18 protein-coding genes and 2 pseudogenes are annotated in these 42,179 nt (G+C 38.7%); 5 read left to right on the forward strand and 15 right to left on the reverse strand.

Annotated features, from left to right (window positions below):
• From BWI92_RS21900 to BWI92_RS21915, 4 genes and pseudogenes are all read right to left on the reverse strand, one after another.
• Positions 1-750, reverse strand: a pseudogene (locus BWI92_RS21900) (hypothetical protein); the annotation flags it as partial.
• Between the two features lie 14 nt (positions 751-764).
• Positions 765-6,056: an Ig-like domain-containing protein gene (locus BWI92_RS21905; RefSeq protein ID WP_095166833.1), complete on the reverse strand. Its 5,292-nt coding sequence runs from the start codon at positions 6,054-6,056 to the stop codon at positions 765-767.
• A 165-nt stretch (positions 6,057-6,221) separates the two neighbouring features.
• Complete coding sequence (locus tag BWI92_RS21910; protein WP_095166835.1) at positions 6,222-6,956, reverse strand: C1q-like domain-containing protein; 735 nt, start codon at positions 6,954-6,956, stop codon at positions 6,222-6,224.
• 37 nt (positions 6,957-6,993) lie between these two features.
• Positions 6,994-14,784 (reverse strand): thrombospondin type 3 repeat-containing protein, encoded by a 7,791-nt coding sequence (locus BWI92_RS21915; RefSeq protein ID WP_095166838.1) that lies wholly within the window; start codon positions 14,782-14,784, stop codon positions 6,994-6,996.
• A gap of 1,175 nt (positions 14,785-15,959) precedes the next feature.
• Between BWI92_RS21915 and BWI92_RS21920 the strand changes: the two genes are divergently transcribed.
• A complete protein-coding gene (locus tag BWI92_RS21920; protein ID WP_095166840.1) occupies positions 15,960-17,705 on the forward strand; it encodes a gliding motility-associated C-terminal domain-containing protein in 1,746 nt (581 codons plus the stop codon).
• 87 nt (positions 17,706-17,792) lie between these two features.
• On the opposite strand, the gene BWI92_RS21925 is transcribed toward BWI92_RS21920, so the two are convergent.
• From BWI92_RS21925 to BWI92_RS21940, 4 genes are all read right to left on the reverse strand, one after another.
• Positions 17,793-19,013, reverse strand: a complete 1,221-nt coding sequence (locus tag BWI92_RS21925; RefSeq protein WP_095166842.1) for a sugar MFS transporter — start codon at positions 19,011-19,013, stop codon at positions 17,793-17,795.
• 357 nt (positions 19,014-19,370) lie between these two features.
• The gene (locus tag BWI92_RS21930; protein WP_310588947.1) at positions 19,371-21,566 is read right to left on the reverse strand and encodes a S9 family peptidase; all 2,196 of its coding nucleotides are present in this window, start codon (positions 21,564-21,566) and stop codon (positions 19,371-19,373) included.
• A 218-nt stretch (positions 21,567-21,784) separates the two neighbouring features.
• Positions 21,785-23,050, reverse strand: coding sequence for a hypothetical protein (locus BWI92_RS21935; protein ID WP_095166846.1), 1,266 nt, complete (start codon positions 23,048-23,050; stop codon positions 21,785-21,787).
• Between the two features lie 306 nt (positions 23,051-23,356).
• On the reverse strand, positions 23,357-23,899 hold the full coding sequence (locus tag BWI92_RS21940) for a hypothetical protein (RefSeq protein ID WP_095166848.1): 543 nt from the start codon (positions 23,897-23,899) through the stop codon (positions 23,357-23,359).
• A 270-nt stretch (positions 23,900-24,169) separates the two neighbouring features.
• Between BWI92_RS21940 and BWI92_RS21945 the strand changes: the two genes are divergently transcribed.
• Positions 24,170-25,192, forward strand: a complete 1,023-nt coding sequence (locus BWI92_RS21945; RefSeq protein WP_095166850.1) for an acyl transferase — start codon at positions 24,170-24,172, stop codon at positions 25,190-25,192.
• Between the two features lie 193 nt (positions 25,193-25,385).
• Here the strand turns inward: BWI92_RS21945 and BWI92_RS21950 are convergent, their stop codons facing one another.
• Together BWI92_RS21950 and BWI92_RS21955 are read right to left on the reverse strand one after the other, a co-directional pair.
• Positions 25,386-25,796 carry a molybdenum cofactor biosynthesis protein MoaE gene (locus BWI92_RS21950; protein ID WP_095166852.1) on the reverse strand — a complete coding sequence of 137 codons (411 nt, stop codon included), beginning with the start codon at positions 25,794-25,796 and terminating at the stop codon, positions 25,386-25,388.
• Positions 25,797-25,927: 131 nt separating this feature from the next.
• On the reverse strand, positions 25,928-26,341 hold the full coding sequence (locus tag BWI92_RS21955; RefSeq protein WP_310588948.1) for a dihydrofolate reductase: 414 nt from the start codon (positions 26,339-26,341) through the stop codon (positions 25,928-25,930).
• Between the two features lie 182 nt (positions 26,342-26,523).
• Between BWI92_RS21955 and BWI92_RS21960 the strand changes: the two genes are divergently transcribed.
• A complete protein-coding gene (locus tag BWI92_RS21960; protein WP_176464508.1) occupies positions 26,524-27,654 on the forward strand; it encodes a carbon-nitrogen hydrolase family protein in 1,131 nt (376 codons plus the stop codon).
• 304 nt (positions 27,655-27,958) lie between these two features.
• A complete protein-coding gene (locus BWI92_RS21965; protein WP_095166856.1) occupies positions 27,959-28,579 on the forward strand; it encodes a hypothetical protein in 621 nt (206 codons plus the stop codon).
• 196 nt (positions 28,580-28,775) lie between these two features.
• On the opposite strand, the gene carB is transcribed toward BWI92_RS21965, so the two are convergent.
• The 3 genes from carB to BWI92_RS21980 all read right to left on the reverse strand — a co-directional run bounded on the left by carB (position 28,776) and on the right by BWI92_RS21980 (position 34,946).
• Complete coding sequence (gene carB, locus BWI92_RS21970; RefSeq protein ID WP_095166857.1) at positions 28,776-31,601, reverse strand: carbamoyl-phosphate synthase large subunit; 2,826 nt, start codon at positions 31,599-31,601, stop codon at positions 28,776-28,778.
• Positions 31,602-31,932: 331 nt separating this feature from the next.
• Entirely contained in the window at positions 31,933-32,964 is a 1,032-nt protein-coding gene (locus BWI92_RS21975) for a M28 family peptidase (RefSeq protein WP_095166858.1), read from the reverse strand.
• 383 nt (positions 32,965-33,347) lie between these two features.
• A complete protein-coding gene (locus BWI92_RS21980) occupies positions 33,348-34,946 on the reverse strand; it encodes a M28 family peptidase (protein WP_095166859.1) in 1,599 nt (532 codons plus the stop codon).
• A 387-nt stretch (positions 34,947-35,333) separates the two neighbouring features.
• Between BWI92_RS21980 and gcvP the strand changes: the two genes are divergently transcribed.
• Positions 35,334-38,216 carry an aminomethyl-transferring glycine dehydrogenase gene (gcvP, locus tag BWI92_RS21985; protein WP_095166860.1) on the forward strand — a complete coding sequence of 961 codons (2,883 nt, stop codon included), beginning with the start codon at positions 35,334-35,336 and terminating at the stop codon, positions 38,214-38,216.
• 452 nt (positions 38,217-38,668) lie between these two features.
• On the opposite strand, the gene BWI92_RS21990 is transcribed toward gcvP, so the two are convergent.
• Together BWI92_RS21990 and BWI92_RS27415 are read right to left on the reverse strand one after the other, a co-directional pair.
• Entirely contained in the window at positions 38,669-40,453 is a 1,785-nt protein-coding gene (locus BWI92_RS21990; protein ID WP_095166861.1) for a gliding motility-associated C-terminal domain-containing protein, read from the reverse strand.
• A gap of 376 nt (positions 40,454-40,829) precedes the next feature.
• Positions 40,830-42,179: pseudogene (locus BWI92_RS27415) on the reverse strand (immunoglobulin domain-containing protein); the annotation flags it as partial.

Below are 42,179 nucleotides of genomic sequence, written 5' to 3' on the forward strand. Positions count from 1 at the left end.
TAAGGTTTTCCAGCTTGCACTTACATTGCCTATCACTTGGTCTACCTTGTTGTAACTACATCCATCATTGGGATTCGTGTTGTCACCCAATGTTAATGGATCGTCATCTGTCCCTGTTGCTTCTTTGTAGTTCGTTACACCATCTCCATCACAGTCAGCAGTACGCCAAGCTGTTGTTGTATTCGCTAATACTTGACCTGTTCCCCATGCACATGGATCTGTAGGCTGTGGATCTGTTATATCAGGATCTCCATCTCCATCTGTATCGCCAGTTATTACCGTAATAGAGGTTGTACTGTTGTCATTCCCAGTTAGGTTACCTGTCGTTTGAGGACCATTAAATCCTAATGTTCCTGTTACTGTGAGGGGACCACCAATATTTACGCCCGTATAGCCTATCACTATTTGACTACACTCTCCGGGAGCAATCGCAACCGTATTTTCAAAACGTAAGGTAGTCGGGTTATTGATATCTATCGGAAGTACTGTCCACCCTGTAGTCGTAATTGGTATGACAGAACCAACTAGACTACTAGGCAATGTAATCAAAGGACGTAATCTATTGGCAGCAGCACTACGGCTACCGCCATCATTATTACAAATATCCACTGTCACCCGACCCAAGGTAGATCCTTGAGTCACTGTGGATGGTTGATTAATAATATTGATACTTACATCTTGAGCCTGAATCTTTACACTAACTAGTGTCAAGCAGACTAGAAGAATTACTATTTTTTGCAAAATGTTCATAATGCTTGCTTTTTTTAGTTAGCTGTGATTTTCGTCTCTACTGTATTGTTGTTTACTCTTTCTTCTCCAGCTGAACCGTAGATAATGGTTACTGTAATATTTTGACTTGTGTTGCTTGGTACTCCTGTCTTACGTGCTACCGTAAAGCCGATTGTCTTTTGCCCATTTTGTGGAATTACGACTCCTGGCTTAGCTGTCACTGTAATAAAGTTGGCATTTTCTGTAAAAGTCCAATCGCTATTACTGTTCGCCGTTCCGCCAAATACATTTGATGTTCCTGAAGTATTTGAATACGTAATCGTAAAGCCTGAAATCTTCGCAACTCTGAATCCAATCGTGCTACCTGCTACATTTGGCTTGTCGTTGATTTCATACACATTTACCACAAAATCTCTAGAAGCACCTGCTGTTAAGAATTCCAAACTATTAATCTCCGTAGTTGGTGTTAAGTCTGGTAATAAAGCGTCTTTCCATACATTTGGTAAACCATCTACTGGTGTCAAAATACCATCTCCATCTGGATCACAGTTAGTCGTACAATCTACTATACCATCTCCATTCACATCCAAATTAGGATTCAAACCACTTTCTTCTAAGTCTGTAACTCCATTATTATTACTATCTAAATCATATGGATTAGGCTTATTATCATTATCTGTATCAGGTGGTGTTAATCCTAAGCCTGCTGTCGATGGAATCCCTGTTGGAGAAACCAGACCATCTGCCATACCATCGCCATCTGCATCTACACCATTCGCCTCATCTACATCATTGATACCATCGTTATCACTATCTAAATCTAAGCGGTTTGGTATACCATCTCCATCGGTATCTGCACTCAGTTGAGCATTTTCAACAGTATCCAAGATACCATCATTGTCATCATCCAAGTCATCAACATCTGGTACTCCATCTGCGTCTGTATCTACTGGAACAGTAATGGTTACCGTAGCACTAGCACATACATTTGGCGTAACACCTGTGTTACACACTTGATAAGTTACAGTTACTGTCGTACCGCGTTCTGCCAAGGTAGGCGTGTAAGTAAGTACTCCTGTTAACGTGTTAAAGCTTACTGTTCCGTTGGCCGTTCCTCCTGTTTTTGACAGTGAGGTACTCAAGCCTGGTAGGAAGTCATCATTGGCTAAGATGTTAAAGCCTGTGGCACTACCATACTTGGCCGTAAACGCATCTGCTACTGCTGTAGGTGTTTTAGGGTTTGGATCAGTACCATTTGGATTACCATCTTTATCACAATCCAATAATTTCCATGCTGCACTTGTATTACTTAATACCTGATCTACTGCATTATAGCTACAACCATCTAATGGGTTTGTATTATCAGCAGCCGTAGCTGGGTTATTGTCTGTACCTGTAACCTCTTTGTAGTTTGTTACACCATCGCCATCACAGTCACTATTTCTCCATGCCGTCGTTGTACTTGATAATACTTGATTCGGTCCCCATACACAACCATCTGTAGGGGCAGGGTCTGTATTGTCAGGGTCTCCGTCGCCATCCAAGTCTCCTGCAGCAGGTACACTAATCGTCACCGTTGCACTCGCACATACTTGTGGCGTCACCGCTGTATTACATACTTGGTAAGTGACAGTAACATTCGTCCCTGGCTCTGTAGCAGATGGCGTATATGTAAGTATACCTGTTGATGGTGTAAATACTACGATTCCATTCGCTGTCCCTCCCGTCTTCAAGAGACTAATGGTAGCTGATGCGCGGAAGTCATCGTTCGACAATACATTGACTGTTGAGGCTATACCAAAAGGTGCTGTTAACAAATCATTTACAGCAGTAGGGGTCTTCGGATTTGGATCGGTGCCATTTGGATTACCATCTTTATCACAATCTAATAACTTCCAATCTACACTCGTGTTTGCTAACACCTGATCCACTACATTATAGCTACATCCATCTAAGGGGTTTGTATTATCTAAAACTGTTGCTGGGTTATTATCTGTTCCTGCAACCTCTTTGTAGTTTGGTACACCATCACCATCGCAGTCTGCATTACGCCATGTGGTTGAGGTGTTCGCTAATACCTGATTAGCACTCCATACACATGCGTTTGTCGGCTGTGGATCTGTACTATCTGGATCGCCATCTCCATCACTATCACATGGAGCTATTGATACTGTAATGAGTGCTGTTGGGCTGTAACAAAGTGTTGTCGCATTATAGTATGAGGCATAATATTGTCCAGCGCCAATCGATGTTGGATCTGCTATTTTATTAATACTTGTCGCCACACTACCAGAATGCCATGTGATATTCAAACCTACGGGTAAGTTTGTTGCCGTTAAATCTGTTAAGTCCGCTGTTGGTGAAGGACAAACATTGTTTAATGTAGCAACGCCAAAGGATGGAACTGTTGTGATTGCTGGACTAAGTAATGTTTCACTAACCACGTTAGAAATACAAGTAGATTGTGTTACTGTAATATTTGTATATGAACTCGCAACTAACCCATTTATCTTGTAAGAGGTTGAAGGACTCGACACTATGGAAATAGGGGTTTGTGCAACTCCATTTTTCATATAATTTAAGACATAGGACAACCCTTGAGACAAGCCTGTAATAATTAGCCCACCATCATTCCCTGGCGTACAAGTCACAGGATTAAGACCTATTACATCTATAATTGCTCCTCCAGGATTTGAAATCTGAGTATTCAAACTACTAGATGTGCATCCTCCTTGTGTGACATTGATTCCTCTATATTGACCAGCGCCTAGACCTGACATTATATAAGAACTACCTGTTGCAGTAAAACTTATAGAGCCTTGTGCTATACCGTCTTTAGTATAATTTAAAATATAGGAAAGTCCTGTAGTTAAACCTGAAAGCGTAATTGAACCATCTGTAGCGCCGCAAGAAGATACTTGTGTAATCGTTCCTAATGATAATAATGCGGCTCCAGGATCACTAAGAACTTGGCTTAAGGAATTTGAGGTACAGCCTCCTTGAGTAACCGCTATATTAGTATAACTTCCAGCACCTAACCCAGTAATTGTATAAGATGTTGTACTGGCAAGTACCGTTGAAGACGATTGCCAGATACCGTTCTTCTTGTATCTAAGTACATAGGTATTACCCACTACTAAACCAGATAACGTAATCGTTCCATCTGACACGCCACAGGCACTTGGTTGAGTAGGTGTACCCAAACTTAATATCACAGCACCTGGATCATTCAAACTTGTACTAACACTATTTGATACACAACCTGAACTAGTCACACGAATATTGGTGTAATCTCCTCGAATAAGACCCGAAAGTGTATATGAAACACCCGTAGAAGTAAAGCTCACAGGAGTTTGAGCTATTCCATCTTTCATATAATTAAGTATATATGAGGTAGAAGGCGCCAACCCTGTCAATGTAAATGAACCATCATTTGCAGAACATGCCGTCGGGTTTGTTTTAGCAGATAATGAAATGGTAGCTGTAATTGGGTCAGATAAAACTTTACTTAATGCATTGGATGTACAACCCAAACTACTTACTGTTATACCTGTATAATTTCCAGATGTCAAGTTGCTAATTGTATAAGTACCACCTGATGCGGTAAATACAACTGGTGTTAAACCTGTACCATTAAGCATGTAGTTTAAGGTATATTGAGTACCAGAAACTAAACCACTCATCTGTATGAATCCATCATTTAGCCCACAAGCACTTGGATTTTGACTAGCCCCAATACTGATTGTAGCTGTAACTGGCTCGGAAAGAACAACTGAACCCCCTATCACATTAGAGCTACAAGTTGTTATCGTATTTCTAACTACAAAGTTATCATAAGTACCTGACGATAAATTCGATATTGTTACACAACCAGATGCGTCTGTATTTGCATTTACTGCTGTTTGAACTGCTCCATTTTTATTATAAACAATTGAATACATAGAACTTGCCTCCAAACCACAAATTTTAATGGTACCATTAATGCTTGCACAAGCTGTAGGATTTGTATGAGTAAAGTTGGTGCTCGTTAACGACGGTATTACCGGGTCTGTTAACGTTGCGCTCAATGTATTGCTTCCTGCTTGACAGTTTATGGTGCTTACTCTAATATTTGTATAACTACCCGCGGTTAAACCTGTAATGTTGATACATCCAGATGCGTCAGCTATCTGATTCGTTAACGCTGTTGCGGCTATACCATTTTTGTCATAATTAACAGTATAACCTGTACCATTAGCTATTAATCCACAAAGTTTAATACTACCTGTTGAACTATTACATGAACTTGGATTTATATTATTACTTAATGTATTAGTGACTGTTGGACAACAAGGAGTAATCGATACAGTAACCGTACTTAATGCTGGACTAAAACAGTTATTTAGGGTGTCTTTTATCGCACCATAATAGGTACCTGCCAAAACTGCCGTGGTATTGGTTACTATATTTGCATTTGTTGCTGGTAAACTTGTATGCCAAGTAATTATGGTATTAGATGGCAAGGTCCCCACCAAAGAAACAGCTGTTGATAAATTTACACTATTAGCTGGACAAGTATTAGTCAATGATATGAACGAAGGAGCGAGACCTTTTCCAATTGCCAAAGCAGTGATACCTGCTTTCATCGTACCTGAAAGCGTACTATTTTCGGTCAAGCCTGTAGCTCCCGAAGACCCTGAAAGATTAATCCAGTTTGTTCCATCCCATCCTACAAGACGAAGGTCAGCTGCAGATGATGCAAAACTACTAAGGTCAGGAATACTAACCGTTACGGTAAGCCCAGCAGCATCAGCGGATATATCTTGCCAGTCCCACATACCCACTGGACTAACGCCAGTAAGACCAATTCCTAATGCAGTGATAGGATGAGTTCCTGCATTTGGAGCTGTGGGATCAGGTGTGTTAGATGGGTTGCCTAAGATCCAAGCCACACCAACAACTGATGTAGCAGACCGTGTACCGCTCACACTAAGAACCCGATAGTCTGTACCTGTTCCTACAGGAAAGCTAAACGATTGATTTGCTGCATTAGCATAATGTTTTACATAGCCATTTATGTTGGCTAAATCGCTCCCACCTGTGTAAGATGCAGTACCAATAGCCGAAAAATAGCCAGGTATTAAACCACGGTCGGTTGTCCAAGCTTGTCCACCTGGTGTTGCTAAGTTAACCACACCATAGTTAGCAGCTTCTCTACCTGAAAACACATAATTTCCTGTCTGTGCATAGGTAAATGAACTTACCAGTGTAATTACCAGCACTACCTTACAGAACCAAGATATCCGATACTTGCGTATGGTACTTCCGAAGATATAGTTTATATTCATATTTCTTATTTTATAGTGTTGATTAGTCAATCATAAAAGGAGAATGATTTCTTTTGCGGTATTTTTCACCTCTGGTTTATGAATGACAACAACTTACTGCTACTATTTTGAATAGTATATTTTCAGATTGACTAATAACAGTAAAGCATTTGAATCCATACACATCTAGTTAGCAATCTTATAACCGTAAAAACTTAAGCTTACCAATTGATAGGTTGTTCCGCTGCTTATTTGTGCACCTGCTGTCAGACTTACATAATCACCTGCATTTAGAAATGCTATTGTAGAGAGAGAGCCACTTACTATAGTTCCGCCACCTGTAGCCACATACTGCCCAAGTCTGGAAGAACCCGTTGCACCAAAATTTTTAGTAAGGGTCATTGATACACCTGCGAAAGTAGGTTGTCCAGATACTAATGTGTTATCAAATTGCACTGCTCCTGAAAAAAGGTAATATCCCGCTGTAGGAGCAGTAAATCGTCCTGTGGTTGGGGTAAAAGCATTAGAAGCATCAAACGATTCACCATCAAATTTCACCTCCTGAGCTGTATTACCTGCAACACTTGCTGTAAAACTTTGGCGAGTAGTAGATAACACTGCTGAAAATGGAGCAATAGTAGTTGCTGGAGGTGCCACTGGAGCAACCCAACTGGCTGCCCCATTTGCATCAGAGGTAAAAACCTTACCTACTCCTTGCGTTCCATCTATCACTGTTACTTGTCCTGTGGCTTTATTAATAATCGTTTTATTGCCATTGCTAGCTTCAACCTCTAAGTTACTGGTAGTGCCAATTGAAGTAGGGTTACTTCCAACCTTTACCTGTGCAAATGTTTGTGTACTAATTGTAATAAACGCTACAAAGCCAATAAGGGCAATCAGAATACTATGTTTAGTTGTCATTTTCTTTTTTGTTTATTTGTAAAAAAAGATTACGTTATTAATTTTTTATGAATGTAGGAGCTATATCGCCAGCTTTACAAGGATTACAGCCGGCAGTCACTATTGCCGTGACGGCACTTGAAGGGACACTATAACACCCACTTGCCGACCTACCATATAAATAGTAGATTCCTGCTGTTACAGCACTTGGTGTTGATACCAAACTGCTTGCACTTGGATTGTTCGAAACTGTGTGCCACTCATAGGTCACTCCTGATACAGCAGGTGGTTGTAAACTTGTTAAATCAACTGTTGATGCTGGGCAAATATTACTCTTGGTCGTTGCTGCTGGCACTACTATGCTTGGCGTGGAATTTACCGTAATAATCGTAGTAGCGGCGGGTGAAGTACAACCTGCTATAGTCTGAGTTAAACTTACAGTATAAATTCCGGCAGCAGTGCTGTTGAAAGTATTATTTGCAGTTGTTCCAAATATGATTCCCTCTACAGAACTTAGTGTTGCCCCTGTTGGACTAACGGTCCAATTATAGGTTGTACCTGCTGTGCCAGTGGCACTTAATGCTACACTTGTACCAACACACACACTCGACTGCACTCCTGCTAAATTTATAGGGGCAGCTGGTGCAGCTGGGTCTGTCAAAGTCGCACTCAAAGCATTACTTCCTGCTGGGCAGTTTGTTGCACTTATCCTGATATTCGTATAGCTACCTGCTGTTAAACCTGTAATCGTGACACAGCCAAAGGCATCGGCAGTCTGATTAGTCAACGGTGTGGCTGCTATACCATTTTTATTATAATTAATAGTATATCCCGTACCATTAGCCATTAATCCACAAATCTTGATGCTACCTGTTGTAGTATTACAAAGGCTTGGATTTACATTACTTTCGGCCGAATTACTTATTGTTGGGCAGGTAATGCAAGCAGCATCCTGAGCTGCTGCATTCTGGCTCGTACCAATTGTTTGGCCAGTACCTGCTTGCGTTGGTACGCCCAACGTAGCCGTAGCCGAAGATACCGCTCCCGTTAATGCACCAACTGGAGTAGTATTAGCAGTTGTAAAGCTTGCACCTCCTTCTATAGCATCCGAACAACCATCGCCATCTGAATCGAGGTCAAATCTATTAGCTATACCATCTCCATCTGTGTCACAATCAGTTCCTACACTAAACTTGACATTTGTTACAAACTCGTCAACTCCAGCATAAATAACTGCTTTATAAAGCCAAGGGTAGTCACTGGCAGGTCCCATATCAATCTTGTTTGCCAAGGTTGCCGCCCCCAGAGTCCCGCTTGTATATCGCTGAATTGAATTGTCAGCATAGAGAGTAAGTACATTCGACGCATTGAGAGCTACATAATAAGTAGTTTTTTGGCGATACCAGCCAGTAGCACGAGCAAGATTCGTAAAACCATTTCCGGGAGCATTGTTATCTGGATCACGGCGTAATGCTGTTCCACCAAGACCAGATACAAATACGCCATCGTATGAACCTACTACTTCATCCTTCCAAAGAGGGTCCTGGTCGGGAGCACCAAGACCAGTACCAAACTCATTGCTCGGAGTTCCTGTTACTGATATACCAAGTGAAAAATCACCTTCAATGGTGTATCGTCTCCCATCAAGTAAATTAATATATTGCCCTGCCACAAAAACAGACATGGCAGCATCATCAACCAGGTCAGCTCCATTAGCATCAATGGCCATGATAGACGCTCCTGTATTACTTTGTGCAGCTGTTAACAAGCGGAAACGTCCTGTTGAGCGGGCAAGCAGGTCATTAGAACCGCCCCCCTCATTACTACTATTGTAACTATATAGTAATCCTCCAGTACCTGGAATATTCCTAATATCTCCTTTAGGAATGAGCGTACCAGCGGTAGCCAAATTAAAAAAGGCATTCGTTATAACAGTCTCTCCCACTACGGAACAGTTACTATTTTCTACGTAGTCTAAAATTCCATCGTTATCATTATCCAAGTCGTACACGTCAGGCACACCATCATTATCGGCATCCGTACAAGCATTCACTGCAGTTGTTTGACTAAACTCAACGGTTTGGCCAGTACCCGCAATCGTTGGTACGCCCATCGTAGTACTTGTAGTACCCACATTATTCCCTAAATTTTGCGTTACTGGATTTGTAGAAGTCCCCGTATATCCAGTACCAGTGTTTCCTCCTGCAATTGTAGAATTAACTAAATTAGCAGTGGTAAAATTTGCTCCTCCTTCTATCGCATCAGAACAACCGTCACCATCAGAATCTAAGTCTAATCCATCAGCAATGCCATCTCCATCTGTATCACACCCATTACTACTGGTTATTCTTAAATTAATCCCATCTGCTAAGTTGGCAGCTTTGACTAAGTCCATGACTACTTGGCTGTATGTGCCTATAAGTACTACTGTACCACATGCACTTAACGTTTGAGAATCATTAGTATCATATGTTGATGGATTAACATCCGAAACCACCAATCCATTAATCACCATTTGGGAGTTTCCGCTTACTTTTATAAGTGCATTAGACGCAATTCCGGGTGTAGATGCAAAGTTAAACTTCGTAAAATCAACATTTCGGAAATGAAAGCGGGGGTTAACTTGTGGTGTAGAAAAGTTTATGGTAACTCTTCCAGACACAGAACCAACTGCCCCTGCAGCACTGTAGAATCCTATTTTATCGGAGTTTGCACTTCGTGGCGAATAATTTGCATTATTAAAAGTTTGGTCTGTATTGTTTGAAATTGCATTAGTTGCATTTAGACTCACATTAGTCGTATTGCTTGTTGTTAAGGTATATGTTGATGAACCTATAATACCTGAAATTGTAGCAGGTGAACCTGCATATGGATTAAGTTCGAAAGAAGAACATTCAACTTCATCCAGAATTCCATCATTATCATCGTCAAGGTCTGCATCATCTGCTATACCATCGCTATCGTTGTCTGCTTGCGGACAAGCAGCATCTTGAATACCAGCATTCTGGCTTGTACCAATTGTTTGGCCAGAACCAGCTTGCGTTGGTACGCCCAACGTAGCTGTAGCCGAAGATACCGCCCCCGTTAATGCCCCAGCAATTGTAATATTGGCTGTAGTAAAGGCCGCACCACCCTCTATAGCATCTGGACATCCATCTCCGTCAGAATCTAAATCAAGGCTGTTAACAATACCATCATTATCAGAATCCGGTAGAATTTCTGTGAGAGTACAATCTAATCCTGACCCAGTCTGAATAAACATTTCTGTAATGTTAGCTGTAAGTGGTGGTCGATGTGCTATAGCAATAGTATGTGATGTATTTGTAGCAGTAAATGTGAGAATCACTCTCTTTGCCACTACACCAACTTTCACAGGAACTGTGCTTCTTTCTATCCCGTCAACTAACAAAACCCAAGTAGCATCTGTAACTAGAGAAAACGCTGGCCGCTGACCAACTGCCCCAACAAAGGAATAGGTATATGTTTTACCGACAGTTAATCCAGATACAACCCGCTGAATTCCTTCACCATAAATTCCAGACCAACCAGAGTTATTTCCGTAAGAAGACCCCGAAATATACATAGCATTGGAGGGTGCATCAGGGAATAAATTCCTTACATCTCCTGTTCTTAGGGCTCCAAGCCAATATGCACCACCAGTACTTATGTCTACACTTCCATTATTAGCAAGCAATGACCATCCAGTTGGAGCTGTTGATTGAGAAAATGCCGTTAAAGAAGTGCTTAATGTAGGATTAGATACCCCCATGGCATCACCACCGCATAAATACGTTATCTTATCTTCATCAGTATCCAAAATTCCATCATTGTCATCATCAAGGTCAATATCATCTGCTATACCATCGCCATCATTATCTGGTTTTGGGCAGGCGGCATCCTGAGCTGCTGCATTCTGGCTTGTACCAATTGTTTGGCCAGTACCTGCTTGCGTTGGAACACCCAACGTAGCCGTAGTCGAAGAGACCGCTCCCGTTAAAACCCCATCAGTCGTAATATTGGCAGTTGTAAATGCTGCTCCACCTTCAATAGCATCTGGGCAACCATCACCATCTGAGTCTAAGTCAAGGCTATTAACAATACCATCGCCATCGAGGTCTGGAGTATTATTCACTCCTCCATCACAAAATAAGCCCGAACCAGTCTGAATAATCATCATTGAGAAATCGGTATTTTTGGGTGCTGTATGTCCTATAACCAGAACGTGTGAGGTAGCAGTTGCAGTAAAAGACAGTGTTACATACTGAGCAACAGCCTCCAAGCTTATGTCCGGTGAAGATGACACCAAAGTGCCATCTCGTAGTAATACAAAACGTGAGGTAGTTGGACGTGTTAAACCTGCAATTTGACTTGGATATTCATTAAGAAAAGTAAAAGCCCCACGAAATGATACACTGTAAGTTTTACCGATAGTCAGCCCAGTTACAGTCTGTTGGAAGGCTTCACCGTAAGGAGCCCAACCGCCAGCAGCTCCCGAACCACCATTTCCCTGCCCGTAAAGATATAGAGTACTTGATGTATTACCCGGAAATAAAGTAGCAGTCGGAGTAGTCTGGGTATTACCTCCATAAGGCCAATTACCACTAAAAATATCGACACTTCCTCCATTAGTAGAGTACATACTCCAACCAGTTGGAGCGTTATTATAACCTGTCGTTCCTGCTGTCAGTGTTGGATTTGTCAAGCCAGTAGCATTTGTAAAACAAACGGGTGTTGCCTCTACCCCATCCAAAATTCCATCGTTATCATCATCAAGGTCATCAATATCAGCAACTCCATCACCATCTGTATCAGTACAGGCGTTAGAATTCCCGTTTTGACTAAATCCAATTGATTGCCCAGTACCAGCAATCGTCGGTACCCCCATGGTAGTGGCTGTGTTACCAACGACATTTCCTAAATTTTGCGTTACTGGATTCGTTGATGTTCCAGTATATCCTGTTCCGCTGTTCCCTCCTGCCATCGCAGAAGACACCAAATCGGCAGTTGTAAATGCTGCTCCACCTTCAATAGCATCTGGGCAACCATCACCATCTGAATCTAAGTCAAGGCTATTAACAATACCATCATTATCAATATCGCAAGATAATTGTACAGCCGGTTCGATTCTGAAATTATCAAGATAAAGGTATGAGTTAAAATTTGATGCCGAATTGAAACTACCCAAATGCAAAAAATACATTCGGTTAAATGTCTTTGTTGTCGTAAAAGTGATGCTGTAAGTTTTCCATACTTGGTTAGAGCTTGACAACTCGTTATTAATTGAACTGGATGTTCCTAACAAATTAGTTGTTGAGAAATCGGCGGCTCCAACTTCAACCCCATAAATTGCCACTTGTCCAGGCTGTGTAAAAGGTAAATTAACCACATAACCTGCATCAAACTTTATCGTATAGGTTCCAGGAGGAACATTAGCCCCTATTGAAGCCTGAATACTTTCTGTTCCGTGAATACCAGCCCATGCTTTCCCATCTGACCCACTGGTCAGTTCGGTAGAAGATTGCCAAGTGGCAGCAGGCTTTGGCGATATACAACCAAGTGGGTCATAAACCATTAACTGACCTCCTGAACCAGTAATCCCGCCTGGAGTTTTCCAACCATTAGCATAGTCAATCGTTCCATTAAATGATAAACTTGGGCAGTTTGTGTAGGTTTCTCCACTTGAATTTTGGAATACCAGTGTAGGGCATTCAACTGTATCAAGAATACCGTCATTATCATCATCAAGGTCATCAATATCTACTATACCATCATTGTCTGAGTCAACAGTATTACAATATGTGTCTTGTGCAGTAGCATTCTGACTTGTACCAATACTTTGTCCAATCCCAACGATGGCGGGTACACCATTCATAATTCCTGTAGTGCCTACACAAGTGGAGCTTGAGCATAAGTTAAGGCTTACGGGAGTGTTGCTGGTACCATTGTAATTGGCACCACTATTGCCACCAGCCATTAGACTACTTACTAAATTAGAAGCCTTGATAGACATTCCGCCCTCTATAGCATCAGGGCAACCATCGCCATCACTATCTAAATCTAAGCTATTGGGTATATTATCGCCATCAAGGTCACAAGCGACCAAAGAAGTAGGCGATGCTACATTCGAAAATGTCCAAATAGCAGTTTTACCAGTATGAGGGGTATCACTATATATATTTTCACCTAAATAAGAACTCGTAACTCCTTGCGAGCTCCAAGTTCCTGTTCTTGTAAAACCAGTGGTACTGGAATTATCAATCACATAGGTGTTTGTCCCATTAGTAACCAATACCGCATCCGCAACCAAAAATGTTCCTGTGGTGCTGGCTGTAGGCAGTAGCGAAACCGTAATTTTATTATTAACATCAGGCAATACATTGCTTGCTAACAACTTCCAGTTAAGATTGTTGTAGCTCAGGTCTGAATACGGCCCATTTTGGTTTATTTGAGTACTTTGTGTGGTTGCTCCCTGAATAGTAAACGGAGCATTAGTAGCCCAACCAGGACCAGCTCGATTGAAAGCATACACCCTGTAAGGAAATGCACCTGGACATTCATCTGAATCCCTAATACCATCGTTATCGTCATCAAAATCAGCAATATCAGCAACTCCATCACCATCTGTATCAGTACAAGCGTTAGAATTCCCGTTTTGACTAAATCCAATTGATTGCCCGGTACCAGCAATCGTCGGTACCCCCATGGTAGTGGCTGTGTTACCAACGACATTTCCTAAATTTTGCGTTACTTGACTCGTTGATGTTCCAGTATATCCTGTTCCGCTGTTCCCTCCTGCCATCGCAGAAGACACCAAATTGGCTGTAGTAAATGATGCTCCACCCTCTATAGCATCTGGGCAACCATCGCCATCTGAGTCTAAATCAAGTACATTGGGAATACCATCGCCATCAGTATCCGTATTACAGACAGTTGGTTTTAAATATACATCATCAATCACAAAATCATTTCCCGACAAATCAGTTGAGATATTATAAGCCTCCAATGTATATGTATCTGCCGTAAGTGAAACAGAAGTTGAACTTACTTCAACCCATGTCCCTGTAATTGGCAATATGCCACTAGCTTTAGAGGCAACTATAACTCCCGCACTATTTTTTAATCTTACCCCTACATTGCAATTTTCATTTCCTGCCACCTTAGCACCCGTAGCCCATAATCCAAAGTCATAACTTCCAGTAGTTGAAACAGTGACCTGACTCTTATAAAATACGCTGGAAGAAGTACTTCCGTTTACTGCTAAAAATGCGTCATTCATTGCTCCAGTGGTATGTCCATTTATATAGAATCTCCCATCTTGTCCAAACCAAAGATAATTATCTTTTGAAATGACAGCATATTCACCATCCTTTATATTATTTGGTGATTTGTATATATAACTAGATGATGGTGGCACTTGCAAATCTCTTGTAATAGTCCCTGATGGCACCCCAACTGTCCCTGGTAGTAAAGTTCCAAACGAGCCATTAAACTCATCAGTTATTAATGAGGTGATTGGAGTTGTACACTCATTCGTATCCAAAATTCCATCGTTATCATCATCAAGGTCGATAGAATCTTCTACGCCATCACCATCAGAGTCTAGAAGAACTGTTAAATTATTCTTTCTACTTTGAGAAAATAACCTTGCATTCTCTTTTTGCATAATGGGACTTTTCAGCTTGGTTGAACCTGAGTATTGAACTTTATTCAACATTTCTTCAATAGTCCCCTTTAGGTCTTTTATCATATAAGCCGTTGTTCCTTCTACACAAAAGAGCAATAATACTAATACAAATAGATAGATCCATTTTGTAAAGTAATTAGTGAAAAGTAGACTTAAAAGCTTCATACTTATTATTGTTTTATTTATTACACCTTATAATGATTTTTTGATATGTACAGATTGATGCTACACTTTTGTGGTGTATTTGCATATCCTTATATTCGATTATTTCCTATTTTTAGCGACACCTGTCTATCTTTATTATTTCTGTAGAAGCAAACAATATCCTTACAATTACTCCAATAGTACGTTTGGTCATATCTAATCAATTAGTAGTCAAGGTCAACTACCGTAGTTGATTTAAATAGTTTAAAGTATTCTTGCTACAATAAGGCTTTACTCCACAGTAAGAATCTCTCTATAGTCTTATTGATATTTTTAGATTGGGGAACACTAAAATCTTCGTAGTATTAATTTTCTTTTCTATATCGTATTTTCATTGAAAACTCTCAAATTATACGCTTATCGATCCGTATTGCAGTTATATGTTGTAGAAGCTAAATATCAGGAATACTCAGTCTTGATTTCTAAGTCATAGACACGCCATTCCTCACCAACTATCAATCTCTTAATCTTTATTTTAAATACTTTTGATGTAGAACACTTCATACAACTGATACGAGTTCTACAAATACAATAATCAAACTATTTACTTCAGATAAAAATTATCATAATTAGCTCTCAATTAAGAGACTAATCTTTATTTAGCTACAAAGGATAGTAGTTATGAAGCAGGAGAAATCATAGCTACCTAGGCGAATTGGTGTTTCTTAATGTTAACCCTCAATAAGAATACTTGAGTATTAATTGATACGAAGTATTTTCAAACAGGTCACCAAATACTTTCTAAACTATAATAATGGTTAGGTTTACATCAAACAGAGCAATTTTCACACCACTTGATTTTAAAAAATTCACCTTAAGCTTATTTTACAACGAACGACACGAAAAATATAATGAAACCCTCGAATTAATGAACGAACGTGTCTGTACGTCATTAAAAAAGTCAATATTTATCATTCAAAAGCTTCGTATTTTGCGAAAATCAAATCTCAACACTTTTGATTTTTTTATTTCGTAGAGGATTTAAAAAGTATATATTTTTCGCTACACTCTATCCCTTGAAAGATTCTCATCTTAATTTTTGGAAAATCCTCGTTCCTACACAACGTTTCCCCTATCATTTCTGGTCTAGTAGCTTAAAACACAGGCAATTTATCACCCCTCTAAATATTTAGTATATGAACAAGTTTTCACTTCCCTTATGTTTTTTATTATGCTTTCATTCTTTGATTTTTTCTCAAACCGACTGTTCCAATATTGGCTTCGAATTAGGAAATATTTCGGGGTGGTCACTTAGTCGTGGGACGCTCACTGACGACGGTACAAAAACTGTTTATGGCACCGAAGTTTCAGGAGCAGATCATAAAATTGTCAACATCAGTGAAGGCTACGATGCCAAAATCACTCAAGATAAAATATCTGTGGTATCGGGTAGCAACTATGCTATTCGGCTTGGAAGTGATACAGAAGGAGGAAGTTACCATCGATTAAAAACATCCTTTAATGTAACCGCTGACAATGCTTTATTTCAGTATAAATTTGCAGTAATGCTCGCAAATGATAGGCAAGGGCATACCGATTTTCAAAAACCTGGTTTCAATATTCAAATCACTGACCAAAATGGAAATCAGCTAGCCTGTAGTTATTTTGATGTGCAACTTTCAACACCTGGTTCTACGGCAACCTTTAAATCTCAAACCTATACAAATGGTACGATTGAATATAAGGACTGGACAACAGGCGCAATCAATTTGAGCAATTACATTGGTCAACGTATCAATATTCAAGTTACTGCACATGGCTGTACCAAAAGAACTCACTTTGGATATGCCTACTTTGATGCGCAATGTTTGAAGGCGGAAATAAAAGCAAATGCGGTTTGTCCAGACGAAAACGGTTTTATGACATTTTCAGCTCCAGATGGTTTTGCACAATATACTTGGAACACTGGTGCTACAACCTCAAGCATTACAGTAAAGCCCACGCTGGGCGATAAGCTTTGGGTGAAAGTTTTACCTCTTGCAAGCTTGGATAAGACCTGCGAACTGCAATTAAAATATGAACTCAAATATCAACATGTTTATAATACCATTGATTCGACAATCTGTGAAGGCGAATCGGTAACGGTTGATAGCAAAAAATATAAAACAACTGGCATTTATACGATCAATATTAGTCGGCAAGGTATCTGCGATAGTACCATCACACTTAAACTACAAGTAACAGCACTTACCAGGTATAGTAATGTAGTAAGTCTTTGTTCTGGAAAAACGCTCAGTGTTGGTAGCAAAACCTACAATAGTACAGGTATTTATGTAGACACCTTACAACGTGCTGGCAAATGTGATAGTATTGTTACTAATTATCTCACGATTGTTGATGTTGATATTTCATTAGAGCAATCTGATTTCAATCTAGTAACTGGCGATAAAGCATTCTTAAAAACCATAGCCCATTCTACTGGAAATTATCAATACACTTGGGTTCCCCCCATCGATCTAGCTTGTGCGACTTGCTCAGAAACTTGGGTAACACCCAGTCAAAGTAGACAATACAAAGTATATGTCGTGAGCCAAGACAATACTTCTTGTCGTGATACAGGTACTGTCAATATAGCCGTAAGACGATGTGACATCGTGATTTTACCTAATGCATTTTCTCCTAATCTCGATAATCATAATGATTATTATTTTGCTTATGCTAGTGGTTGTGTAAAGCAAATCAAAAGTATGAAAATTTATAATCGTTGGGGTGAATTGATATTTTGGAAAGAAAACCTATCCCCTACTGATCAGACCAGTGGCTGGGATGGAACTTACAAAGGAGTTTTAGCTGAGGTTGGTAGTTATGCATATCAGTTAGAAGTAGAATTAAATAATGGACTCATCAATAATCAAAGTGGAGCCTTTGTATTGATGAGGTGAGTACTGTCAATTGATTATTTTAAATCTCTATTTTATCAGCAGATACACAATATATTGTGTATCTGCTGATAAAATAGAGAAGTCTTTCTACCAATTAGTCTTTTTATGTCCCCAAGTTGCATAGTACGCAATATACAGGTACAATGGAATCAAAAGTCCATAAGCTGATTGAGCACCGATGGTATCTGCCAATTTACCGTACACTAGTGGTAAAATAGCGCCACCAGCAATCATCATTACCAATAAGGCCGAACCTAGCTTGGTAAACTTACCAAGTCCATTAATCGCTAATGGCCAAATCGCTGGCCACATGATGGCATTGGATAAGCCTAATAAGGCAATGCTCAACACAGAGGTGTATCCAGTTGTGAACAATGCCACAAGTGTAATTACTACACCCAATAAAGATGATAACTTTAACCAAGTTTGTTGTGATACATATTTAGGAATCAATACAATTCCTAATACATAACCTACCAACATCGACCATAAAGTAAATTGACCAAAGTCTTTAGCTTCTGATTCTGGAAAACCTAGTGAAATACCATAACTAATAATTGTATCTCCCGAAATTACCTCAAGACCTACGTAGCTAAACAATGTAACCAAGCCTAAAACCAAATTTGGGAAAGCCCAAATGCTCGTTTTTTCACTTTTCTCTGATGTATCACCCTCTTGTTCCTCACTCACTTCAGGCAAACCTTTTGACAGCATGATCAAAATAGCCAGTACAATCAATACACCTGTTAAAATCAAATAGGGTACTGTTACTTTATCTAATTCTGTTTCGCTCGATACAGCAACACTCACTGTGCTACTTGCCAATAGCAAACCTCCCAAAAGTTTCTGACTCAAAATACCTGCAATTTTGTTGGCAATACCCATGATGCTAATACGCTGGGCAGCGCTTTCGCGGTCTCCTAGGATAGTCACATAAGGATTCGAAGCCGTTTGCAATAAAGTCAAACCGATACCAATCACAAATAAGCCTACCAAGAAAAGAATGTAAGAAGCCATTTTGGCAGCAGGAACGAAAGTTAACGTACCAATTGCCATTATACCCAAACCTACAGCCATACCTTTTTTGAAACCTATTTTTTTCAAAATTTCTGACGAAGGAATCGCCATGACTGTATAAGAAATAAAGAAGGCAAAGGTTACTAGTAGCGAACTTGTATTATCTAGGTTAAATGCTTTTTTGAAAAAAGCAATCAGTGTTCCATTCACCCACGTGACAAAACCGAATACGAAAAATAATACCCCAATGATAATCAAAGGGCCTAAGTAATTTTGTTTTTTGTTGTTCATAGTTTGTACAAGAAAATTGGATATAACGTAATATATTACCGAAAAACACCAAATTTTACTAGAGAACAAAATATAACCGGATGATAATCATTATATTTAGGACTACTTAAAGGTTTTTTCAACCAAATAAAAGTTGGAACTTTTAGTAAAATATTATGCAATATACTGATTTTCAGAACAAATCAATATCTTTAATCTTAATTTACAGTAAATACTAATAAATATTATATTTAAAAATTAAATTCGGCAATTTATTACTACCCAACAACAATAAAACACAAAACCGCAGACTTTTAGCTTTTTATCAGCTTCAACTCTGCGGTTTTATGTTTTGGTTATATTTTACCTAAAATCAGATTATAAGTTTTTCTCCAAAAAATTAGTCATCATTGTATAAAGGTGTAAACGAGTGTTTCCTCCTGCGATACCATGATTTTTGTTTGGATAATAGAATGACTGGAATTGCTTGTTATTTTTGATTAAAGCATCTTCTAAGGCTACTGCATTTTGAAAATGTACGTTATCGTCACCAGTTCCATGAACTAATAAGAAGTTACCTTTCAAGTTTTTAGCATGAGTTACAGGTGAATTATCATCGTAGCCAGATGGGTTTTCTTGAGGTGTTCTCAAGAAACGTTCTGTATATACCGTATCATAATAACGCCAGTTGGTCACAGGAGCAACAGCAATGGCAGCTTTGAAAACGTCAGCACCTTGAAATAAACAATTTGATGCCATAAAACCACCATAAGACCATCCTTGAATACCAATACGTGCGGCATCGATGAATGGCAGTTTACCAAAATATTTAGCTGCTTCAATTTGGTCGTGAACCTCTAATTTTCCTAAGTTCAAATACGTACATTTCTTAAACTCAGAGCCACGTCCTCCCGTTCCACGATTGTCTACGCATGCTACGATGTAACCTTTTTGAGCTAATATTTGATACCAGTAGAAGTTTGCACCATCGTACTGATTCAATACTTGCTGGCTACCTGGGCCACCGTATACAAACATCAATAAAGGATATTTTTTATTTGGGTCAAAATTAGTAGGCTTAATCATCCAAGAGTTTAGCTCAACACCATCAGCAGTTTTGATTACAGTAAATTCTTTTGGAGAAATATTATAACCTGTCAAACGTGCACGCAAATCAGCATTATCTTCCAACACTTTAATCAATTGAGTATTAGCAGAACGATACAAACTTACTTTTAATGGACTGTTTGATGCCGAATTGTTCAAAATAAAGTATTTGAAGTCTGGACTAAAGTTGGCAGAGTTCATACCACGCTCAGCAGACAACTTCTTTTTCACTTTACCATCCAACGAAATGCTGTACAAATGACGTTCGATAGAGGCAATCTCAGTAGAAGTAAAATACAATGTATTGGTTGATTCATCAATACCATAAAAATTATCCACTTCCCAATTACCAGATGTTATTTTGCGAACTTCACGACCCAACATATCATACTGATATAAATGTTTATAGCCATCTTTTTCGGAAGACATAATAAAGCTTTTGCCGTCAGCCAAGTACGTTAGATCGTCGCCAAAGTTTTCAACATCTACGTAAGTTCTACTTTCTTCAATCAAAATAGTCGTTGTCTTACCCGTAAACGCATCAGCGTGAATCAATTCCATTTTGTTTTGATAACGATTCAAGCGACTGATTGATAGCACGTTGGTATTGATTGTCCAACGAATACGTGGAATATACAAATCGGTTTCTTTACCCAAATCCATTTTTACTGTTTTGGTATCTACAAGATTATAAACCGAAATACTTACAGCCGAGTTAGGTTCACCTGCTTTTGGATATTTGTAACGGTAGTCAGTAGGATACAGCTTACCCCACATTTGCATATTGTATTCTGGCACTTTGCTTTCGTCGAAGGTATAAAAAGCAATTTTGCGACTATCTGGCGACCAGAAAAATGCTTTTGCAAAAGAAAACTCCTCCTCATATACCCAATCGCACATCCCATTGATAATGTTGTTCCATTTACCATCTGTCGTAATTTGACGCTCAGCCATGGTGTTCAAATCAACCATAAAAAGGTTATTTTGGCGAACAAAAGCTATTTTAGTACCATCTGGTGAAAAGGTTGCAAAAGACTGTTTGCCTCCAGCCGATAACTTAACCAATTTTTTGGTCTTAATATCATACACAAAGTTTTCAGCGCGCGAACTGCGACGATAAATTTGCTCAGGATCTGTTTCAATTAAGATTTTTTGTTCGTTGGAAGACAAAGTATAATCTGCAATCGTAATCTTTTGACCAAGATTTTCGACACTTACTCCTTCATCAAAGAGGGTTTCTACGGCAGCTCCGTCAGTTACCTGATGCTTTACAATACGACCGTTTTCTAGTGCCGAATAAAACGAGCCATCTTTCATCCAATTGATACTACGAACTTGCTTTTGCGAAAAGGCAAATTTGCTCCAAACTTCGTCAAGGCTCACATTTTTCTTTTGAGCAACTACACTCAGGCTACTGTACATAAGCAATGCTATTACGGAACAAATGATTAGTTGTGTTTTTTTCACTGTATATAAAAGGTTTCTGTTGTTGATATAAACTAGTTAGTGGGCAAAATATAATTTAATTTTTGAGCTTATGGTTTTCAGCTTTGGTCATTCAGCAAAAATATATCTATTGTTACTAAAACACAATTTAACACTTTTTGACTTGTGTCTGTTGCCTTATGCCTTCAACACAATACTTAAGTCTGTCAAATTTAAGTAAAATAGTGCAATTTACTACCCTAGTTCTGACTGGTTTTTGGGCTCTTTCGTCTAAAGATAACAGCCCCAAACTCGGCTTTCTTTCCGTATTTCTGCATTCCATCGCAGGAACTAAGTACTGTCACCAGCTCTATTTCGTTGCGCGAAAACTGTTTAAGTTTTTCCATATCTATTTCTTCATTATCAACAATATAGAGTGGAACTTCAGGCTTTTTGTTTTCACGCATTTGTTTTAGCTCAGATATCACACGTGACATATTTGCTAATGATTGGTGAAATACTTGTCTCGTTTTAATCTTGATGGTATCTATTTTATTTTCCTTTCTTTCGGGAGCTGGGAAAGAAGTACTTCCTTGTCCTAAAGTGGTTTCAATAGACACAACACCATCTAAATTGATTGTTTTTCGATTGGTATATTCATTCTCAAGTCGATTATCAATCATATAAATCACCGATTGTGCTTCGAGCTTGGCTTTTCGATAAGCTCGAAACTCATCCATATCAGCAAGAACGGTGTCAGATAGTATTTTCCATCCACCATCAGAAGCTATCTTCTCACTTTCTATAACATTAATTTTAAAAACCAGATTGGGCAATGTTTTAGTTTTATGTGTTTTTACTACAACTAACCCTCCCTCAAATCGTGAACTAAAATAGCGTTTGGCATTTTCAGGAGAATAGACTTTAATAGATTCTATTTCGGGCAACTTAAGATTCCGCTCAGTAAATCCAATAGCTTGTAGTTGTCCATCAACCAAATATCGAGGAGACGTTGAGGTTTTTTCTGATGAAAGTCCTAAACCATCAAAAAAAGGTTGCTCTACCGAGCAAGTATAGCGAAGCTCTTCTAAAGTCAATTTTTTGAAGGTAACAAAGCTTTCAGGCAAATCGTCCAGATACTGAATTGCCGCCGCTGACAGTGGAACAGGCTTCTTTAGGCTAGATTTTTCTTTAGCATAAACATAATATATTGAGGTATCTGTAGCATTACCATACACTTGAATATTTGGCATTTTATCGAGATATGATTTACTAGAAAAAATTACCTCGTTGACTTTAACAATTGCATCAGGATGTATCTGCTTTTTATCTAAAACTTGATTTTTGGAAGCAAACCAAGGTACACGATTCATCAAAAATCTAACAGAAGTTAAATCCTTCTCAGTATAATAGAATAAAGAATCTGTCGGAAAATACACAGGTCTCATAGGATCTGCTGTATTTTGAGAATAGGCTTTCATCGAAAGAAAAACCAATAGGGTGACTATAGAAAAGTTAGCGCGCATAACTGAGAGAAGAGTATATTGAACTTATTTCTTAATTTACAAAAAATTGATGCAATTCTAAAGCTATTTAAGATAAGTAAAAGAAAGTTATTAGTTAACCGTAAATCAGTGATTAGAATTATCTCATAGTCAGAAGGATTACAATCAAAATGTACTGCAGATGTATTATTACTTCTTCCCTATTACTTAGGTGAAGGCTAATTCCATAAAAAAAGCTACCTTTTGGGTAGCTTCTCTTTCAATAATTCACATTGGTATGAAAAAAACATAGCGCCTATTGCATAGAGCCTATTGCATAGCGCCACATTAATTACCAAATAGTACAATATCGTTAGACTGTACCACATTACTTTTGTGAAGGGCACGGTCAGTAATCCAAATATCAAAACGGATGGTATCTTTTTTTCCTGTCAATGAAGGAATACCACTGAAGTTATTGTAGTCAAAATTGATAGAAAAATCGATACTTCCCTCGATTGGACCAGGCTTATCTCCTTCTTTATAACGTTGGAAATGGTTTCCTCCTAAAGGAAAACTAGGAGTTGATTTGATATAAGTACCTTTCTTTTTTACATACAAATCCACATCGAAAGTACGTAAGTTAGGTTGAATCAAAATCAGCTTTTTATAATCATCTTGCGTAAGTCCCAAATCGCCATCACCATCTTGGAAATTGATGGTCAAAATCAAAGAGTCCCGTTTGGTGGTGTTACCCAAAAGATCGGATGATGTTTTAGTAATAATGCGTGCCGAGTTGAAGCCAATATACGGTATTACGTCAAAAGTTGGTTCGCTCACGCAACCAAGCATTCCAAAAAGTCCTAATAAGAAAAAAGTAATTTTTTTCATGGGGGCACAAGTTCTTTACAAGGTAAAAATCTATCAAACAGTTATCTGACTGCGTTTAAGAGCGTTTTGTGTGTTCAAAAAACGATGGCATTCTTGGAACGAAAAAGCCCTTGAAATGTTGTTCTTTCAAAACCAAACTTCTGTAAAGTTAATCATTTGAAGTAATTTTGCACGGAGAATTCCCAAAATCAACATTTTTGTATTCATAGGCTGTTACTTCTCATATAGATAAGAGCCCCATTGAGCTACAAAAAGTTTCTTTACAATACTATGCAATCATCAAACGCAGACATATTAAAACAACGAGTATTGTCGGTAGATGAATCAAATTTTGATTCACTAGCTCTCGATATTTTTCAATTTCAAGCTACAAACAATCCTATTTATCGTCAATATATCGAGCAACTTGGAAAAAAAACTTCTGATATTACTTCAGTTAGTGACATTCCTTTTTTGCCAATCGAATTTTTCAAATCCCAAACTATCATTACCAACCAAGTACCAAGCAAAGTTGTTTTTGAAAGTAGCGGAACCACAGGCTCACAAACCAGTCGTCATTATGTATATGACCCAGATTTTTATGTAAAGGTTGCAATACAGATATTCGAAAAATTTTATGGGTCTTTGGCAAATTTTCAAATTTTGGCCTTGCTTCCCTCCTATTTGGAGCGTAACAACTCTTCGTTGGTTTATATGGTCAAAAGTTTTATTGAGCAAACCAATTCACAATATTCTGGTTTTTTTTTAAACGACTACAAAGGACTTATTGAAAGTCTTAAAAAGGCTCACAAAGCAAATCCTAAGCAAAAAATTCTCTTAATCGGAGTAACTTTTGGGCTTTTGGACTTAGCAGAGTCAGGAGAAGATTTTAGTTTCCTCAGAGACTTTGAAGATGTTATCATCATGGAAACAGGTGGTATGAAAGGACGTAGAAAAGAATTATTACGAGAAGAAGTTCATGAGATATTAACTGCGGCATTCGGTGTAAAAAGCATTCATTCAGAATATGGCATGACCGAGCTACTTTCGCAAGGATATTCTTATGGAGAAGGTATTTTTGAGCTTCCAGCATCTATGCGTGTGTTGTTGCGCGACGTCAACGACCCTTTTACATTAGTAGATTCAAGTGTGCGTTCAGGAGGTATTAATGTTATTGACTTGGCCAATATCGACTCATGTTCTTTTATCGAAACCAAAGACTTAGGCAGTTTTTTACCAGACAATCGCCGTTTCCGCATCCTAGGCAGGTTCGATAATTCAGATATTAGAGGCTGTAATTTGATGACGCTTTAGAGTGATGAGTTTTGAGTTAGGAGTGCGGAGTTTCAGACAATTACGGATTGGGGATTTCTGATTTCGGAAATATTGAAAATAACTCAATTTTTGTAAAATATTATTCGAAAATATGGGCTACACTTCCGAAATCCAACATCCGATATCCGAAATAGATATTTTCTCCGCACTCCTAACTCAAAACTCATCACTCTTAAGCATGTGCTTCTAGCCACTCTTCACCATTGTCGTACACTTCTTTTTTCCAGATAGGCACTACTTGCTTGAGCGTATCGATAAGCCACTTGCAGGCTTCAAATGAAGCTGCACGGTGAGGCGTTGCTACAGCTATTACTACGGCTACGTCGCCTATCGAAAGTACACCTTTGCGATGTACCATTACAATTTTTTCGGTATTCCAGCGTACTTGAGCTTCATCGGCCAATTCTTGCATTTTTTTGACAGCCATTGAATCATACGTTTCAAACTCTAGTCGTACTACCGACTTGTCTTTATTATGATTTCGAACGGTTCCAATAAATACATCTACTGCCCCAGCACGTTCAGACTGAGCAGCGTCAATACATTCTTGAATATTTATAGGAGAATCTGCAATAGCAATCATAGCCTCGTGATATGTGTTTTTTGATGAAAATATCGAAGAATCCTACACTTTCTCAGTGCGTTTTTCTAAAGTAACAAAATCGAAAGCATATGCATGCTTTTCATCAGGAGAAAAAGACTTACGTTCTTTCTCTATCCAAATGTTTGTATCCAAGATTGGGAAAAAGCGTCGCCTTCAAAATTATGATGCACTTGGGTCAAATATACCGTGTCTGCCATATCCAATGCTAAAGCATAGATTTGTGCTCCGCCGATGATAAAAGCCTCTTCTGTTTCTATTTCTTTTGCCTTTTCAACTGCTTCCTCTAAAGAACCCACAACAATACAACCCTCAACCTGATAGTCGTTATTGCGTGAAATAATGATGGAAGTACGATTAGGAAGTGGTTTCCCAATAGACTCAAATGTTTTACGACCCATGATAATCACATGACCAGTTGTCAAACGTCTAAACATTTTAAGATCTTCAGGCAAATGCCAAATTAATTGATTGTCTTTTCCTATTACGCCCTGTTCGGCTGTTGCAACAATTATTGAGAGTTTCAAAGTTTTATTTCTTTAAAATGCTATTCTAATTTTTTTGTAAAAATAAGCAATAAATGTTCTTTCATTAGTACGCCTTTCAAGATTGTTGGTCTTGTTAAGTCGTAATTGTGGTTTTCTATTAAACATATTCTCCATAACTTTAGCAACCCTAAAATTATGAATACAATACCGATATGCTAACTATGAAAAAATTATTACTACTTATTCCAGTACTATTACTATTCGGGTATCTGATTTGGTCCAATCTCGATCGACAAGAGCTTGACCTCCCTACTGATGCTCAATTCAGAGACTATCAAACGATTGGTATTGATTCAGGTCGTGGAAATCTCATTGGAATTCAACCTTTCATGGTCACAGCAGACTATAGTTCAGAGAAAGCTTTTTATAAAAAAATGGATGGTTATTTTGCTCAGCTCAAACAACGCCATTGGCTCAACAGCAAAAGTATTGTTGTGCTTCCCGAATATTTGGGCACATGGTTGGTAACTGTTAATGAAAAGCATTCGGTATATACTTCGCCCTCATCAGCCAAGGCATTGCAAACGATGGCACTCAGTAATTTAGGAAGTTATGCGAGTGCCTATTTGAGTGTTCCCGATTCTGTTAAAGTACATCCAAGATATGCTATTTTTAAGATGAAAGCGGAAATAATGGCAAAGATTTATGGTAATGTTTTCAAGAAAATCGCCTCCACGTATCAGGTACATATTGTGGCGGGGTCTATTCTTTTGCCTAATCCCAAAGTTGAAAACAATGAGATCATTCCACAAGATGGACTCATGTATAATGTCTCGGCAGTGTTTCGCCCAAATGGAACTATTGCTATTGATTTGGTCAAAAAAAGCTTTCCTATTGCTGAAGAACAAGCATTTTTAGCTGCTTCGCCAATACAAAACCTTCCAAGTTTCGACACTCCTGCAGGTAAATTGGGAGTACTAATTTGTGCGGATTCATGGTTTCAAGAGGGTTATCAAGTTCTTATGCAAAAGGGTGTGAAAATTCTGGCTGTGCCTTCATTCTGTTCTATCAATTTTGGTTGGCAAATTCCCTGGACTGGCTACAGTGGTTGGCCAACGCCAGTACAAGCCAAAGCTGATATTGGCATTTTGACAGAAGGACAAGCTTGGCTAAAATATGCCATGGTAGGAAAAGCATTTACAGTTGGGAATATGCAGGCAGGGATGAATGTATTTCTAAAGGGGCAGTTATGGGATTTTGGATTTGATGGAAGAACGACCTCTACTCTTGGTACAAAATCATATACTGACAATCAATCACTTAGCTCAACCGCAACGTGTTTATGGCTTTAACGCCATTTAGGAAGTCTTACTTTACCGTTTAAAAAAATGAAGTGAAAATAATGTTAAATTTCAATTTTTTATGTTAAGTTTATATGTTATTGCACTAATTGCTTGCCAAATGTTTGTTTGCAAAATCATTACCAATCAGTTAGTATTAATAACAAAAATAAGTTAACGATATTAATATAGGTATAGGCAAAAACGTCAATGGAATTTTCTATTGACGTTTTTTTGGTCTACGATATACGATATGATGAAAATTAATTCATATATCAAGCCACGTATTTTATCATTACTCCCATAAGAGATTACTATGTTTTTACTAGACGACTCTGCTCACTATACCAATCATAAAGACGTTTGGCCAGACTATCAAAAAGCGTTGAAGGCTACAATCATTTCACAATCACGATTTCTTGATGATACAGTTGCCTTGGAAAGGCAGCATCGTAATTGGAAAACCAGACTAGAGGTTGACTACAGGACACTAGACAAACATAATCCTCCCTTTACTCGGATGCGTTGTCGGTATAAGACCTTAGATAACTTTGTTTTTAGGATTTATGAAGAGGGTTGGCTTGGTATCGTTGGTAAAGTATTGGGTGCGCAAGACCTTACGATTGGCAATACAAAATTTGATGAGAAATTTATTATCAAAAGTAATCACCACAAAATCCAAGATTTACTAACAAACAGCTCTGTCAAAACGAGTCTTCTTTCTATTTCTCAGCAAGTAAACTTCCAATTCAGAATTGTAGATAATAGTGGTATTTTTATGGATGGTCTACCCGATGGAGTACATGAATTATACATGGAAATGGACGGTATTATCCTCAACTTTAAGACCATTAAAACTATGTTTGAGCTATTTATAGAGGTAATGGATTCGTTAGAAAAACTAGGAACAGCTGTAGATGAGAAGGTTGAATTTTAATTTTCTAAGGTAGTCGTATGTGCTTTAGGCAACAGGCACTAGGCAAAGAGTTTTAACATGTTTTTGCCGAAAGCCCATTGCTGAAAGTCGAAAGCCAAATAGTTGGATTTTATTTTGCCTACTAACTTCTACAAAAAAAGGGCTTCGAGTAACTAGCACTCAAAGCCCCTTTTATTATTTATAATTTGTATTTTTCTTATTTAGAAAGATACAAATTACGTTCGCTATACACTTTGCGGAAGAACTCATCTTTCAATGAATCAATGAAGTAAATGGCTTCACCTGTTGATTTCATTTCTGGCCCTAATTCCATATTTACATTCGGGAATTTGTTGAATGAGAATACTGGAATCTTGATTGCCCATCCGTTTTTCTTAGGAGCAAAGTTGAAGTCTTTCAATTTAGCACCTAGCATTACTTTAGTAGCGTAGTTTACATACGGCTCTTGGTATGCTTTACAGATAAATGGTACCGTACGCGAAGCACGTGGGTTAGCTTCGATGATATACACAACTTCGTCTTTAACGGCAAACTGAATGTTAATCAAACCTTTTGTTTGAAGTGCTAAAGCAATTTTTCTTGTATGATCTTCGATTTGACGAATTACATTTTCAGATAAATCGAATGGAGGTAATACCGAGTGAGAGTCACCAGAGTGAATACCCGCAGGCTCGATGTGCTCCATTACTCCGATGATATAAACATCTTCGCCATCACAAATTGCATCAGCTTCTGCTTCGATCGCGTTCTCAAGGAAATGATCTAGCAAAATTTTGTTACCTGGAATATCACGTAAGATGTCTACTACGTGTTGCTCCAATTCTTGCTCGTTGATTACAATCTTCATTGATTGTCCACCCAATACGTAAGAAGGACGAACCAACAAAGGATACCCCAATTGACGACCTAATTCTACTGCGTTGTCAGCATCTTCACAAACTCCAAATTTAGGATATGGAATGTCATTTTCTTTCAACAATGTAGAGAATGCACCACGGTCTTCAGCTAAGTCAAGGGCTTCGAAAGATGTACCAATAATTTTGATACCATATTTCGATAATTTCTCAGCTAATTTAAGTGCAGTCTGACCACCCAACTGAACGATAACACCTTCTGGTTTTTCGTGTTGGATAATGTCATAAACGTGCTCCCAGAATACTGGTTCGAAGTATAATTTATCAGCGATATCGAAGTCTGTCGAAACTGTTTCAGGGTTTGAGTTAATCATGATTGCCTCATAACCTGCTTCTTTTGCCGCCAAAATACCGTGTACACAAGAATAGTCAAATTCGATACCTTGACCGATACGGTTAGGACCAGAACCCAATACGATTACTTTTTTCTTATCAGTTGCTACCGACTCATTATCAAGCGTTTCTGAACCTTGCGAGAATGATGAGTAGAAATAAGGAGTTTTTGCTTCAAACTCAGCTGCACAAGTATCTACGCATTTGTAAACACGTGTAATACCGTAGCTTGTACGCAAGTCGTGTACTTCAGATTCTAAACAACGTAAAGCGTAAGCAATTTGACGGTCAGCAAAACCTTTGTGTTTTGCTTCTTCCAATAATGCTTTTGGTACAGACTGAAGTGTGTATTTCTCTAGTTCATTTTCCACTCTTACTAAATCTTCCACTTGGTATAAGAACCATTTGTCAATCTTAGTAGCGTTGCGGATTGTTTTGAACGAGATACCCATTTTGAAGGCATCGTAGATATGGAACAGACGATTCCAAGATGGATTAGCCAATGACTTCATGATAGCATCTTGATCGCGCAAGCCTTTGCCATCTGCTCCCAAACCATTACGTTTGATTTCGAGTGATTGACAAGCTTTTTGCAATGCCTCTTGGAAGTTACGACCAATACCCATAGCCTCACCTACTGACTTCATTTGGAGACCCAAAGATTTGTCAGCTCCGTGGAATTTATCAAAGTTCCAACGTGGTACTTTCACAATCACGTAGTCAAGCGCTGGTTCAAAAAACGCAGAAGTTGAACCTGTGATAGCGTTAGTTAATTCGTCAAGGTTGTAGCCAATCGCCATTTTAGCAGCGATTTTAGCAATTGGATAACCAGTTGCTTTCGAAGCCAAAGCCGAAGAACGAGATACACGTGGATTGATTTCGATAGCAATGATATCGTCAGTATCAGGATTCAAGGCAAACTGAACGTTACAACCACCCGCAAACTTACCAATCGCATTCATCATCTTGATGGCCATGTCACGCATCTTTTGGTAGATAGTGTCTGGCAAAGTCATCGCTGGAGCTACTGTAATAGAGTCACCAGTGTGAATACCCATTGGGTCAAAGTTCTCGATAGAACAGATAATGATTACGTTGCCTAAGTTGTCACGCAACAACTCAAGTTCGTATTCTTTCCAACCCATGATAGATTGTTCTACCAATACTTCATGCGTAGGCGAAGCGTGCAAACCTTTGTTAAGAGCAGCGTCAAAATCTTTTGGCTCATTAACAAAACCACCACCAGTACCACCCAAGGTAAACGAAGGACGAATAACCAACGGGAAGCCTGTTTCCTGCGCAATTTCTTTACCCTCCAAGAAAGAACGAGCAGTACGACCTTTACAAACGCCAACACCAATTTCTAGCATTTTCAAACGGAACTTCTCGCGGTCTTCGGTAGTTTCAATCGCATTGATGTCTACACCGATGATACGTACTCCGTATTTTTCCCAGATACCTGCAGCGTCGCAATCGATAGCTAAATTTAATGCCGTCTGACCACCCATAGTTGGCAAAACGGCATCGACTTTGTGTTTCTCTAAGATTTCAATAATAGACTTTTTCTCAAGTGGCTTCAGATATACATGGTCTGCATTGAGAGGGTCTGTCATAATCGTGGCAGGATTCGAGTTAATCAAAATAACCTCGATTCCTTCTTCACGAAGTGAACGCGCTGCTTGCGAGCCAGAATAGTCAAATTCGCAAGCCTGACCGATGATAATTGGACCTGAACCGATAATGAGAACGGACTTGATGGATGTGTCTTTAGGCACGGCTGTACTTTATGTTAGTTTTGAAATAATACGTAAAATAAAAGTATTCAGTACTGATTTTCAGCGACTTACTATTAGAACATTCATGATTAATTGAAATTTGTGATAAAAACATGTCTCAAAAAATCTAATCATTAGCAAATACCTGATTATCAGAGTGCAATTTTTGTGGAACATCCTTAAATTACATAGCGGTAACAAAGGAAGGATATGCTCAAAAATTGCACAAAGGTAATAGATTGAGCCGAAAAACGAAGCCTAAAATTGTATTTATTTAATTTTTCAAAAACTTTCTAAGAAAAATATTATTCTGTTTTTACCCTAAAAACCCCTAAAATTCGCCTCTAGCAATACGCCAAGCCAGAAAAAAGAATAGTTGCGCACGTTTTTGCAAAATGTCAAATTCTATCTTATCGACATCGTCGGTTGGTTTGTGATAGTCGTCATGCTCACCGTTGGTAAAAAAGATAATTGGGATATTATGCTTGGCAAAATTGTAGTGATCTGAACGATAATACAACTGCAATGGGTGCATCTCTGAGCTGTAAGCATAATCCAGAGACAAGTGTGTGTAGGTATTATTAGTATTTTTTAAAAGACTATCCAATTTGGGATTCATTTTGTCTGAACCAATCACATAAACATAGTTGGGGTCTTTTTCTTCTTCGTGGTAATGATCAATACGACCTACCATGTCAATATTGAGGTTACATACGGTTTTATCGAGTGGTAAAACTGGATGCTCTGTATAAAATTCTGAGCCCAACAACCCCATCTCCTCTCCAGCTACCGTCATCAACAAAATACTTCTTGAAGGTTTATAACCTGCTTTTTGTGCCTCCGCAAAGGCGGTAGCCAAAGCCAAAATCGTAGATGTGCCTGAGCCATCATCATCGGCTCCGTTATATACTTTCCCTTGATCTTTTCCTAAATGGTCGTAATGTGCTGTAATAACGACTACTTCGTCTTTTCTATCTGTGCCTTCAATAAAGCCCAGTACATTTTCGGTAGGAATGACGCCTCGTCCTTTGATATGCTGTGTTTTAGGAGCATGAATGACACTATATTGTTCTAAGAAATACCGTTTAATATAAAATGGTTGAATAAAACTATCTCCTTTGAGGCTATCTTTTACGATTGGTAATAAGCCTTGGCTCTCAAAATGTTTTGCTATATACTGAGCCGCCTTTTTTTGTCCAACAGTACCTGTACGACGACCCGCTAGCTCATCGGATGCAATGTAGGTTAAATGTTTTTTTAATTCTGGCACCGAAATATACTGCGCAAATCGAAGTGCAGTGCTGTCTTGAGCCTGTAAATAATAGGGAATTAATGTTAAACAGAAGAGTAATTTTTTAAGCATAATTGTTCTTGGATAAATGGTACTTTTGGTGAACAGGCGAAAGGGGCAACACCTCAAGGTATTAGTGCTGAATTGTGAGTTGTGAATTGTGAATGTAAATTTAAGTTTTCGGCTTTGGGCCATGGTCTTTGGACAAAAATAAGTCTGTGCTTATCAAAAAGCATGTTAAAACTCTTTGCCTGGTGCCTAGTGCCTATTACAAAAACCTACTACTATTTCATAAGAAATATTTGACTGAAAGCTAAATCGTCAGAGTTAATTTTACCTTATTACTTACTGCCCCATGTAGCACAAAGGCAGCCATATAAGCTGCCTTTGTTGCTTTGACTTTATTTTTGCGCTTTAGCACTTGATTTGATAACTTCTCAAAATCAGCACTCCTATTAAGGTTTGTTTGAATCTACCACAATACGTTTATCACGATTTGCCAAATCCCATGCCATATAGTACACCAATTTGGCACGTTTTTCCATTTTGTTAAATTCAATTTTCTCTACATCGTCGGTAGGCTGGTGATAATCATCATGAACACCGTTGAAGAAAAATGCTACAGGAATTTTGTTTTTAGCAAAGTTATAATGGTCTGAACGATAATAGAAACGGTTAGGATCATTAGGGTCATTGTAACGGTAATCCAAATCCATTTTTGTGTACTTGTTATTGCTCGTCTCCATGATTTGATGTAATTCTGAAGACAATTTATCAGAACCAATCACATAGATATAGTCACCTTTTCCTTCATGTTCTTTGTCGGTACGACCTACCATGTCGATATTGATATCGCAAACTGTGTTTTCCAAAGGCAACACAGGATGTCTTACATAAAACTCAGAACCTAGCAAGCCTTTTTCTTCACCAGTTACCGTCATAAACAACATACTACGACGAGGACGGTGACCAGCTTTGGCAGCTTTTCCGAAAGCCTCAGAGACTTCCAATACAGATACCGTTCCAGAGCCATCATCATCTGCACCGTTATAGATTTTACCATCGTTTACACCCACGTGGTCGTAGTGAGAAGTTACCACAACGATTTCATCTTTTTTATCAGTACCTTCCAAGAAACCCAATACGTTGTAAGTTTCGACAGGAGTAATAGTGCGCTCGATACGTAAAGCGCCTGTTTGTGGTGTCAAAGAACCAGCAACTGTTTTTTTCGTTTCGGCAGCTTTAGCACGAAGTGCATCCAAATCGCCAGCTTTGATGCCCAACAAATCTGTTGCCATAGCATTGCTCACGTTTAGGACAGCAAAATCAGCTCCTTTAGGCTCACCATCTTCACGGAATCCCATACGAGCATTGCCAAAACGCTTCATCATTACTTGGCGCTGTTTGATCGCTTTATCAAAATCTTCGTCTGAAGTTTTTGTAATCAATATCATAGCTTTTGCTCCTTTTTCTTTAGCAATCGCCATTTTATCTTTCCAGCTGTCAGCTTTACTCCATTTTGAAGCTTCGTTACTACCTGAAAGTACATAAGTACCATCGGTATTACGAGGTTCGCCATCAAATGCTACAATCACTTTTCCTTTTACGTCCATGGTAGCGTAGTCGCTCAAGCGAGATTCGTCGATACCATAACCCACAAATACGAAATCTACTTTTTCTTCAGTGTTGATTGGAGCTGTATTGCTAGCAATAAAGTCTTGGAGATACACATAAGTCTTGGTATTGGACTTGATATAAAATTCGCCCCAACCACGTTTTACTAAATCTACTAATTGGAAATGCGATTTGTCGGCACCAACGATTCCTTTCAAGCCTACCGATTCGAAATGATTGGCAATGTATTGTGCAGCTACTTTTTGTTCTGGCGAGCCAGTGTCTCTACCTTTTAGGCTATCAGAGGCAATAAATGTAAGATGTTTTTTTAGGTCGTCAGCCTTGATGGTATTAGCGTACTTAGCAATCACTTTATCCTGTGCCAAAGTAGCCGTACCAGTCATGAGCAACAAGACAGCGGGTACTATCAGTTTTTTCATATAAAGGTATTTTGTTGAATGAATCTACGAAGATAATGAATTCTTGGTGTGGGACAAATGGGAGTTTGTGGGGGTATATCAGAGCTTAAACAATTTTTCTCTTGAACACTCTTCTATCTCATGCAATTTTCTCACAAAAGTCAGAGAATTAGTAAACACTTACCTAAAACTGGATTAATCCAAGAATGATTGCTGCGTTTTTTTGAAAAAATTACTAGAACAATCTTCTGAAACAGGATGTTACTTGTAAAAATCGCTCTAATTAGCACTGTCCGAGCCTTCTGGATTCAATGTTAGGGATTTGTGAACAAGTGTTTGCTGTTTTGATAATAATTCTACTTAAATTTGCAGCGATTTCCGACAAAATACCATCAAATCACCCATTTAATGAAAATCAACTTTCAGTATCAGGAAAAATTTGAGACACGCCATAACAACTCACATGTAGCTGACCGTAAGGCTATGTTAGAGGCAATTGGTGTTGATTCGATCGAAACACTCATCAACCAAACAGTACCTGCGGCAATTCGTTTGCCACAGGCATTAAATCTTCCAAAAGCAAAATCTGAAGCTCAATTTTTGAAAGATTTCAAGAAATTAGCTCAGTTAAATGATACCTACAAATCTCATATTGGGATGGGATATTATGATACAATCACTCCTTCTGTGATTTTACGTAATATTCTAGAAAATCCAGCTTGGTATACTGCTTATACTCCTTATCAAGCAGAAATTGCTCAAGGTCGTTTGGAGATGTTGCTCAATTATCAAACCATGATAATTGATTTGACAGGAATGGAAATTGCTAACGCCTCGTTGCTCGACGAAGGTACAGCTGCTGCTGAAGCGATGACTATGCTTCACGGACAAAGAAAAGGTGCCAAGAAAAACGCTGAAACCATCTTTGTTTCTGAACTATGTCACCCTCAGACTATCGATGTATTGGTTACACGTGCTACTCCACTTGGTATCAAGGTTGTAGTAGGCGACCACCGTACTGTTGACCTTACTCAGGAAGATATTTACGCTGTATTTGTACAATATCCTGCTGGTGATGGTTCTATTTTTGATTACACAGACTTTATTGCCTCGGCACATGAGTTGAGTATCAATGTTATTGTTGCAGCAGATTTGCTTGCCTTGAGTTTGTTAAAATCTCCAGGTGAAATGGGTGCTGATGTTGTAGTAGGTTCTTCTCAAAGATTTGGTGTACCAATGGGCTTTGGTGGTCCTCACGCTGCATTCTTTGCAACAAAAGAAGAATTCAAACGTCATATTCCAGGTCGTATTATCGGGGTATCTGTAGATGCTCAGGGAAATCGTGCTTTGCGTATGGCTTTGCAAACACGCGAACAACATATTCGTCGTGAAAAAGCTACTTCTAATATTTGTACAGCACAAGTATTGTTGTCGGTAATGGCTGCGGCTTATGCAGTTTATCACGGACCAGAGGGCATCAAAGCTATTGCGGAGAAAGTTCATGGTTTGACTAAATTGACAGCTTTGGCTCTCGAAGAGCTAGGATATAAAGTAGAGACTGAATCATATTTTGATACGATTAAAGTATTTATCGACGAAGACGAGAAGCGTTTAAGAATGGAAGCATTGGCTAATGGCATCAACTTCCGTTATTATGATGACTACCGTTACATCGGTATTTCTTTGGACGAAACTTGTACTTTGGAAGACGTAGAAACAATTATCTACGCTTTTGAAAAAATTGGTAAAAAAGAAGTAAAACTAGAAAGCCTTTTCGACAAAGTTGATTATGCTTTCCCTGCTTCTTTGAAACGTGAAAGTGCATATTTGACACACGAAGTTTTCAATAGCTATCATTCAGAACATGAAATGTTGCGCTATTTGAAGCAATTGGAAAACAAAGACCTTTCAATGGTTCACTCCATGATTTCGTTGGGTTCTTGTACTATGAAGTTGAATGCTACTACCGAAATGATTCCAGTAACTTGGCAAGAATTTGGTAACGTTCACCCATTTGCTCCAAAAAATCAAGTTGGTGGTTATTTGAAAATGATTGATGAGCTAAACGTATGGTTGTCTGAAATCACTGGTTTTGCACAAATGTCATTCCAACCAAACTCTGGTGCTCAAGGTGAATATGCAGGTTTGATGGTAATTCGTGCATATCATGAGTCAAGAGGTGATTTCAATCGTAATGTAGCCTTGATTCCTTCTTCTGCACACGGAACTAACCCAGCATCGGCTGTCATGGCGGGTATGAAAGTGGTTGTGACGAAATGTGACGAAAACGGAAACATCGATGTTGCTGACTTGCGTGCCAAAGCTGAACAATATTCTGATAGTCTTTCGTGTTTGATGGTAACTTATCCATCTACTCACGGTGTATTCGAAGAGTCAATCAAAGAAATTTGTGCATTGATTCACGAGCATGGTGGTCAGGTATATATGGACGGAGCTAATATGAATGCGCAGGTTGGTCTTACCTCTCCTGCAACTATTGGCGCTGACGTTTGTCACCTTAACTTACACAAAACGTTCTGTATTCCTCACGGTGGTGGTGGTCCTGGTATGGGTCCAATCGGTGTGGCAGCACACTTGGCTCCATTCTTGCCTGCTCACGCTGTTGTAAAAGATGCAGGTGGTAAATTGGGTATCACAGCGGTTTCGGCTGCTCCTTATGGTTCGGCTAGTATCTTGACTATTCCTTATGCTTACATTGCCTTGATGGGTGGCGACGGTTTGACAAGAGCTACAGAAACAGCGATTTTGAACGCCAACTATATCAAAGCTCGTTTGGAAGGACACTACCCTGTACTTTACACAGGTACAGAAGGACGTTGTGCTCACGAAATGATTTTGGATTGTCGTCCATTCAAAATTTCAGCAGGTGTAGAAGCAGAAGATATTGCAAAACGTTTGATGGATTATGGATTCCACGCTCCTACTCTTTCGTTCCCAGTTGCTGGAACATTGATGGTTGAGCCAACTGAATCTGAATCTAAAGCGGAGTTAGATCGTTTCTGTGATGCAATGATTGCTATCCGTGCAGAGATCGCTGAAATTGAAGCTGGTGCAGACAAAACTAACAACGTTTTGAAAAATGCTCCACATACACAATATGTAGCTTTACAAGAAAACTGGGACAAACCGTATTCTCGTGAAAAAGCTGTATTCCCATTGGCGTATGTAAAAGCTAACAAATTCTGGCCAACTGTATCGAGAATTGACTCAGCGTATGGTGACCGTAACTTGGTTTGTGCTTGTATTCCAACAGAAGAATATGCTCAATAGGGAAAAGACGTTATTAGTTGGTAGTGTATCCGTTACTGGATTGTACTCGTATTATTAACTTAATTTTACCCAAAATTAGCATAAAGCTTTATACTATAGGTTAAAAAAAAGCGGTCGAAAATTATTTTTCGACCGCTTTTTTTGATGCTGTAATGCTAGATATGTCTGGGCTTTAGACGCAAAACATTGTGTTTCTATGAATGAAAATAATCACTCAATCTTCAGGTGAATAAATTCACCTACTAAATGGAATCGTATTTTTTACTTTAAGGCTAATCTGTGTAAGGCTTTAAATCAAGCATATTTCTTCTTTCAAAAGGATAATGTATAGACAGCGTCGATACCATTTTTCAAAATGATGCATCTTTAGATGCAAAATACTGTGTTTCTACAGGCACAATATAAATTCAAAAATCACTCATTCACTCTTTTAGTGAATCGCTCATTTTTATTTATCTAAATATCGCTAACGTACCTTTAAGTTCTAGCTCTGGGTGGTCTGGAAATGGAATGATATGATAAGTATATGATCCCATCGGTAAAACATTCCCATTATAAGTACCATCAAAACCACCATAACTTCCGTAAGAATAATAGGCAATCTCTCCCCAACGATTAAATACGCGTACTTCTGCATTGGGATAAGCTGTTATGTTGGTTAATTCCCAAGTATCATTAAATCCGTCTCCATTAGGAGTAAATACATCTGGAATCCAGATTTTTTCAAACACTACGACATCTACCGATTTTTCGTCACTACAATTTGAGCTAAATGGACTTTCTACCTTCAAAGTGTAAGTTTGTGTTGCTGTAGGATTGGCTATGGGAGTTGGAATTTTTGGATCGCTTAAGGCAACATTAGGAGTCCATGTGTAAAGATAGGTTGGATCTGTATAGTTACTTTGAAGCACTACACTTGAACCTTTCCACATAAATTCAGTACGAGCAAATTCGATTTTAGGAATTTCATGAATGATTACCTCTTGCTGGGCTATACCATTCAAACAACTCAATGTGCCTCTCACTTCGTAATTTACTGTGTGTTTTCCGACTCCTAATCTGGCATAATCAAACTGCGTTGCTGCGACACCATCAATCGTGAAAGCCCCCCCAATAGGAGTACCTTCCAAAGGAACTGCAGTATGATTTAGCCCACAAACGGAGGGAATATTCGTAATTTTGGGCTGAACCTGATTAACAAATTTTGCCGTGAATACCTTTTCGGCACTACACTCTCCATCCGAAACCTTCACTTTATAATCAGCATCACTAGTGATTGTTAATTTGCTACCTACCTCCGATAGTATAGTACTATTTTGAGACCATTCATAACTTACAAAACCTGTGGTAGCTTGTAAACTGGCTGGTTGTCCAATACAAAAATCTGTACCGCCAGTGCTACTAGTAAGTACCACTTGAGGGTCTTTTACGACAATTTGAACACTATCCTCTAAATTTGGACAGCTATTATTTTGTGGCAAAGAATAAAAGATTTTGTGAGTTCCTACTTTGGCATCTTGTGGCGAAAAAAAGCCCATAGAGGTATTGGTAATACCTGGCCCTCTGAACGTACCTCCAGCATAATTTACCGAAAGATTAAAGCCTGCTGTACTTACACCACAGACTGTTGGAACGGGCGTAATGACTGGTTGTTGTAAGGAAAAATAAGTAATCTCATAAGGGGTAGATGATTTTACACAACCTGTAGTTCTATCTATTACTTCGAGTACATACTTACCTTCTTTGGTAGCCTTAATGACAGTATTATTATTATTTAGCGAGTTATTATTGAGTCGCCAATTATAAAAAACATTAGTGACTGTATTGGCTCGAAGCTCTAGGGAATTACCTTTACAGATTTGATTGGTGGCTACAGCGGGCGTAATTTCTGAAATTGGAGCTACCAAATCTATAACTGTCACTTCTGGAAATGAAACAGTTGCGTTACCAGATTTACGGTTAGCAAAAAGTCTATATCTACCTGATTCTGTAATATTCAAATCACTACCATTGACACCTCCCACCCCATTCACTTGAGCCGACCAACTTTGTGAGGATACCACGAACTGTTGCCAACTAAAACCTGAATAATCATCGGGGTTATCAACATACAAACGTAGAGAACTGTTAGGGCATATACCTAAACCATCCATCTTAATTTGCTGTGCAAATGACGAAGAATAACTTAGGAATAATATGGCGAAAAAGGCAATATATCGGTAAATCTTTGAGGGCATATAAGTTAGTAATCGAAATTGTAGGAAATACTTTTTGATATGGGCTATTTGTAAAAATCAGGAATGAAGAGTTATTTTTGGGGTGCTGTTAGAGTAAATTTTCTATCACACATTTACCCAAAATTCTTTTCTAAAACAGCTTTCAAAGTATAATCCTGATTCTCAATAAGATTGACAAATTTACTGTAATTAACGTTGCAATACAATTGAATATTTTCCTGATACTCTTTTCCAAAAAAGAAACCCCTTCATCAATTGACAAAGGGGTTTGCTAATATGGGATAAGATAGAGTCTTCGCTCGCGATGAAAACTTCCGTTAATTAATTGGTCCCATTTCTTATTATCTTTTTAGAAAAGGCTTTTACCTAATTCTATTTATCTCGCTGATTTTTGAATTGTAATTGGAACACATTCTTGAGGTCCGCAATCACAAGCTACAGGCTGAATTCTCACTACTTGATCTGTAAAACAACCATTGGCATTGAATACTCGAATCGTGTAGGTTTTTGTTGCCGTTGGATTCGGAATATTCGCCATCAAGATACCATTGGTAGGAATAACCGTTGCCGTTGCAAAGTTTTTCGTTCCTGTGTAAGTTGAAGCTTCAACAATGTCATATTTATCTCCAGTATTGAAACCTGCGATACGAATTGAACCGTTGTTGATAGCTGTGGTGTTGTTACATTCTGAGTTAGTGACAATCGGAACAAAGTTTGGTTTTGCATAGACCATTACATCTGTTGTAGCTGTTGCCACACAACCATTAGCAGAAACAGCTACCATATAAATACCTTGCGACAATGCGCTCGCTCCAGATACTACAGGGTTTTGATCTGTCGAAGTAAATCCGTTAGGCCCTTCCCAACTGTAAGCCGTACCACCACTTGCTCCTAGAGTAATAGAAGAACCTGCACAAGCACTTACCGAAGTAGCGGTCGCATTTACACTATTTTTGGTTACTGCCACCGTTGTCGTTGCTTCACAGTTTTTATCAGTAATTACTTTCACGGTGTATGTTCCCTCTTGGGTAATAGATACCGTTTGAGATGTTGAGCTAAATCCGTTTGGCCCTGTCCACAAGTAAGTTTGACCGCTAGTTACACCTGAATTAATTGTCAACTGAGTTGAAGCATCCGAGCAGAATGCTGTTGCTCCTGTTACAACTGTTGCTGCTTTAGGGTTCTGAGTCACATTGAATACCTGAACAGATTTACATCCATTAGCTTCCGTAATATTCACCGTATAAGCTCCAGCAGTTGATACGCTAATTGAAGACGTTGTTGCTGAAGTATTCCAACTATAAGTAGCATTGGTAAATCCAGTGACTGCCAAAGTTGTTGTACTACCTTCACAGAATTCAACTGCTTTAGTCGTTGTTGGAATAGGACTCACTGTAATACCAACTGTCGCAGTAGTTGTACAACCAGAATTACCTTCGATAGTGACTGTATATGTTCCTGAATTACTTACTGAAACATTCGACAGTACAGGGTTCGTTGTTGTGGCAGTAAAGCTTGCTGGGCCGCTCCATGAGTAAGATTTTACGCCAGAACCAACCGTTGCATTTACATTCAAATTAACCGAACCTCCTGAACAAACAGTTGTCGCAAGGTGATGAAGGATAACTCTAAACTTCTGACAATCTTTAGCACCAGACAAAAACCATGCTTTGACAATGGTATGAGGCGACACACCCCAAACACCATTTGAATCCCAAGCACCATA

Source organism: Flectobacillus sp. BAB-3569 (genome assembly GCF_002270355.1).
Classification (GTDB): Bacteria; Bacteroidota; Bacteroidia; order Cytophagales; family Spirosomataceae; genus Flectobacillus; species Flectobacillus roseus.

What these genes read in the sequence shown, in the direction of transcription:
- BWI92_RS21965 (WP_095166856.1), top strand. Translation starts at nt 27,959, where the DNA reads ATGTTTTTACTAGACGACTCTGCTCACTATACCAATCATAAAGACGTT.
- BWI92_RS21950 (WP_095166852.1), bottom strand. Translation starts at nt 25,796, where the DNA reads ATGATTGCTATTGCAGATTCTCCTATAAATATTCAAGAATGTATTGAC.
- BWI92_RS21915 (WP_095166838.1), bottom strand. Translation starts at nt 14,784, where the DNA reads ATGAAGCTTTTAAGTCTACTTTTCACTAATTACTTTACAAAATGGATC.
- BWI92_RS21925 (WP_095166842.1), bottom strand. Translation starts at nt 19,013, where the DNA reads ATGAACAACAAAAAACAAAATTACTTAGGCCCTTTGATTATCATTGGG.
- BWI92_RS21910 (WP_095166835.1), bottom strand. Translation starts at nt 6,956, where the DNA reads ATGACAACTAAACATAGTATTCTGATTGCCCTTATTGGCTTTGTAGCG.
- BWI92_RS21920 (WP_095166840.1), top strand. Translation starts at nt 15,960, where the DNA reads ATGAACAAGTTTTCACTTCCCTTATGTTTTTTATTATGCTTTCATTCT.
- BWI92_RS21935 (WP_095166846.1), bottom strand. Translation starts at nt 23,050, where the DNA reads ATGCGCGCTAACTTTTCTATAGTCACCCTATTGGTTTTTCTTTCGATG.
- BWI92_RS21980 (WP_095166859.1), bottom strand. Translation starts at nt 34,946, where the DNA reads ATGAAAAAACTGATAGTACCCGCTGTCTTGTTGCTCATGACTGGTACG.
- BWI92_RS21975 (WP_095166858.1), bottom strand. Translation starts at nt 32,964, where the DNA reads ATGCTTAAAAAATTACTCTTCTGTTTAACATTAATTCCCTATTATTTA.
- BWI92_RS21905 (WP_095166833.1), bottom strand. Translation starts at nt 6,056, where the DNA reads ATGAATATAAACTATATCTTCGGAAGTACCATACGCAAGTATCGGATA.
- BWI92_RS21990 (WP_095166861.1), bottom strand. Translation starts at nt 40,453, where the DNA reads ATGCCCTCAAAGATTTACCGATATATTGCCTTTTTCGCCATATTATTC.
- BWI92_RS21945 (WP_095166850.1), top strand. Translation starts at nt 24,170, where the DNA reads ATGCAATCATCAAACGCAGACATATTAAAACAACGAGTATTGTCGGTA.
- BWI92_RS21960 (WP_176464508.1), top strand. Translation starts at nt 26,524, where the DNA reads ATGAAAAAATTATTACTACTTATTCCAGTACTATTACTATTCGGGTAT.
- BWI92_RS21940 (WP_095166848.1), bottom strand. Translation starts at nt 23,899, where the DNA reads ATGAAAAAAATTACTTTTTTCTTATTAGGACTTTTTGGAATGCTTGGT.
- gcvP (WP_095166860.1), top strand. Translation starts at nt 35,334, where the DNA reads ATGAAAATCAACTTTCAGTATCAGGAAAAATTTGAGACACGCCATAAC.